Here is a 57671-nt window from a genome sequence, read left to right as displayed (position 1 = left end):
AAGGGATGCTCCACCGGCACGATTGCAACCAGTTCGTCTATCGCAAGCGTAATGGTGTCGAAGTCTGGCTTGGGAAGGGTGACCACCGCGAGCTCGATTCGACGCTCAATCAGATCTCGGCTGGTCTCCGCGTCGGGCTTCTCGGTCACGACGACCTGGACGCCTGGATACCGCTCTCTAAATGTCGATAGCAGCGAAGGCAAGGCGTGGAGTGTTGCACTCGCGCCAAACGAACCCACGCGAACATACCCAGTCTTCAGTTCAGCGTCTGCTTTCGCAGTAGCCCGAACAAGCTGCAGCGACGCAAATACGTCTCGGACATGCGGAAGCACCTGCTCGCCTGCGTATGTCAACGAGATCCCATGCTGATTCCGCTCTACCAACGTGGTCCCGAGGCCGTCTTCCAGTGCTCGCAGGGTATGGCTGGTGGCCGAAGCCGTCATGCCAAGTTTCGCGCCAGCGCCTGCAATGCCATCAGATGACACGAGCTCAAGAAAGAGCTCAAGTTGACGGAGTGTGGGGGTCTGTGGCTTTTGTGTCCTGGGCATCTTGTTTGGCAGATGAACCATCCGGCTAGCCTGGCGAATCGGTGGTGCGGTCGACGGGACTCGAACCCGTAAGCCAGATGGCGGCAGATTTTAAGTCTGCTGAGTCTACCAATTTCTCCACGGCCGCATCTCCAGTTCCCTGGATCCGGAACGACATGCTACCCCCCCCGAAGATCGTCCCGCGGCCACGCCGCGACACAAAACCGCGCCCTATCCGCTAATCAACTGGTCCATAGGAATGAGCTTCCCTCGATTCATGATCCCCTGCGGGTCCAGGCCGGCTTTGATGGTGACCATAAGGGCCCGTTCCGCCTGCGACTTGAGATCAAATGCCGCTTTTGCCTTCAGTTGACCCAAGCCGTGCTCGGCGGAAATGGACCCGCCTAACTCTGCAACCAACCTGTAGATCTCGTCACTGACGTCGCGCATCATCGTCTTGAATTCCGTGAGGTCGCAACCGGTTGGCTGCACAACGTTGTAGTGCACGTTTCCGTCACCAACATGCCCGAACGCAATGACTGTAGCCATCGGTGCGAGTCGGCGAACCACACCCGTTGCTTCATGTATCAGCCTGGGAACCGCGGAAACTGGAGCGGAGATATCGTGTTTGACCACGGCTCCTTCTGCTCGCTGGGCCTCCGAGATATTTTCTCTGAGCGCCCAGAACTCTTCGGCATGGGCTAGGCTATCAGCAAGCGCTACATCAACCACAAGGCCGTCTTCGATGCACTTGGAAAGCTCAACTTCCATCACCGCACGCAAGTCGAACGCGGTCGACGTATCCGACCACTCCATCAGCACGTACCACTCAACGCGCTCAGCGAGCGGATCGCGAGAGCCACGGAAATGGCGAAGTACCACGTCAAGCATGGGGCGACTGATCAGTTCAAAGGCACTCACTCGTTCCCCGACTGCGCTCCTCATCCTCGATAGCAATCGCACCGCGTCATCGAGGCTTGCCAGGGCGATCCATGCAGTCGCCACATTTTCACACCGCGGGTACAGTTGGAGGACAGCTTTCGTGATGATGCCAAGCGTTCCTTCCGCGCCAATGAAAAGCTGCTTCAAGTCGTACCCGGTATTGTCCTTGCGTACTGAACGCAAGAGATCCAGGACTGAGCCATCCGGCAGCACGACTTCAATGCCTAGCACTGCGCTTCGCATGCTACCGTAGCGCAACACATTCAGCCCACCAGCGTTGGTGGAGATATTTCCCCCAATCTCGCAGCTACCCTGTGCCCCCAACGCTAACGGAAAGTAGCGGTCCACCGCCTCAGCAGCCATCTTCACGTTCTCGAGGATGCAGCCGGCTTCAACAGCGATGGTGAAATTCTCGGGATCCACGTCAATGATCCGATTCATTCGCGAGAGATTGACTATGACCTCCTCGCCTGAAGCCAAAGGCGTAGCTCCTGCTGCCATGCCCGTGAGACCGCCCTGCGGTACCACAGGCACGCCCCGAGCCGCGCATAGGGAGAGTACCTTGGCGGTCTCCTCGGTGGTCTGAGGCCGGACAACACAACGCGCATTGCCCGCCACTGCCCCGTTCCAGTCGATCAGGTAGGGTTCCATCTCCGATGCGCGAACAATCAGGCCCTGATCGCCGACGATGTCCCGCAACGCGGATTCGAGCCCTTCTATGGGGTTGGTCATGGAGGCTTTCCTCAATGCATCAACAGGCCACGACAAAGCACAGAAACGCCACTGGCGCAGAGAAAGATTAATAACGCGCGCCGCACTGCGTCCGTCGAGATTTTCCTGCGCAATCGTGATCCCACCGCGAGCCCGATCAGGCTGAATGGCATTGCGAATGCGGCGCTGCGCAACAAGTCAACTTGTTGCAGCAGCCCGCTGCTCCCAAAAGCCGCCAGGCGCACCAGAGCACTGAAGAGGATGACTGCGGCAATCGTGGAGCGGAAGGCATCAATCTGCGGAAGCCGGCGAGACAGATACATCGTGTAGATGGGTCCTCCAGTCCCAAACAGTGCGCTGAATACGCCCCCTACCACGCCGGCAGGTACCGACCACCCCCTTGCCACCTCCTCTGCTCGTGCCGAGGAGGTTAGGAGGGCCCGTCCTGTCATCACAAGTACGAAGAGACCCAGGCCTACCAGGAGCCAACGTGATTCGACCTTGGCGAGCACCGTCGTACCGAGTGCGACACCCACCATCATGAAGGGAATCAGACGAAGCAGTTCCGGCCGAGAGACCGAATTCCAGTTGCGCATCCCGACCATCGATGTCGTAACGAGATCGAGTAGCAGAAGCATGGGAACCACAAATTGCAAGGGAATGAACTGCACCAGGATCGGCACTGCCACCATCGCCGCGCCGAAACCAGTGAGTCCAAATACCGTGTAGGCTCCCGCGACCGTTGCCCCCAGCACTGCGTAGTGTTCCGTCCCCATGGATTTCCTGCTCGTGTTTGGAATGCGTTTCGGAAGCCTACTGCATCTTGATCCCTGCGCTTTTCGCAAGAGACTGATACGCGCTGAAGTTCTCCGAGACGTACTTGGCCGTCTCTTCAGGCGTCAGAACTCGGGGAATGCCGCCGTACGTCGCATTTGCGGAGATCCATCGGGCGTCGGTGAATGCCGATTTCAGGACGCCGGCCCACTTCTTGACAATCTCCGGAGGCATTTTGGGGGGACCATACAACGCGCTCCACCCGATCACCGCTTCGAGCTTCGGAAAGCCAGCTTCCCTAGCAGTTGGAACGTCTGGGAACTGCTTCAGCCTTTCTGGCGTCGTCGTGACCAAGGCACGCAGCTTGCCGCCCGCGACCTGCCCTGCCATCGAACTCAAGTTGTTGCAACTGAAGTCCACCTCCTTGGAAATGACTGCCAATGCCGCTTCATTTCCTCCCTTATAGTTCACGTTCACCGCTCCATTTGGCTTCAGGTTAAGACTTTGCAGCAGCAACTGGGGAGCGAGGTTCTGTACCGTGGCTGGGCCTGACGCACTGTAGTTGAGCTTCCCCGGATGCGCCTGGAGTTCTGCCGCCAAGTCCGCAAGCGTCTTGAATTTGGACTCCGGATGAACGACGCATACCACCGGATTCAACTCAAGCAGGCCGATAAAAGTAAAATCATTCCACTTGTAGGCGAGTCCGGAATCCTGGATAGCTGGCAGGAGTACCTGAGAGCCGACACGAGCCAGCAACAGCGTGTATCCATCCGGGCTGGCATCCTTCGCTACCTGTGAACCAATCGCGCCATTCGCACCGGGGCGATTCATGACAACCACGGGCTGGCCCAGCAGCGCCGACGCGGTGACGGAGAGGTTCCGCGCAGACTGATCCGCATCGCCCCCCGCCGCGAAGGGCACCACGATTGTGACGGGGCGGCTGGGATAAGCTTGTGCCGCTGCGGGTGCGGCCCCAACCATCGTGGCGCCGATTGCGAAGGCACCGAGGCCAAGCGCTTTGATACATCTGCCGAGAATCCTGTTCATCCGACTGTCTCCTCACCAGGACGGTGGCAGTACTGGACACTGCCACGTGATCATGCGATTTTTCTTATGAACCGCGCCCTTCAAGCGAGCGCCGGAGGGCGGCGCGTTCGCTCGTTTAGTTGGCGGAGATCTTCCGCTTGGTGACCAATTGCTTCCATCGGCCCGACTCCTGCGCGATTTCTTGGGGAAGTTGTCCCTTTGGCGTCAATGTCTTGGTCATGCCTTGCGCAGCGAGATACTGCTGCATACTCGGCCCGGCGGTAGCCTTTTCCAGATCGGCATACATCCTCGCGGTGAGTTCTTTAGGCGTACCTGCCGGAGCCATCAGCGCGAACCACCCGTAAAAGGTGAAGCCTGGCAGACCCGCCTCCGCGGTGGTCGGTACGTCGGGCAGCAACGGGGATCGCTCCTTGCCAGTCACGGCCAGCGCGCGAAGGCGGTTACCCTTGAGCAACGGCGAAATGGCATTGATGTTGCCCACGGTCATGTCCACCGTCCCCGCCATCAGGTCTGAATAGGCCGGCCCTTCGCCCTTGTACGGCACGTGCACCACATCGATTCCTGCGGCTTCGGCAAAGGCCTCGTTAGCAATGTGCACCTGGCTCCCGTTGCCGGCCGACGCGAAAGTCAGCTTGCCAGGATTGGCCTTGGCATAGCTGATGAACTCAGCCATCGTTTTCGCCGCGACTTTTGTATTCACCGTCAGCACCATCGGCCCGCTGGCAATCTTGCTGATCATCTCGAAACTCTCGGCCGAATACGGGAGTTTCTGATAGATAAACGGATTGACCGTAAACATGCTTCCCGACGCCAGCAGGAGCGTGTAGCCGTCAGGGGCCGATTTGGCAACGGCTTCAGCGCCCACCGCGCCGCCGGCACCTGGTCGGTTATCCACAACAACGGGTTGCTTCCACTGCTTGCCGAGTTCGACGGCAACTGCACGCGCAAGAAGATCCGTGGCTCCACCCGACGCAAACGGAACAACGAGTCGGATCGGCTTGTTCGGCCACTCCTCCGCGTGAGCAGGCACCATCGCCAAAGGCGCAATGGCAAACGCAAACATAGCCACAGCGGTCGATGTCCTGTACCACGGGGCATCCGCGTCCTGGCACAGCTCCTTAACGATGGGATTCTGGCGTATGCGACGCAACCACTGTCGCCCTCGCGCAAGCCAATTGCCAATGGCCTTTCCTGTGTCATGTGAGTTCATCGCTGTCTCCTTTGTGGCGTCATCATGATTCGACGACTATCGTGTGCATTGATTTATATTCTTTTTATTAATCCTAATGACAAGTTCCCTAGAGCGGAAACGAGATATAGCACTTATCCTTAGCAATTAAAGTTCTTATATTTCTTATGACAAAATAATTCCCCTCTCATCTTTTCAGATGAGATCAGATAATGGTGATTGCTTAATTTTCGTTATCCCGTTCGATACGGACTCAGAAACTCCGACATAGCGTCCGAAGGCGGGCGCGCCGGATGCGACACGATGGATAGCGGCCGTATCGGCCGAGGAAAATCGGTGCGCAACTCAATTAAGGTCCCCTTATCCAACATGCACTGCACCAGAATTCGCGACAAACAACTGATGCCCAGGCCAAGCTCGACCGCGTACTTGATCGCCTCGGAACTTCCCAATACGGTCTGGGGAATAAGCGGCCCAAGATAAGGGTACAAAGCACTCCTCACTGCATCACGGGTCCCCGACCCTTCTTCCCGGAAAAGCCAGTTTGCCTCTCGAAGCTGCTCACAGGAAACCGCTTGACCAGACTCTATTTGTGTCACAGCGAGCCTGTCGTGAGCAGATGCAACGATAATCAATTCATCATCGCGCCATTTATGGCTGACCAGGTCCGCCGCAGGACTTGGGCCCTCAATAATTCCCACATCGGCGCGCGCCTCCGAAACCAACCGGATAACTTCGTGTGAATTGCCGATCTGAGTCTCTACCCGACGCTCCGGATAACTAGCCTGGTAATTCGCCAGAATCTTTGGAATGAGGTAATTGCCAATGGTTGTACTCGCTGCGACCTTTAGATGGCAGGGAGGGTGCCCCCCAGAAAATTCCCGCTCGATTGCGCGTGCATCCCAAATGAGCCGGGTTGCCCGCTCCTGGAGCGCGCGTCCCGCATCATTGAGTACAAGCCGCTTCGCGACACGGTCGAATAGTGTGACCCCAAGGATCTGCTCCAGCTCATTGACGGCTGAGCTCACTGCCGACTGCGACAGCGCTGCTTCTTCCCCTGCGGCAGAAGTGGATCCCGTTCGCGCCACCGTCGAGAACAGTTCCAATTGCCGAAGGGAGAATCGCAACGTCGCCATGACTAGCTCTTCTGCACCAGTCTCGGGTGGCCATCGTCAGGCGCACTAGTCGGTTTCGTCACATCAGTCAGCGCTTCCAGCAGCAAGTGCGAGAGATGTGCACGAGGATTATCGCGAGGAACCAGGATGCCAAGGCGGCGTGTCAGGGGCGGCGAGCCAAACGGGATGGTACGAATAGATGCCGGAAACTCGTTTTCGACACCCCGTGCCGGCACCACTGACGAACCGAGACCGTTGGCCACCATGGCGATGACACCTTCCAGCGTATCGATCTCCATCGTCGACCGCACTGCGATCTGGCGCCGCACCATCTCCTCTTGGACAAGAAGCCCGACGCGAGCTGTACGATTGAATCGAACGTAGGGCGTTGTCTCCAAGATCCCCTTGTCCGAGTCCCCCCGTGTCGTGGTATGTGTAATCACCACGAACTCCTCGTTGAAGAAGGGCATGAATTGCAGATCCAGGCGTGGGACCTCCGGTTCGGTCACCACGGCCACGTCCAATTGCCGTCGATATACGGCCCGCTCCAGGTCATGAGTGAGGCCTGTGGTGAGGTGGATGTCAATTCGGTGCCCCTGTTGCTGCAGCCGCTTCAATGCAAGCGGCAAGACGCCAGATACGCAGGTATGCACCGAACCGAGCTTCAGAACACCACCGGCCGCTTCGCGTTTGAGAGCTGCGCTCATGCTCTCCCAATGGGTCAGAAGGTCTCGCGCACGATTCGTGAACGCAAGCCCGGCGTCCGTCAACACCGGGGGTCGGCGACTGCGGTCGAAGATTGTTATACCCAGCTCTTCCTCGAGGGCACGCATTTGCATACTGACGGCCGAGATCGTCAGTCCAATAGCGTTGCCTGCCTCAGCGAAGCTGCCTCTATCGGCAATGGCTACGAGTGTGTAAAGCGTTTTGACGTCCATGTTTGACAAATTGATGTGTGATTCAATCCGCTAGCGCGCTGCGCCGTCATTTTGCCGCATGGACGTTGCGCATGCGGACTAGAGCCCCAGCAAACGACGGGCGTTCCCGCCCATCACCTTCTCCATGTTCTCGGGACGAATCGGCAAGGTCCCGAACCATTGCTTGTAGTCTCGCACCGGGCAGAACGGAAAGGAGCTCGCATAGAGCATGCGGTCGGCCAGGAACGTGTCCGCTGCCTTCACATACTCCTCCCAGCCGGGCATGCGCGAGAAATACATGTCCGGCGACAGATACATGTTCGGCCGACGGAATGCGATATGCAGGATTTCCGTCACCCAGGGCCATCCCCCATGCACGACGACAACATTCAGCTTGGGAAAGTCCGTCAGGACGCGGTCAGTTTTGACGGGATCGGAATAGCTCAGATCTGGGCCAGCGGTACCTCCAACCATCATGATCACGGGCACGCCCAGGTCCTCGCAGTGCGCGTAAATCGGGTACAGACGACGGTCATCGGCATACATGGGAATCGGATACGAACCCGGCTCGATGTTGATGGCCTTGAACCCATTGGCGACCGCATCGGAGATCGTTTTGCAAGCGGCTACCCGGTTCGTCGGATCGATTGACGCGGCACCAATGAAGCGTTGCGGATGATCGCGCACAATTCGCGCGACATCCTCATTCGACACACTGCCCAGTGTCCCGGCGAGACGGCCTACCACAACGCCCTTGTCCACGCCGGCCTCATCCATTTCCTTGAGTAGCAGGTCCATGGACTGCTGTTGGGCGGCTGGCGACGGCTCGAAGCCAACGGTACGGGTAAAGCCGTCACGGCGCTCACCTGCCGAATACATCAGCGTATCGAGGAAGCCACCGACCGGCGGGCGGAGTCTGAAATCAATGATCATGTCGTGTTCCTGGCTCTGGTTTGCTGCGGGAGTGTCTTTACATCACCTCGTTCTTGCGATCATCGGTCTCGCCGTATCGGTGCAATGCCGGCGGCTTGAGGCCTGCGTAGAGCTTCTCGATTCCAGCGTTGATGACTTCGGCGTGCTGCGCGAACAGGGAGTTACCCTCCAGGTCGCTCTCGACAATGAATGGACCGAAGTTCTCCACCTCGAACATCCACATCGCCTGCGCAATGCCTAGCTCGTCGAGCCAGAACACGTCCCTCACCTGCTTGATGCCCCGACCGAGCAGCGCACCGGTTCCATAGCCGACAGTCGTGAGGTAGATTGCCCCACCAGGCGCGAGCACCCGCTTGTAGTCGTCTGCAGGCATGCCACCCTTACCGATGAAGATGCGACACGCGGTCTTTTCCATCCACTTCGGTATCCACTTGGAGAACCGGAAACTCGCGGTGGCGGTCACTGCGCCAACGTTATAGCTTCCGTCCTCGTTGGGCGCGGCGGCAGGTGAGCAATGAAAGTTGACATTGCTGAGTCCGCGCAGCTCGACCGGCGGCTCCAGGCCCTCGTCGAGCACCTTCTTGTAGACGCCTTCCCGAGCGGTGTAAATCACCCCCGTCAGGTATACGGCGGACCCGATCTCGAGCTTTGCAATGTCTTCCGTTGTGGCGGGCAGGTTGATGTGGAAGACTTTCAGTTCATCATCTTGAGGGCTTACCATTCGACCGTCTCCCTGCGCAGATAAGGGGTGAACCACTGTGGGTCCGTGCGATATTCGATATTGCCGTCTGCATAGATGCGAGCCGTGGCGCGTCGCGACGACAGACAGAACGTGTGGAGGCTGATCGGCATCCCGCCCGTGTGGGTGTGGCCTACCTCGATATGGCAGTCGACCACCATCGAGGAACCCACGAAGCCCATGGCTCCCATGCCGATCGAGTTGCCGAGCTTCATAAGCTCGAGTTCGAGCTCAGCAATCTTCGGATCGGGATTGCGGTCACCCACGACGCGCAGGCAAGCCGCCTGTTTGCCAAGTTGCATGCACGTATCCTTGGATCCGCCCAGGCCGATGCCGACGATCGCCGGCTGGCAGGCCAGGCCGCGCTTGCCGAATGCGATCAGGGTGTCGAGCACGAACCGCTTGATCCCGTCGATGCCATCACCAGGGAACAGCATCCGGTAATCGGTCCCGAACAGGCCGCCCTTGTGTACTGTGGTGATGTCTACCCAATCGGCATCGGGTTCGAACGACCATTCGATCTCGGGCGCATTGATGCCAACATTATTGTTGTTATCCGTGCGCCAGAGTGGGTGCACGCGATTGGGGCGTAGCGGAATCGCCTGCGTGGCGTCCGCGGTCGCCATGCGCAAGGCACGCTCCACTGCGACGAAGCCGCGCTGGACCGTGGCGTTGTTTCCCACCTTCACGTAGTAGCGCGGCAGGCCAGTGTCGGCGCACATAGGACGGCGGTCCTGATCGGCGGCTTCCCAGTTGTCCTGCATTGCGTGGATCACGAATCGCGGCAGTTTGCCGGTTTCCGTCTTCTGCAACTCCTGGATGCCCCGCTTGTAGTCCTTGGGGATCTCGATCGCGGCGCGTTTCATGATCTCGAACGCGGCTTCCTCGACCCGATCGATAGAGATGGTCATCGTAGCGGTCCTTATGCTGCAACTTTGGGGGGTTGACCGGCCTCACCGGTAATCAGTGATGTGCCTGGCGTCACGATGTCAAACTTCACCGGGACCATCTCCAGGCGAATGTCGTCGCCGTCTGCCGTCACCCGGGTATAGCGACTGCTGTGCAGATCGCCGGGCTCTGGAAAGTCTTCACGAGCATGGGCCCCACGGCTGTTCTCGCGGGCCAGCGCAGATACGGTAATCACGCGAGACATATCGACCAGGCTTTGCAGATTGAGCCAGTCGTGCCAGGTGACGTTGTAGCGGCGATCCCCGTCGGGAACGCCCATGGCCAGCAGGGCGTCGCGGTGGCCAGCGACGGCCGAAAGTCCTCGGCGCATCGCCTGTTCATTACGCAGCACGCCAACGTCATCCCACATCGTTTGCGCCAGCGCATCGCGCAGTTCGTGGATCGCGCCCGGGGTCTTCGAGAAGGGATACTCGGCCCGCTCGACGCCGCTCAGGATGACCCGCTTGTCCGGTTCCTTCCAGTGCTGCACCTTCGATACATACGCGGCCATGGAATCGCCCGCGATGCCGCCAAAGACCGTCGAGTTTGCCACGCCGTTTCCGCCCAGTCGATTTGCACCGTGCACGCCGCCGCAGTCTTCCCCGGCCGCAAACAGGCCAGGCGACGCTGTGCTGCAGTCGGCATCAAACTCCACGCCACCCATCAGATAGTGGGCGGTTGGCACGACCTCCACGCGTCCGCCGGCCAGGTCGAAGCCGCAATCCTTGCATCGGTTGACCATACCCGGGAAGGTCTTCGCCACCTTCTCCGGCCCAAGATGGCTCATCTGGATGTAGATGCCCCCCATTGGCCCGGTCCGACCAGCGCGCATTTCGGAGTAGATGCCACGGCTCACCACATCCCGCGTCGCTCGCTCTCCGCGGGGGTCATAGTTGGTCATGAACCGGTCACCGTCTCCGTTGATCAGCCAGCCGCCGGCGCCGCGCAGGCCTTCCTCGAGCACCGTACCCGTCATGCGGGTATCCGGTCCGCCCAACAGGCCTGTCGGATGGAACTGGACCATCTCCATATCCCGGAGGCTCAGGCCGTAGCGCATGGCCATCGCCAAGCCATCACAGGTCTTGTCTCCAGAAGGAGTGTGGTAACGATACATCGTCGGTCCCGCACCGGTCGCCAGCAGGACGGCCTTGGCCTGCACGAAACGATAGGTACCGCGGCGCATGTCGATGAACAGTACGCCAGAGATACCCGAGCCATCTGCGGCCGGAATCAGTTCAATGGCCCGATGCTCCTCCAGCTCTTCTACATCGAGCGCCCTCACCTGCTCCATCAGGCGGTTGATGATCTCGATGCCTGTCAGGTCAGCCTTGTGAACCGTACGATCGAAGCTTTGGCCCGCGAATGCTTTCTGGTGCAGCGTGCCATCGGGATTGCGATCAAAGAAACATCCGATCTCATTCTCGAGTTCACGCACGCGCTCGATCGCACCCTCGACGAGGCGCCATGCCAGGTCCTGGCGCGGCAGCCACTTTCCCCCTTCGATCGTGTCCATGAAATGACGCTCGACCGAATCGTCAGTGGACAGAGCCACGTTGTAGCCGCCCTGGACCATCCGCGTACATCCGCACTTGCCCAGCAGGCCTTTGACGGCCACGGATACCCTGAGCGCGGGATTGGCCTTCTTGGCATGCAGGGCCGCGAATAACCCCGCCCCACCCGTGCCAAGGATCAGGATGTCCGTCTTGTGGTTCTCGATTTGCATTTCAGATTACCCCCAGGGCAAAGATCACGCCGATGAACAGCGACAGCGCACCTCCCCAACTGATCCACGACAAGCGCGCATCGCGCGTGGTACTCCATGGGAGAAGCTCCAGCGCAAGCAGTCGCAGGCCAAAGCACATGTGAATGGACAAGAGCAGTACCAGGCCCCATTCGCCAAACTTGACGGCGCCCATGTCGGCAAACTTCAAGAAGGCGTCCATACGGGCCCGCTGGTCAAGTGCAAGACCCAAGACATAGAAGTGAGCAGGCAGGAAGATTCCGAGCGCAAGGCCCGACAGCCGGTGCCCAAGAAACGCCCAATAGGCACGGTGATTTCTTGGAGACTTCATGACAGCAGCCCTCCCACCGCTGCCACGGCGCGCAGACCCATCGACAGCAGCAACAATCCGAACAAGAAACAGAAGACCGATGCAGCACCGCGACTAACCCTGGCCCACTCGATCAGGATGTTGCGCAGCCCGATTGGTACATGGACTGCTACGCTGATCACAAACAGCGAGTAGAACGGGATCCAGAGGAGGCTGCCCTGTGTGCGGGAGAGAATTTCTGCCGCGGTCAGTCCACCCCGCACCGCATACAGAATCACGCCCAGATGCACAAGCACGAACGGCGCCATGACCATTGCGCTTAGGCGCTGGAGTGCGAATAGACGCTGCTCCATGATCAGTCACCTCCCTTCAAGAATTGCAACAATGCGTTCTTCTTCAGACCTGCAATGCTGCCAGTCGGACTCAGGCTGACGGGGCAGTGGGTCATGCAGTTGCCCTGCGTGTGACAGGAATTGCATCCGCTGCCAGAGGTTGCCTTCTTCAGTACGTCCTTCGGGTCAGCGTGACGTTCATCGTTGAAAAGCGTCCATGCGCGATTCAGCGCCGCTGGCCCCAGGTATTCCTTGTCCCACGCCACCACGTCGCACGAGGCATAACAGACACCGCAGTTGATGCACTCAATGGCAGCATCTGCCATCTTTCGCTTTTTGCTGGTCGGAGACACCGCGGCCGGCGGATCGTGACGCGTGGCTGTGCCGACAAAGGTGCTACCGGCTTTCTTCCATTTGTCGAAGAACTCCGACATGTCGACAACCAGGTCCTTGATCCGCGGCATGTTACGCAACGGCTCGATGACGATCACGCCATCTTCTTCGACACGACTGACGTGAGTTCGGCACGTCCAGCGCGGCTTTCCGTTCACCGTCATCGCGCAGGATCCGCACACGCCTACGCGGCACGCGAAGCGGTAAGACAACGTTGAATCAATGCGACGCTGCACCTCGGTCACCACATCGAGCACGGTCTGGTTCTCGCGCCATGGCACCTCATACGTCTCAAAATTTCCTTCCTCGGTGCCGCGGGCAATGCGTACCGTTAGCGTGCGTTGCGCGGCCTTTGTCGCCTCCATCACTTTCTCCCGTTTCACTCAATGCGCTGACGCGCCAACCTGGTTGCGCGCGAAGATCGGCGCAGGATGTCCTTCCATCTGAACGTTGATGCAAGCAGGCTGTTGGCTGTCGACTGCGGCCTTAAGGGCGGGCGCCATCTCGTCGAGGCGCTCCACCAAGGTACCGAATCCGCCCAGGCCAGCCACGGCCGCGTCATAGCGAGCCGTTGCGCTCAACGAGCAGCCAATCAAGCGGTCCTCGCCGTAGGTCCGTTGCTGAATCACGTGTTCGGCGTTCCAGCGCAAATCGTTGCCGACTACCGCCACGACAGCGGCTTGTTCGCGCACTGCCGTATCGAATTCGGAAAGATGGAAACCAGCGGTGCCATCGCCCATCAGCAGCACCACCGTAGACTCGGGCCGAGCAATCTTCGCCGCGATGGCGTAGCAGATGCCGCCGCCGATTGCTCCTGACATACCATTGATGATCCGCGCCGGGGCGCTGCAGTAGGCCTGCGCCCATTGACCGAATTCACCGCCATCGCAAACCAGAACAGGCGACGGGACCTCGCGCAGGAAAGTGTCGACCGTCTCGCAAAGTACGCGTGGATGAATGCTCGGGGTAGTTGCGGGAGCCGGGATGCCGCGTTCGAGACTTGCTGCCGCGACACGCTCCATCCACGCACCCCTATCGCAGGCGGGCTGTCGAGCGGCCGACTTCAGGGCATTCAGCGCGACCGAAACATCTGCAAAGCAGCGCGCAGCCAGGCGATCGCCGAGAAGTCGCTCTGCGCGACGGATCATGTCGACGTCCGCATCGATGACGACGATCCGCGCTGCTTTGCCGAACACGTTTTCACGCCCGAAGCCGGTCGTGAAATCAAGCCGTTTTCCCAGCAACACGATCAGGTCCGACTCAGCGACTACTTCGGCGATCGCACCGAGCGATGGATCGCGCAGGCCGCGGGGGCTCTCCATCGACACAATCGGCGCACTCAAGGTCTGGCTAGCGACGCGCAACGAGGCCTTTCCCGCCCCGCGACACAATGACGGACCCACCAGGATCAGTGGTCGACGCGCCTGGCCAAGCAGTTGCGAGATGGATTCGACTGCCGCGCTCGCCGGCACCACCGGCGCAACATCCGGAATCCGGTCCGGCAATACATCGACGCCGGATTCGCGAGTCATCAAATCGAAGGGAAGCGCCAAATGAACCGGGCCGCGGCGGTCTGCCATCGCCGCGGAAATCGCTGTATCGACCGCGGATACCAAGGTCCGCGCGTCGGTCACTCGCTTCGACCACTTGGTCAAAGGCGAGGTCATCGCAACTTGATCCAGCTCCTGAAATGCCCCCATTCCGTCCTCCGAGACAGGGGAGTCACCAGAGAGCAGCAAAATCGGGCTTTCCGCTTGGGATGCCGAGTACAACGGTGCAATGCCGTTGGCGATTCCGGGCGCGGCCGTGAGCATCGCAACGCCAATCTCGCCCGTGATCTGGGACCACGCATCGGCCATGAATACAGCCGCGGCTTCATGCCGGACATGCACGATGCGGATGTTGGCATCGATGCAGGCGTCGTACAGCGGCATGATCTGGTTGCCCGACAGGCTGAAGATCGTGGTGACACCGCGGCGCGCGAGCGCTCGAATGACGAGTTCGGAACCGAGCATTTGTCTCCGTACCCGACCGTTTTTCGGCCGTGGTCTTTTGTGGTTGAGTTGAAATGAGTTTAAGTAATCGATATTCCTGAATCAATGATTTATAACTTGATATTTTTTGAACTAAAAGACAAAAAATGGCTTATGGGTTACTTATTTCTCTCCGTCTCAGATCAGCGTGGGTGGCGTAGACGTAAAGCCTTCGGAGAAGGTCTCGCGCAAGTAGTCCACAAACACCTGCGACACACGTGAGGCGTGTGCCGAGTAAGGTCGGATGGCGTAGAGCCAGTCGCCAAATGCGCCGGTGGAGCGCCATTGCGGCAAGACCTTGACAAGGCGACCGGTTTCCAAGGCAGATTGCGCACTGAAGTCCGGCAATAGTGCAATACCTAAGCCTTCGATCGCGGCATCACGCAGCGCTTCGCTGTTGTTCACCGCCAGTGGCCCAGTGACCGGGACTGTCACCGGATCAGCGTACCTTCCAACGGAGCCGGCAACGGGCGGGACAAACGTCCAAGTGGTCGTTCCTTGTCGCCGTGGATAGTGGAGACACGCATGATCGACGAGGGCCTGCGGCGTCTCTGGCGCCCCTCGACTACGCAGGTATGCTCGGTTAGCTACGAGAACGGCGCGCGTCGCCGCCAACGTCCATGCGACGTGGGTTTCCGGTGGGGCGGAGGTATGTCTGACGGCGATATCGAAGCCCTCTTGGGCCAACGGCCGCAAGCGATCTGACATGTCCAGCTCTAGCTGAATTTGGGGATACTTCCGCAGAAAGTCTGGCAGACGCGGAACGAGTTGCTGCCTTGCAAATGCCACCGGCGCTGTCACGCGCAGGAAGCCTCTTGGTGCCCCGGCGAGATCGCGAACATTGGCGTATCCCGTTGCGATCTGCTCGAATGCTCCGCGCATGGATTCCACGAGTTGCCGACCGGCGTCGGTCAAGCTCGCGCTGCGCGTGGTCCTCTGAACCAGGGTAATGCCAGCCGCCTTCTCGAGATCCGTGATGTGCTGGCTCATGGATGCTTTACTAACGCCGAGACGAGCGGCGGCTTTGCTAAAGCTGCCCTGCTGCTGCAGTACGACGAGCCAATGTAGGTGCTCCCAAAGTTCTTCAGCCTTCTCTTTAGCCATCATTAACCCCTGTAATCAGCACATTTTCTCAGCCGTATCTCGTATCTATAGCATGGCAGCAGACAAATTTCCTGAACAGTAAGTTCGGTCTCGGGCGACTACCCGGGGGGCTATCCGGTCCATACACTCCAGACATTGATAACGCGGCGGGCAATTTCGCCCCGCCCAGAACTGACAGGAGACGCCCATGACTGCGCCCTACACCAGCCCCTCCGAGGTAATTCATTACGTTTCCGGCGAGCCGTATGAAGGCAATGGCAAGCGCGCGCAGGCGGTGTTCAATCCCGCCACCGGCGCCGTAGCACGCCAAGTTCGCCTGGGCACCGTCGAGGATGTGGACGCCGCGGTGGCCTCGGCAGTAGCTGCATTTCCCAAGTGGGCGGACACGCCTCCCATTCGCCGGGCGCGGGTGATGCTGAAGTTCCTGGAACTGATGAACCAACACAAGGACGAGCTTGCAGCGATCATCACGGCCGAGCACGGCAAGGTGCTGAGCGATGCAGCAGGCGAAGTCAGCCGTGGCATCGACATCATCGAATTTGCCTGCGGCGTACCTCAACTGCTCAAGGGCGACTTCACGGACCAGGTGTCGACCGGCATGGACAACTGGACGCTGCGCCAGCCTCTCGGCGTTGTCGCGGGAATCACGCCGTTCAACTTCCCCTGCATGGTGCCGTGCTGGATGTTCCCTGTTGCGATCGCCACCGGCAACTGCTTCATTCTGAAGCCGAGTGAGCGCGATCCTTCGGCATCGCTCTTCATGGCCCGCCTCCTTAAGGAAGCCGGACTTCCGGATGGCGTGTTCAACGTCATTCAGGGCGACAAGACCGTTGTCGACGCACTGCTCCATCACCGTGACGTCAAGGCCGTGAGCTTCGTGGGGTCCACGCCGATTGCAAACTACATCTACGAGACCGGGGCGAGACTCGGCAAGCGTGTTCAGGCACTGGGCGGTGCGAAGAACCACATGGTGGTGATGCCAGATGCAGACATAGACCAGGCCTTGGATGGATTGATCGGCGCCGCCTATGGCTCCGCTGGCGAACGCTGCATGGCCATCTCCGTGGCAGTGCTCGTGGGCGACGTTGCCGACAAGATCATGCCTAAGCTCGAAGCCAGAGCACGCGAACTGGTCATCAAGAACGGCATGGAGGCCGACGCGGAAATGGGCCCGGTCGTCACGGGCCAGGCGCTCGAACGCATCGAGAACTACATTGCCCTAGGGGTGGAAGAAGGGGCAAAGCTTGTCGTCGATGGCCGAAACTACAAGGTGCCCGGACACGAACAAGGGTTCTTTACTGGCGGCACGCTGTTCGACAACGTAACGCCCGAAATGCGCATCTACAAGGAAGAGATCTTCGGCCCCGTGCTGTCGTGTGTGCGAGTGGATGACTTCGCACAAGCCGTGAAGCTCATCAACGAACACGAGTTCGGTAATGGCGTCGCGTGCTATACGCGTGATGGGCAAGTGGCCCGCGAATTTTGCCGCCGCATCGAAGTGGGAATGGTCGGCATCAACGTGCCCATCCCTGTGCCGATGGCATGGCACGGCTTTGGTGGCTGGAAGCGCTCGTTGTTCGGCGACATGCACGCCTACGGCGAAGAAGGCGTGCGGTTCTACACCCGGCAGAAGAGCATCATGCAACGGTGGCCGAACGACACCGCGCGTGGCGCAGAGTTCGCAATGCCCACTGCAAAGTAATGCTTTACCCAGTCGGGTCGCGTAGTTTCAGCGCGGCCCGTACCATGATGGTGCCTGTAGCCTCGGCCAATCTACCAGTGCAGGCGCCACTCCAAGCAACGGCGGGTAATTCACCCTGATCGGCCACCCGAGGCTCCTAACTTGAAGGACGGCATTGGGTCGGCAAGAGCCAGTGCCGGGCACGAGCACCGATAACCAGGTTGAACTTCGAGTCTACGAAATGCGCGCCAGGGGCGCCTGCGGAGCAGTCCGGTTAATTCGCGCTTCTTTTCACGGCAGTCCGGCTAATTCCGGTTCTTAGACGACCGAGCCGCGACGGAATTAGCTGTTAAGTCATTGATTCATTGGGAATCCCAGTCCGGCTAATTCCGGTCCCTCACAGTAGGAGGCGCGACTAAGATGACTGGGCGCAACGACCGAGTGTGCGTCACGCCGTGGTGAGTCGCTCCTTTGCCAGCCTTGTGCCTGCTGCCAGTGCTTCCAGCTTGCGCCACGCCACGTCCCGCGCCATCGGCGCCAGGCCGCAATTCGTGCACGGGAACAGCCGCTCCTTCGGCACGTACTCCAGCGCCCGGCCGATGGTGTCAGCCACTTCCTCGGGTGTCTCGATCACGTCGCTGGCCACATCGATCACGCCGACCAGCACGTCCTTGCCGACCAGCAGGCTCATCAGGTCGGGCGGCACATGGGAGTGGATGCATTCCAGGCTCACCTGATCGATGCTGCTGCGGGCAAGTGCGGGGAACACCGCCTCATACTGGCGCCATTCGTCGCCCAGGGTACTCTTCCAGTCGGTATTGGCCTTAATGCCATAGCCGTAGCAGATGTGCACCGCCGTCGTACAGGTCAAGCCCTGAGCCGCGCGCTCGAGCGCCTGCACGCCCCAGTCGGCGGCGTCCTTCATGTAGACATTGAAGGCGGGCTCGTCGAACTGGATGATGTCTACGCCGTCAGCCTGAAGCGCCAGGGCCTCCTGGTTGAGCAACTCGGCGAAAGCGAAGGCCATCTTGACCTTGTCGCCGTAGAAGCGGTCCGCTACGGTGTCGACGAGGGTCATCGGGCCGGGCAGGGTGAATTTCAGCTTCTTCTTCGTGTGCGCTCGCGCCAACTGCGCCTCGAAGGCATGTACTCGGCCCTTCAGGCGCAGAGCCGACACCACCTGCGGCACCATCGCGTCGTAGCGGTTGTCGCGGATGCCCATCTTCACCTTGTTCTCGAAGTCGATGCCTTCAACTTGCTCAAGGAAACCGTGCACGAAGTGCTGTCGCGATTGCTCGCCGTCGCACACGATGTCCAGGCCGGCGTCTTCCTGGGCCTTGATCCACAGCAGGGTCGCATCGGCCTTGGCCTGGCGAAGTGCCTCGCCTTCAGCCTTCCACTGAGGCCAGAGCTTGTTGGTTTCAGCCAGCCAGGCGGGCTTCGGCAGGCTGCCGGCAATGGAGGTTTCGAACATCTGAGGATTCCTTTCAAACAATGATGGGTGTGACGAACGTGCTTCGGGACTGTTTTGCCGAAGCAGCCACGGGATGGCGTGTTATGTGGGACATGACGGCAAGCAGCGCCGATGCGAGTGCCGCGACACAGTGATATTCGCTCCGGCGAGCTTGGTCAACGAGATGTCGGAATAAGTCCGCGCTGTTCGCCAACCCGACTCAGACATGGAGACACTGTTTTATCGTAGGGGCGAAATGGCGAGGGCGAGACGGACATGATCGCCGAGCTACGCAAGAGCTTCTTCATGAAGAATGGTCTGTGTATTTGGACTCGTCAGAGCGAGGAATTGGCAGCCCACTGTTCAAGGACGCCCTTGTACGGCTTGATGAAGTGTTCCTCCGCAAACTTCCCCTGTTTGACAGCCAACTGGCTGCGTTCTTCCCGGTCATAGACAATCTGCGTCAACGAGTAATCCTGGTTCTTCAGGCTCGGTTGATAGAGTTTCCCTGCTGCAGAATTGGCGTTGTAAATTTCGGGACGATAAATCTTCTGGAAGGTTTCCATTGTGCTGATGGTGCCGATCAACTCGAGATTCGTGTAGTCGCCCAGCAGGTCGCCGTGAAAGTAGAAAGCCAACGGTGCGACGCCATTCGGAGGCATGAAAAATCGAACCTGCATCCCCATTTTTGCGAAGTATTGGTCGGTCGAGGACAGCTCATTCTGTTGGTACTCGACACCCAATATGGGGTGCTGGTTCCCGGTCCGCTGATAGGTCTTGCTGGTCGAGGCGCTGATACAGATGACAGGCGGCTTGTTGAAGCACTCCTTGTAAGTGCTTGAGTTAGCAAATTGCTTGAACAGCTTTCCATGCAAGTCGCCAAAATTGTCTGGCGTGCTGAAATCCGGTCGATTGACGTTGTGCTCTGGAAGTAAGACGCTGAAATCGTAATCGCGCACGTAGGAGGAGAAATTGTTTCCCGCGATGCCGTCAATGCGTTTGTTCGCTTTCTTGTCGAGAATGCTGGTTTTCAGTATCTCGATCAACGGAAATACATCATTGCTGCTCTTGGTATCAATATTCATCTCAACGGAGATGATCTCGAGTTCGACAGAGTAGCGATCTGCCGTCGGATTGTCCCAATGCGCCAAGTCATTGAAGCGATTGTCAATCATCCTCAGCGTGTTGCGCAGGTTCTGCTGCCGACTCTTTCCCCGGGCCAGGTTGGCAAAGTTTGTGGTTATGCGCGTGCTGTCCGATGGGTGATAGTTTTCATCGAAACAAATGCTCTTGAGTTTAAAGGTAAGTTCGTTGTTCATTGCGATCTAGTGACCTAATTTTTTAGAAAAAAACGATTCTTTTTTCAGGCCACAACCACTTCCTCGGCCAGAGAGGGCCTGGCCTGGCGCGCCAATTCGACCAACGGCAATGCCCGTTGAACAGCCAGTCTGGCCCGCTCGATCACGGCCTCGTCCTGCAGACAGTAGTCCACGAAATCCTTGTCGGTCGCGTAGATCCCCAACGGCAACGTGCGTGCCTGGAAGAAGCTGAACAGCGGCCGCAGTTGGTGGTCGATCACCAAGGCGTGGCGCTCGCTGCCGCCGGTGGCAGCCAACAGGACGGGCTTGTCGATCAGGGCGTCCTGATGAATGAAGTCGAAGAAGTGCTTGAACAGTCCCGTGTAGGAGCCGCGAAAAACCGGGGTTACCACAACCAGCACGTCAGCTTGCTCGACCGCTGCAAGTTCCTGCTCCACCGTGTCGGATAGTTGGGACCTCCAGACCGCGCCAGCAAGCAGAGGTGCAATCCCTCCCATTTCGATCAGGCGCTGTTGGCATGGGACTTCGTCGGCGATCAGGTCCAGCAGGTGCTCTGCCAGGAATGCGGACTTGGAGGGGCGTTGCAGTCCACCGGAAACCGCTACTACACGGAGTGGATGTGTCATTTTTGCTTTCATGGATTGATCTGCGCGGCGCCGCGACCTCGCAATTTGCGCGCGCGCAGCAGTATGGTTTCGTGAACTGGGTCGGTATGTTGTTTGCTGTCTTCTGCCATTCGGCGCTCGAGGATCACGCAAACCACCTGCAGCAGTTGCAGATGCTTGGCCCATGCGCCAATGGGGAGGATGCTATCGGTGGCAATCCATGATGTAAAATGGTTTTATTTCATAAATCCATGAATGTGAGTCATTCAAATGCTTGAGCGTATTCACCTCAGCATCGTTCAGCAGGTCGAGAAACAAGGGTCGTTGACGGCCGCCGCTGGCGTGCTGAATCTGACCCAATCGGCTCTAAGCCACAGCATGAAAAAGCTGGAGCAGCAACTGGGCACCGACGTCTGGCTACGCGAAGGGCGAAGTCTGCGACTGACACAGGCCGGTCAATACCTGCTGGCGGTGGCGAACCGGGTGCTGCCGCAACTGGACCTGGCCGAAGAGCGCTTGGGCCAATTTGCGCAGGGCGAACGCGGAGCGCTGCGCATCGGTATGGAATGCCACCCTTGCTACCAGTGGCTGCTCAAAGTGGTTTCTCCCTATTTGGCTGCATGGCCCGATGTGGAGGTGGACGTCAAGCAGAAGTTCCAGTTTGGTGGGATAGGCGCGCTCTTCGGCTACGAGATCGACCTGCTGGTCACGCCTGACCCACTGTTCAAGCCGGGGCTGAAGTTCGAACCAGTGTTCGACTACGAGCAGGTGCTTGTCGTGCCCAGAGGCCATGCGCTGGCTTCGGCGACCTATGTGAAGCCCCAGCAACTGACCCAGGAGGTGCTCATCAGCTACCCCGTGGACATCGAGCGCCTGGACATCTACAACCAGTTCCTGTTGCCAGCCGGTGTCACACCCAGGCGCCATAAAGCCATCGAAACCACCGACATCATGCTGCAAATGGTGGCCAGCGGGCGCGGTGTGGCCGCGCTACCGCGCTGGCTGGTCGAGGAATACGCAGCCAAAATGGACGTGGTGCCCGTGCGGCTGGGCGCGCGCGGTATCGCCAAGCAGATCTTCCTGGGGGCACGCGAGGCAGATACTGGCATCGACTACGTACGGGCCTTCATCGAGCTGGCACGCCAGCCTGCCCCCACCACCCTTGCACAACGAGCCAACTGATGAGCACCACCGTCGAACGCGAACCGCTTCCATTGCCCGGTGGCCACAACAAGGTGTTGCTGCACTCCTGTTGCGCACCCTGCTCGGGTGAAGTCATGGAGGCCATGCTCGCTTCGGGTATCGACTACACGATTTTCTTCTACAACCCCAACATCCATCCGCTCAAAGAATATTGAAACAGGCGTTTTCGAGCGCTCGGGCATCAAGGTGGTCGGCGTGGGTGGCCATCCAGAAGGGCATCCGGTCATGAGCATGACCGATCGGTGGGAGGCTCTAGAACGCAAGTGCCGCAGCATCGAACGACGCGGCATGACGCCCTTGATCGTCACGCAGTTTGCATTTGATGCAGACAGCGTGTTGGCGTGGTTGAAAGCCTTGCGCGAGCGTGGCATTGAACATCCAGTGCGTGTGGGCGCCTGGCCCTGCAAGCATCGCGGTGCTGGCACGCTATGCCGCCTTGTGCGGCGTCAGCGCATGCGCTTCGTTATGGTCCAAGTACGGCGTCTCCATCGGCAAGCTGTTCGGCTCGGCGGGGCCGGATCTTTTTGTTGATCGTCTGGCCACCGGCCTGACAGAGGCACATGGAAAGGTAAGCCTGCATTTCTTTCCATTCGGAGGCGTCGCTCAATCGGTGAGATGGATAGAGCAGTACAGTTTTCGAACCGAACCGCTCCCCCGGCGGGGTACCTGAATCGACCAGCTTTTTGTAGATCGCTAGACTTATCAATTGTCGAAGCTGTCTTTGCTGCGCTGGTACCAATGTCTGCTATTGACGAAAGCGGTCGCACGCACCGGAGGCCCGCCCTCGCCCCCAAAGCCCCAATCGCGCGCCGCAGTACATGCTTCCAGCAACAGGATTTCACTACGAAAAGAATCTCTCGGCTAAACGGCTCTGCGCGGCATTGGAGTCTACGGGCATCGAATCATTGCACTTGATCAGCTTTGCCAGACCGGATCTTCAGAAGTGGCGGAATGGGGTTCCGCATCGCGCCGGGGTGCGCGAGGTATCCCCTGCATGGGCTCGGCAACCCGGCCCATGCGGAGGCAGCGACACATTCCCGAGTGTCCAGCGCTTGACATCTCGGCTGGCGCGAGCTTTGCTGGCAAAAGGAAGCGGCTCTCCAGTTATCGCCCATGCCCTTGCAGACGTCCCCTTCGCCCTCCGCCCGTACTTGGGCCCTCCACTGCACGCTTTTTCGCGGGCAGACGCCGCCACGCGCCTGCCTGTACCTGCTCGCGGACCTGCGCCGGGGCGTTGCGCTGTCGGCCATTCTGGCCGAGCAGCCGATGGGTGGTGCCTTGGCCGCGTGGCTAGAAGCGGCCGCGATCGGCAGACCCCCGCCACAGGCGCTGCAGTCGACCGAGCTGCCCTCGGAGCAAGACCGGCGGGCTCTTTACGCTTGGATTGCGGCGCACGACGTCGTCTTGGAGCCGCAGACTCTCGGTGGGCGTTTCTGGAAGCCTGTCAATCAACTCTTGCGCTCGGCGTGGGAAAGCCTCGGTCTGGCGCCCGGCGCAGTCGGCGAGATGCCGACCTGGTCCGGCGCGCAGCAGGGGCTGGACCGCTGGTTTCGCGAACATTGCCAGCACGTCAGCGGGGCTTGACACCGCGTGCGGCCGGCGTCGGCGACATTGGCTACCCCGGTGGTGCGGGGCGGCGCTAGCCGCTGCAAGTCCTGATGTCCGACAAGAAAAACCCCTCGGCGCGGGAGTGTCCGAGGGGCTGAAGGCCTACACGGGCAGTGTATGGTGCCAGCCGACCTTGCCGCATCATCCAAATTGGTGATTACGTAGAGTGGACTTCCGGCGCGGCCAGCTTCCAGACCTCGGGTCCATCGCTGTCCTGCCTGTGAACTCCACCGAAGTTGGGCGAGGAGGACCTTGAGTTCCGGGGAAGGCCAGCGACCCGACGGCCGAGTTCGGCCATAAAGCGTCATTCGCCATTGCGGGTGTGCGGCCGTTCGAGCGGCAGTTCCGCTCAAACACCGGACGTCAATGCCTGAGTGTTGCTTGCCAGCGATTGGTGAACGTGTCCTTGGACCATCTTCTTCGCAGGGTCCTGAAGCTGGCAGCCTTACACGGCAGCTACGTCGTCTCGATGTTGCCCCTCTTGCGAGTCCGGCTGGCGATGCGCCCGTACGCCAGAGTTCAGCCCTGCGTCGAATGGCTGCACGGTGGTGCTCAAGGCTTCCGAGATCTCACCCCTGAATGCACGGATCTTCGCCGAAATCATGCATGAGGCCGGCCCGCTGGGGTCTTCAATATGCTCTTCGGCGACGGTGCAGTCCGTGGGTGCGGCGCTGTCATTGCATCCGGATGTCGACATGGCCTCCATTACCGGATCGACGCGCGCCAGTGTCCAGGTGGCAATCAATGCGGCGCCCACGGTCAAGCGCGTGGCACAGGAGCTCGGCGGCAAGCCGGCCTTGCTGGTCCTCGACGACGCTGACCTGGCCGCGGCGGTGAAGTCCGGCGTAATGCAATGCATGGGAACACCGGACAGACCTGCGTTGCACTTACGCGCATGCTGGTGCCGCGCACGCGCTATGACGAGGCCGTCGGCGTGGCGGCGGCGGCGGCAGACGCCATCGCGGTCGGCGACCCCTCCGACCCAACCACGGCGATGGGCCGATATGCGACGTCCCGGATCAGGGCATGCTTGACCCCGTCATAGAGCGCGCCGACAGTACTGGCCGACCGGGACGTTCGGCGGCACCGTCAGCCGATAGGTGAGTGAGCCGTCGAGATCCTTGCCGCTCCGGTCCTGATCGACATGAGGAAGTACTGCGCCTTGCCGCGTCGCTTCACCCTGACCAAGCCATAGGTGTATGGCTAGGCCGCGACTGTCTACCGGGTAGCTGTCGGTGTGTATTTGCCGCCCTTGCCCTTGTCCATGTCAGTCGGGCCAACGTCTACGATGGCGGGTTGCCAGGCATCGTCGACGCTTCCCGTAATCGATCCTCCGGTGGCCGGCGGAATTTCCAGCACGATTGGTCCAACGTCCATTGTATTGAAGAACGGGTGGAAATACACGGTCCCAGGATTTTGGTGTCAGGGCCTGGTTCTTCCAGTCAGGTAGCGGAGACCAGCAAACGACCTGATTCCATTCACCTTTTGACGCCACCATGCCTTCGTAAAGGAAATCGAAATTGACAGCGGGCATGCCCCAAATCACTGCCTCAACGGCGCGACGGTGAACCAACTGCAGTTGCGCGCGAATCACTGCTTTGCGCAAAAGCAGACGTGCAGAGCAACGCTGAAAACAATGCAGTTGCGCCAAGAAGGAATCGTTTCACTTGGTCAGTCAGTTTGAGATGACGTTGTACACGTGCCCTGGGGCCAATGAAGCCTGCCGTTAGGAGCACTCAACAGTGGAGCGCATACCGTTGGTAGAGCGACAACCCCCGTGTTGAATCTTTGCGGTTTGAGAAGCGAAATAAGCGGGGCGGCGCCATGCGGCGGCTCCGCGTCCGAAAGATTTCCGAGCACAGCAGATTCAGGGGGACTCTGCGTCCCTGGAGGGTTGTTAGCGGTTCGGCAGTTGCGAGCTGCTCCAGCGCCTCCGCCTAAACTCCTCGCGCACCCGGGTGCAAATCGGAGAAGACAAGCTGGATGCCCAACGGCGCGCCCAACGGTACTCCCCCTTGTCCATAGCCTCGCGCATCAGCTTCGTGACGGCGTCACCCATGGCTGCCACGTAGCGCTGGGCCGCCGGTTCCGCAGGCGGCAGCAGGCCGTCTGCTCCTCGCAGTGTCATTGTTCGGCCATCATGGCCGCGGGAAGGGTCACGTCAAGGCTTGAAGGGAGTGCCATGCCTTTATCCGATCAAAGCGGGGCGAACTCGTGCAGTTGGTAGTTTCTCCTGGCGCATGGAGATTTCCGTCCCCGATCTGGCAGCAGGCGCCGCGGAGGAATGTCGCACTATCGCGCTTGCAGCCGATCTGGTATTTCTCTCTATAGCGCGGAGGACGAATCAACTGCCAGGCTGCGCCCCCGGAAAGTCGTCCCCCGGACACTCATTCATATTGCATGCCACAATCCCGCATCCTCATCCCGACAAAGTTCGCGCCGCCCCGGCTCAGTACGCGGTCCATCCCGCGCCAGGGCCTGCTACAGCGGCTGCATCAACTCCGGCATTGCAGTCTGGTCCTGGTGACGGGACCCGCCGGCTTCGGCAAAACCACGCTGCTCGCGCAATGGCGAAAGACGCTGATGAAAGGCGGGTCGCGCGTCGTCTGGCTGTCGCTGGCGCAGGAGGAGCGCCGGTTCGCCGCCTTCTGGACCCATCTCACCGCCTCGCTGAACCACGAGGGCGTAGCGCTCGAGGACAACGTACTGCTGCTGGACCCCAACGCCAGCGGATCGGTCCAGACGGTCGCGGCAGCACTGATCCAGGCCTTGTCGCGTGTGCCGGGCGAGCTCTACCTGATGATCGACGACTTCCACCACGCCGACGACCCACAGACGTTCCGCCTGGTCCAGACGCTTGTTGATTGCCGCCCTGAGAACCTTCATCTTGTGCTGGCGACGCGGGCCAGTCCCGCCATGCCCTTGGGCCGACTGCGCGCGGCAGGCTTGCTGGGCGAGATCGAATGCGCCGACCTCCCCTTCGATTTTGGTGAAACCACGGCATTCCTGCGTGACCATGTGGAGGGTTCGCTTGATGTGAACACTGTCCAGATGATCCAGGAACTGACCGACGGCTGGCCCATCGGCATGCAGCTCGTCTCCGTGGCGCTGAAGGCGAATCCAGGATCGCTCACGCGCCTGCGGTCTCTGGTGGTGAAGACGGGCAACCTGCATGCCTATCTCACCGAGGACGTCATTGGTCATCTGCCGGCAGCCCTGGTCGACTTCATGGAGAAGATTTCCATCCTGCGGCGCTTCAATACGGACGTGGCGGGTTATGTCGCGGAGACAGACGACGCTGCCCGCCTGATCGGCACGATGGAGCAGCAAAACCTGTTCATCCTGCCGGTCGACTTTGACGACGGATGCCAGTGGTACCGGCTGCATCCGGTATTCGCCGACTACCTCGGCGAGCGGATCGCCAGATCGCCGGGCCGGGCCGCGCGGCTGCACCTGCGCGCCAGCCGCTGGTACGCGGACCACATGATGCTCGCCGAGGCCCTGCGGCATGCCTCGCGCTGTGCCGATCCTGCACAGGCGATCGAACTCGTCGACCGCGCCGCCCCACCGATGGCGGACCTTGGCGATCTTGGCAACGCTCTGCGCTGGGTGGAGAGTCTGCAACTGGATCTCGTCCGCCATCATCCCCGGCTGCTGCTGCTCGGCTGCTGGACGTATGCGCTGACGAACCGGCTGGAGAAAGCGGGTCAGTGGATACAGGCGTTGCAGCAATCCCCGGAAAGTGGAAGTGAATCGATCACCCACCAGATCACGCTGCTCAATGCCCTGCTCGCCGTGCTGCGGGAAGACGCAGAGACGTCGCTCGAACTGCTCGAACGGACACCGCAGCCGGAAATTCCCTTTCTTCAGCAAGTCCGTGCCGCCCTGTTGATCATTGCGCTGTCACAGATGGGGCGCCACGCCGAGGCGCATAGCACCTTCCACGCCTTTTCCAACCTGCACCGCGGCAACCCGGAAATGGGCGTACTGCCGGCGACGACAGCCGCGGCAGCCGCATTGCTCGAGGGCGACGTGCTCCGCGCGCAGCGCATCAGCGCGAGCGCCCTGGGCTGGGCCGAAAAGCTCTACGGGCGACGCTCGGGGAGTGCCGCGGGGGCCGGCGTCGTGCTGGCCGCCGCGCTGTACGAAGCCGACCGTCCCGCCGAGGCGCGCGAAGTTCTCGCCAATCGCCTTGACGTCGTGCAGCACTCGACACCGTACGTGCTCGTGAATGGCGTCTTATGCCAGGCGCGGCTCCAATACCTGGAGTCACCTCCGGCCGCGCTGTCCTTCCTCGCGGAGCAGGAAGCCGCCTTCCGCACGCGCGGACTGGACTGGGCCACCGCCTGCGTGCTCGCGGAGCGATTGCGGATCGCGGCCCAGATGGGCGACATGCACGCGGCGACGCGCCTGCTGATGGCTCTGGACGCGCTCGCCGCCCAACACCGGGATGCTACGGGCATCCGAGCGGGCATCCTGGCGCTGGCCGCGCAGGCCAACGCGCGCGTTGCGCTATTGGAGCGTCGGCCCGAGCAAGCTCTGCGATACGTGGCGCAACTGCAGGACTACGGCGTACAGCAGGGACGCGGCCGTCCCCTGGTCACGGCGGACATGCTGAGCGCCATCGCCTTCGACATGCTCGGCCGTCAGGACGCCGCCGCCGCATCCCTGACTTCTGCGTTGGCCGCTGGTTATCGGATGGGACTGGTTCGCACCTTTACGGATGAGGGGGCACGGCTTGGTGCCCTGTTTCCCTTACTCGGACTCACCGGCGATGGGCCGACGGATGCTTACAGGCAATGCGTCGCCGCCTCGTTCCGGCCTTATCAGGCGACCCCCGCTCCAGCCGTGGCAACGGCCGGCATGCCAGCGCCGCAGGAGTCAGGTATCCCGGAAAGCCTTGGACTTACCAGGCGCGAGTCCGAGATTCTTGTACTGCTCGAACAGGCGATGTCGAACAAACGCATCGCCGCAACGCTGAACCTGTCGCCCGGCACGGTGAAGTGGAACATCAAGAACATCTTCGCCAAGCTGGGAGTGTCCAGCCGCTATGAGGCGATCGTCCTCGCCCGCCAGCAGCGCGGAGAGCGTTAGCCGTCGCCTCCGCGGCAACAGGACGTCGGCGCAGCACGCGGGCCGGCATGCCTGCCCGATCTCTACCCTCTCGGCCAGGGCGATCCTGCTCTGGCCTCTTTAAGCGCCGCAAGCACTGCCTGCGTATGCTGGCCACGGTGCGGGATGGCCCCGGGCGTGGCAGGCTCGCCATCGAAGCGCGGGGCGGGCATCGCCTGCAGATAGCCATCGCGCTCGAAGTAATTGCCGCGCGCCACGTTGTGCGAATGGCGAGCGGCCTCTTCCGGGCTCAGTACCGGCGCGATACAGGCGTCCGATCCCTCGAACAGGGCTTGCCATGCAGCTCGGCTGCGGCTCGCGAATACCTTCTGAAGCCGCTCGCGCTGTGCGGGCCATTGCGTGCGGTCCCACTGCGTAGCGAACAACGGCTCGTCGGCCAGCCCCAGCATTTGCAGCATCAGCCTGTAAAACTGCGGTTCGACTGGCGCGACGGTGACGAAGCCACCGTCAGCACAACGATAGGTGTTGTAGAAGTGCGACGCATCGTGCAGGCTCTCGCCGCGCGCGTCGCTGATCCGTCCCGCCTTCTTGCCGTTCAGCACAAGTGCGAGCATGTGCGCAGAGCCATCGGTGATCGCCGCATCGACGACGCAGCCCTTGCCAGTGGCGCGGGCCTCGAGAAGGCCGCTCAGCAGTCCAATGACGAGATACAGCGAGCCGCCCGCGACGTCGCCGACCAGCGAGAACGGCGCCACCGGCGGCTGGCCGGCCGGGCTGGCGTAGTGCAACGCGCCTGAGAGTGAAATGTAGTTCGCATCATGGCCCGCCGCCTGTGCGAGCGGGCCGGTTTGCCCCCAGCCCGTCAACCGGCCATAGACCAGCCTGGGATTGCGCGCGAGGCACACATCCGGCCCCAGTCCGAGACGCTCCATCACGCCGGGGCGCATGCCCTCGATCAGCGCGTCGGCCCCTTCGATCAGACGCAGCACCGTATCGCGCCCCTCCGCCGACTTCAGGTCGACCGAGACGGAGCGCTTGCCGCGATTCGTGAGTGCGACATCCGCGTTCAGAGACCCCTCAGGCAGGGTACCCGCACGTTCCACAACGATGACGTCCGCCCCGAGATCGGCCAACGTCATAGCACAGAACGGTCCTGGGCCGATGCCAGCGATCTCCACGACCTTGGTTCCCGACAGCTTGCTCATGTTGGCTCCTTCCTTCCAGTGATTGCGATGACTGCCTGCATCTCAGAAGCCTCCGCGGCCACCGCCGCAAATCATGACTTGGCCGCTGACGTAGTTCGACTCGGGGATGCAGAACATGTACACCGCCCCCGCCGCATCTTCCGGCGTGCCCGGGCGGCCGAGCGGAATCAGCGCGGCGGCGTTGTTCAGAATCTCATTGCCGACGCCGACCTTGATATCGCGTCCATCGATGCGCAGGGTCGTATTCGTGTCCGCCGCCACCGACGTCATGCGCGTGGCGATATAGGCAAAGGCCACGGCGTTGACATTGACCTTCATGCGGCCCCATTCCTTGGCCAGCGACTTGGTCAGACCCAGGATGCCCGCCTTGGCCGCAGAGTAGTTGGCCTGCCCTGCATTGCCCTGCGTCCCCGACACCGACGAGATGTTCACGATCTTGCGGAACACTTCCCTGCCCTGCTCGGCCTCGGACCTGACCAGATTGCGAATCACCGGCTGCGCCGCACGCAAGATGCGGAAGGGCGCCGTCAGGTGGGTGTCGAGGATGGCGTACCATTGTTCGTCGCTCATCTTCTGGATGACGTTGTCCCACGTGTATCCGGCGTTGTTGACGATGATATCGACACTCTTGTAGTGATCGACTGCCGTCCGGACAAATCGATCGGCAAAATCGGGCACCGATACGCTGCCGTGGCAAGCGACCGCTTCTCCTCCCGCCGCCCGGATCGCCTCGACCACTTCCATGGCAGGATCACGATCCAGATCGTTCACCACCACGCGCGCCCCTTCCGCCGCCAGCTTTTCCGCCACAGCGCGGCCGATTCCACGGCCTGCGCCTGTCACCAGTGCCACCTTGCTTTCCAGATTCCTCATGTCCTCTCCCCTTCCTTTCGGCCTCATTACGCGATCGCCAGGACGGCCTCGCCCACGATCTTCACTTCGCCATATTGGTTCTCGGCTTTCACAGCCACCCGGACGCGCTTCTCGCCGGCATGCTCCAGTTTCTCGATGACTTCGGCGGTACACATTGGGGCGTTGTACAAGTGCGTGATCGCCACAAAGCGCACCGACATCTCCCGAATACGCTCCTGCGCGACCCAGTTGGTCAGCAAGCGACCCAGGTAAGCGACAGTCAGCATCCCGTGCGCGAACACATCCGGATAGCGCGCCGCGCGGGCGACGTCCTGGTCAATGTGCACGGCCATGTGGTCCCCCGACGCGCCGGCATATAGCGCCAGCGTCTTGCGTGAAATGGGCGGCAGGGTCAGCGGTGGCAGTTTGTCGCCGACTTTGACCTGATCGAATTGCGGTGCCATGTCGAACGCTCCCTTATCCGTTGCGCTGCACGATGATGGCGCGCAGATCCGCAATGTGTTTGCCATTTTGGTTAGTCACCCGGCTTTCCTTGACGACGAAATCGAGCAGGCCATTCTTCTTTTCGTAGGCGTCGACGAACCTGACGTCGAAGGTCAGTGTGTCGCCGCCATACGCCAGGGCGTGGTAGACGAACTGTTGCTCGCCGTGCAGTACCCGTCCCGGGTCGAACCCCGCCGCTTTGGAAGCCGAGACGGAAGCAAACGCCTCCGACTCCAGGCAGAAAAGAAAGCTGGGAAGAACTGGCAGCGAAGCATGACCCGCATCCCTGGCCGCCGATTCGTCGACGTAGATGGGATTGCACTCGCCGATCACGCTGGCGAAGAAGCGCAGACGTCCCTTTTCGACCTCGATGGTGCGCGTGCCGATTGACTTGCCGATAAGCGACTTGTCGACCATTTCAACTCCTTGATTCGAATCGTGTGAAGTACGTGATGCGGGGGAACCTGCCCCCCGCGTCGCGCCGGATTCGACATTAGAGAACTCCAGGCGGGGAAAAGCCTCCCGGTTTGGGAGGGGTCCGGTGTTACGGCACACCCCTCCCAAAATGGAAGTGTTTTTTTGGCGACCCCGCCTCTAATCTCGTCTCCGACAGTCGCGCTGCCGGGTTTCCCAGAAGCGTCCGCCCCGTCACCGGGGGAAAGCGATCGCCTCGGCTGAGCGCGGCCGCACTTGCACCACAGGAGCACTCATGGATTTTTCGCTGGACTCAACGCAGGTCGCACTGGTCGATTCGCTGCGCCGATACCTGGAGGCCGAGGTGGCCCCGCTCGTGGAAGCGCACGAAGCGGAGAAGCGCCCCGTTCCCCGTCACATCGTGGCCGCCATGCGCGACTACGGATTGATCGGCGGATTGCTGCCCGAGTCGGAGGGCGGCTTCGGGTTATCGATGACCACCTATGGCGCGCTGATCGCCGAGGTCGCACGCGTCTGGCCGTCCCTGCGCGGCATGCTCAGCGTCAGCAACCTCGCCGCCACGGCACTGGCGCGTGCCGGCAGTGCCGAACTACGCGAGAAGTACCTGCCTCGCATCCTGAGCGGCGAGGCGATTTGCTGCTTCGCCCTGAGCGAGCCCAACATCGGCTCGGACGCAGCCAATGTCGAAACCCGTGCGGAACGCACCGCTTCGGGCGGCTGGCGCATCAATGGCCGAAAAATCTATATCACCAACGGTCCCATCTGCGATCTCGGCATCGTGTTCGTCAATACACCTCTGGAGGATGGCTCGCGCGGCGTGACCTGCCTCGTTTTCGAAAAGTCGATGCCGGGCGTGTCGTGCACACCGCTCGGCAAGATGGGCATGCACTGCAGTCCGCTGGGCGAATTGCTGTTCGAGGACGTCGAAGTGCCTGCGGAAAATATCGTCGGCGAGGTGGGGGGTGGGTTCGCCATTGCCAAGCGCTACCTCAATGCTGGCCGCAGCGTGGTCGGCTTCGCGGCGCTGGGCATCGCCCAGGCGTCACTGGACGCGGCGATCCGCTTCGCTAAGGATCGCGTGCAATTCGGTCGACCGATCGGTTCGTTCCAACTCGTGCAGCAAATGATCGCTGACATGATGACTCAGGTCGAGGCGGCGCGCCTGCTTTGCTACAGGTCGGCCGATGCTCTCGATCGCAACGACTCCGACAACCGGATCCTTTGCTCGATGGCGAAGCGCTATGCCAGCGACGCGGCGCTGCGAGTCGCCGAGACGGCGCTGCAGGTACATGGCGGCGCCGGTTACACCACCCTCTTCCCGGTGGAACGCTATTACCGCGACGCGCGCCACCTGAGCATCGGCGAAGGGACCAACCAAATCCTGGCCATGGTGATGGCACAGGACGAGCTTGGCTTGTCCGCGCTGCGCTGACATACGCCACACCAGACCCACACCGAACATAGGAGAAACCATGGACTTGGGATTAAAGGAGCGCGTCGCCATCATTACAGGCTCGGCACGCGGCATCGGCGCCGAAACGGCACGATTTCTGGCTGCCGAGGGCGCGGCCGTAGTCATCACGGATCTTGACGCCAGCGGGGCCGAACAGACCGCGAGCGAAATCGTAGCTGCCAGCGGACGGGCCATCGGCGTGCGCTGCGACGTGCGCAATGAGGACGACGTGAAGCGGATGGTAGGCGCCGCCCGCGAGGCGTTTGGCGGCGTGGACGTGCTCGTGAACAACGCCGGCCTGGTCAAAGACCGCACACTGCTGAAGATGGACGAGGCAGACTGGGACATCGTCATCGACGTCACGCTCAAGGGCACCTTCCACTGCTGCCGCGCAGTGCTCCCGGGAATGAACGAGACCGGTTGGGGTCGCATCGTCAACATCGCCTCTCGCGCGCTGTTCGGCAATCCGGGGCAGACTAACTATTCGAGCGCCAAGGCGGGGCTGGTGGGTTTCACGCGGGCGCTGTCGCTGGAACAGGCGCGCAAGGGCATTACAGTCAACGCGGTCGCGCCGGGCTTTATCGAAACCGAGTACCTCAAGAGCCTGCCTAACTACGAGACCATCCGCGAAGGCGCGAAGGCGAAGAATGCCGTGACGTTCGCGGGCCAGCCGGCCGATATCGCGGGCGCGGTGGCGTTCCTCGCCTCGGAGCATGCGCGCTACATCACCGGCACGACGCTGTTCGTGACCGGCGGCCGCTACGGGTAAGGAGAACGAGAATGATCAAGACCGAAATCGGCTTCACCACCATCGACAAGATCACTGTCCGCGGCCTCGACCTGTCAAACGATATCATCGGCAAGTTCGACTTCATCGACATGATCTTCCACACCACGCTGGTCCGGCTGCCCGAGGCGCGCGAGAAGGCGATGGTCAACGCGATCCTCGTGACCACCGCCGACCACGGCATTACGCCCAGCGCGCTGGCCGCCCGCCTGACTTACGCGGGCGCACCCGAGGCACTGCAGGGCGCGGTAGCAGCGGGCCTGCTGGGCGCAGGCAACGTCTTTCTCGGCACCATGCAGAACGCCGCCGAGATGCTGCGGGAAGGGGCGCAGGAACTGGCCGATGATGCCAGCGGCGAAGCCGTGCACGACGTTGCCCGCAACCTGATCCGCCGCTATCGGGAGGCGCGCCGCCCGATCTTCGGGCTGGGCCATCCGATCCACATCCACGGCGACCCGCGCGTGCCGGCGCTGCGCGAACTGTCTCGCCGCCACGGCTACTACGGGAAGCACTGGCGCCTGATGGACGCCATCGGGGAGGTGTTTGGCGAGGAGAAGGGCAAATCGCTGCCGCTGAACGCCGTGGCGGCTATTGGCGCGATGATCGCGGAGTTGGCTCTCGATCCGCTGATGGCGCGCGGGCTCGCCATCGTCGGTCGCTCGGCGGGGCTGCTGGCGCACGTGGTGGAGGAAAAGCAGGCGCCAATCGCCAGTAAGGCGTGGCTGCACGTGCTGTCCGCCGACTCGCGCAACGAACTGCCGTGACGTGCGCGGAGGCTTCCATGACCCAGGTACCTGCCATGACCGGCATCACGGAGCGGGCGGCGCGCTTTGCCGTGGACCGAACCTCGCCGATACCGGCCGACGCCCTTGATATCGCCCGGCTGTCGTTCTTCGATGGCCTGACGGTGGCGCTCGCGGGCGCCCGGGAGCCCGTCGGCGCCGCGGTGCGCAAGCTGGTCGCGCTGGAAGGCGGTGCGCCGCAGGCCAGTGCCTTCGGACTTGCCGGGCGCGTGCCCGCCCGGGCTGCCGCGCTGCTCAACGGCACCGTGGCGCACGCGCTGGACTATGACGACACGCATTTCGACTTCGTCGGCCATCCGACCGTGGCAGTACTGCCGGCGGCGCTGGCCGTCGCCGAGCAAACGCAGGCAAGCGGCCGGGAACTGCTTGAGGCGTTCCTGACAGGTGTCGAGGTCGCGTGCCGGGTCGGCGCGTGGCTGGGCCGTCCTCACTACAACGCAGGCTTTCACCAGACGGCAACATCGGGCACGTTCGACGCGACTGCCACCGCAGCCCGCCTGTTGGGGCTCGACGCCGCGCAAGCGTCCCATGCGCTCGGCCTCGCTGCAACCCGCGCGGCAGGCCTGAAGTGCCAGTTTGGCACGATGGTCAAGCCGTTCCACGCCGGCATGGCGGCCGCCAACGGCGTGGAGTGCGCGACGCTGGCCTCTCTTGGCCTCGTAGCGCGGCCGGATGCGCTCGAATGCGCCGGCGGCTTTGCCTCGACCCACGGCGCCTCGCCAGACGCGACCGACCTCTTCGAGGCCGAAGGCCACCGCTTCGTGGATGTCCAGTACAAGTTCCACGCCTGCTGTCATGGCACGCATCCCGCGCTGGAAGCCCTGACGGCGTTGCGCGACCAGAGCAGGCTGCGGTGCGAGGATATCGAGGCCGTCACCCTGGTCATCCATCCGCAATGGCTGCCGGTGTGCTGCATCCCGTCCCCGCGGACCGGGCTGGAACTGAAGTTCAGTCTGGCCATGACGGCGGCCATGGTGCTGGCCCAGATCGATACCGGCGCCCTGGGGTCGTTTTCCGACGCGGCCTGCCAGGATTCGGCACTGACTGCCTTGGCCCGCCGCATCGCTATCGAGACCGATGCATCGCTGCCCGACACCGCGTGTCATGTCAGCATCAAGACGCGCGGGGGCGCCAGCCTGACACTGGGGCTGGACCTTGCCGAACCTGTCCCGTACAGCTTGAAGACCGCAAAGCTGCGGCGCAAGGCTTCCGCGCTCCTGGGCAAGGAGCGCGCCGGAGGGCTGTGGGAAATGGCAGGCTGCCTCGACCGGCTGGACGCATCGGTGCTGTATCCGCGCCTGCATGACTTGCTGGCGGCCGCGTAACGCGACGAGGGACACGTGAAAGAACTTGGATGGAGCGACAGAGTCGCTAGGCAAACATCAACAGACAGGAGGAGATCCATGAAGAAACTACTGGCCTTTGCCGCTGCGACGGCGGTCATGGCGCCGATGGGCATGGCACGCGCGGAAACTGCTGCCTATCCGAGCGCCCCGGTAAAGATTGCGGTCGGGTTCGCTGCCGGCGGCGGCACGGATCTGTTGGCGCGCTTCTATGCGAAGCGCCTTGGCGAGAAACTCGGCCAGCCATTCGTGATCGAGAACCGGCCGGGCAAGGGCGGCGCCATTGCCGTGCAAACGACGGTGCATGCGCAGCCCAACGGCTATGCGCTTGTGATCGGGACCACCGGCATTGCGGTCGATGCGGCATTGGGGGAGAGCAAATACGACTGGAAGCGCGATCTCACGCCCATCGCGCCGCTGGCGTATTCCGCCAACGTGCTGGTGGTGTCGTCGCAGTCCAACATCCGCAGCGTGGACGACCTCTTGCAGGAGGCCAGGCGGCGGCACCTGACCTTCGGCTCGGCCGGCGTCACCACGTCGATGCACATGACCGGCGAATTGTTCAAGCAGATGGCCGGCATCGAGATGACCCACGTACCTTACCGCGGTGCCGCTCCCGCCGAGCAGGCGCTGTTGTCCGGCGAGATCGACGTCATCTTCGACAACGTGGCGGGTGCGGCGTCGTTCATCGAAGCCGGCAAATTCCGGCCGCTCGCCATCAGCAGCCGCACGCGCAGCGGCGAGCTTCCGAACGTGCCGACCATGGAGGAGTCCGGGCTGAAGGGCTTCGAAACCACGGGCTCGTTCTTTCTGCTGGCCCCCGCGCGCACGCCGCCCGCCGTGCTGAAACGCCTGGAGTCGGTTGTCGGAGAGATCACGCGGGAACCGGACACGGTTGCCTATCTGCGCAAGCTTCACATGGTGCCCCTGAATGGAGGCTCGGCCGTCGTGACGCAGATGCTGTCCGCCGAGTACGAAAAATGGCGCAAGCTGGTGGCCGCCAAGGGTGTCAGCCTGTCCAAGTAGAAAGCGCGCTTAACCGGTATGGTAGGCAGTACGCTCACTGCCGGCTCAAACGACTTGAGTACGAATTGAATGAAGAAACGGAGACTTTCCCGATGCCTGAATTCCCTGATCTGTCCCGCCTCGTGCGGCCTCGCAACATCCTCGTCGTGGGCGGCTCGCAGCGGCCCAACAGCGAAGGGGCACGCCTGCTGGAGAACCTGACGAGGCATTCGCGGCTTCGCGGAGAAGTGTTCGTCGTTCATCCGAAGATGCAGGACGCCGAGGGCTACCGCTGCTGGCCTTCGGTTGCAGCCGTGCCGCCGGCGCCCATCGATGTGGCGCTGGTCATGGTGCGAGTCGAACTGGTCCTCGATGCGCTGCGCGATTGCGCCGCCAGGGAGATTCCTTTCGCCATCGTAATGTCGTCGGGCTTCGCCGAGGCCGGTGCGGAAGGCCAAGCGATCGAGGCGGAGATCAAAAAGCTGTGCGACGAGACGGGGCTGCGCGTATATGGGCCGAACTGCCCGGGGCTGACCAACCTCACCGACCGCATCGGCATGACTTTCTCGCCGGCGTTCCAATCGGACATCCACGCGGGGTCAGTCGGCATCGTGACGCAGGGAGGAGGCTCGGGCCGCAACATCCTGCAGGGGCTTTCACACGGTGTCGGTGCGGCGCTGTGGATGTCGGGAGGCAACGAACTCGACCTCGGCGCCCCGGATTTCATCGCTCATATGGCAAGTGATCCGCAGATCCGTGTCATCGCCGTGCTGCTTGAGGGCATCAAGCATGGTACTCGGCTGATTGCGGCGCTCGACCTGGCGCGCCAGCATCGCAAGCCGGTGGTGGTGCTGAAGGTGGGACGCTCCGAATACGGTGTGCGTGCCGCGCAATCGCACACTGGCTCGATTGCCGGTGCGGCGGCGGTGAACAGTGCTGTCTTCCGGCAGTTCGGTGCGATCGAGGTCGAGGAACTCGATGATCTTGTCGCTGTCAGCCGTTTGCTAGCCGGCGAGCGTCCGCCGACCTCGCGCAAGCTGGCCATTCTCACGTTTTCGGGCGGCGCCGCTGCCATGGCGGCGGACCAGGCGGGATTGCAGGGTCTGGAGCTTGCCGACTTCCTGCCGGCTACGACCGAGGGCCTGCGCGAGCGCCTGCCGGGCTTCGCGGCGGTCAGCAATCCGGTCGACGTGACCGCCGAAGCGCTCAAGCGCACCGACGCACTGGCCGGGTGCCTGCGCCTGGTCGCGGAAGATCCCGATGTCGGCGCCGTGCTGGTGCCGATCCCTGCGGACTATGGCCCGGTGACGGACAACATCGCCAGCGCCATCATCGACGCCAGCGCAAACGCCCCCCGGCCCATCGTACCCGTCTGGATGAGCCGGCGGCACGGCGCTGGTTTTCGCATGCTGGAGGAAGCCGGACTGGCGCCGTTCGTCTCGCTTTCGAAGGCGCTCAATGCGCTGAAACTTGCCGCTCCGAAGGCTCGCGAGGGTGCGACATTGGTCGCACCGCCTCCTGCGGCTGCCACCCCAGCGCGACACCTCTTGCCGTACAACGAAGCCACCGCCAAGCGCATACTCGGACAGAGTGGCATTACCGTGCCACGTGGGGTGCTGGTGCGCAGCGCAGACGAAGTAGAATCGGTCGCCGCTGAGATCGGGTTCCCACTGGTCATGAAGGTATCGAGCGCGCAAATCCTGCATAAGACTGAGGTCAAAGGGGTACATCTCAACATCCGCTCCGAGGAGCAGGCCACTGCCGCATACGCACGGATCCTCGCCGATGTGGCGGCTCGGCGGCCGAACGCCACGATCGATGGTGTACTGATGGAACGTATGTACGATACACGTGGCCGCGAAATGCTGGTCGGCGTGCATCGGGATCCGGCGTTCGGCCCGGTGCTCACGGTCGGTCTGGGCGGCATCTTTGTCGAACTTCTGAAGGATGTCTCGCATCGCGTCCTGCCCATCGGCAAGGAAGACGCGCTAGACATGCTTAGCGAGCTCCGCAATGCCGCCTATCTAGGCGCCTTCCGGGATGCCCCGTCCGCCGATGTTGACGCCCTTGCGAACCTGCTTGTGCAGGTATCGGGTTTCGCAGTTAGCCATCCCGAAATCGAAGAAGCCGAACTTAATCCGGTATGGGTCGGACCACAAGGGGAAGGCGCGGTGGCGCTCGATGCCCTGATCCTCACCGCAGGCCACTAGCGTCTACGCCTCCCGTGCCGGCGCGTCGGCGAGATGCACCACGCCCCGGCACAGTCAGGCCGGCATGACAACGCGCGCAATGCGGCAGTGCAGGATCCGCACTCAACGCGAGCGCGGGTCCACTACACTGCTCTCTGCACATCGAAGCCCCTACCCCCTTCTCTGGTTGGACGGGCCGTTATTCCTTGGAAGCAGCCATAGCGACTGCGCAAGCCCGAACGGCGGAAACGGGTCGCTATGCGACCCACAGCCATCCCACAGACCGGGCACTGGACCGAGAATGAGTCCATACACCGTCTTCGAAACGACCACCCGCCATAAACTTGCTAGATTTTGCAGCCTTCGGCACCCACAGATCGCACCGATGTCGGCCAGCCCCTCTGGAGCGTCTATCGCAGCCTGGAGAAGAGCTCTCTCGAACACCGCAACCTCTCGTGCACCTGACAGGTAAGATTTCCCGTTCAACACGAAGAGAGGCACACCGTTGGCAACTCGATTCGCGGCCATCTCTTCGTGCTCGATCTCCGCTACGATACGGCTGTCATCGAAATTGATCTGACCTCCGGTCCCTACGTCCTTCGCAATACCGCTAAGGACGCTCCTATCAAAGATGTCAAGCCCTTCCGTGGTGGCTGCAGAGAAGATCCGTTCGATTAGCCGGTGCTGTTCGGCGGGGTCGGCTAACTTCACCAGCATATGAGCGTCGGTCGTATCGCCAAACCGCATAGTGCCAAAGTTGTACACCAACCTTTCGATGGCGCCCATCTGAGTGACTGCATCCATCATCCCGTCGGCAGCGATTCGGTTACCAAATTCTTGTAAAGCGCGCTGCTGAAATCCTCGGGGACCAAGCCTCGCGCAAGCCGGTAGGATCTTTGGGAGACCACCACCTCGACCGTACCCGCTAGGGCCTTCGCCGCCTTCTCTAGGCGGCGCTTTGCAATCCAGCACCACGGACACACGAAATCTGACCAAACCTCTACATTGAGTCGCTTCATGAAATTGCTCCTGGGTTGGAGATGGCAATGCGGCATCCTTCGGCGTCGACGAAACGCCTACCGCAAAGAATTGCCGCCGGAAATGAAGCACCATGGCGCAGAGCATTCGCGTGGCTGCACTGCACTCTGCGTTGAATGGCGGAGTGAAGGTGGCTTTTGGAAGCCCCTCTGAAAGCCGAGACTACGTCAGTATGTCAACCAGCTTTGCAGTAATCTCATCCACAGTCCCTAACGCATTTATCTTCCGATACCTGGTCGACCTGCAGCGGAGCAAACACACGGCCCTCGCTCAACGCCGCCAGCATCTGGCGCTAACGGTCTTCGCGCATCCATCGATGCACCATGTTCGGGTTCAGCCCGTGGCTGAGCGCAACCCCCGCCACCGAAGCTCCCGCCGGGCGAACCTGTTCCGGGACCATCGCCTTGAATTCGGCGCTGTACTCCCGCCGGCGCGGCCGCTCTACTGTCGACAGAATTCCGGGGAGGAGGCCAACGGTGAAGAGGTAGCGCAGCGCGGCCCGATTCTTCCGCTGCCACTCGACTGCTTCCCTGTCCCCTTCGTCCTTCGGTCGCTTCCATTCCATCTTGACGAGCACTATTCCGGAAGAGATTCAAAGGTGCAATAGCCTGGGCCGCAGTACGGCTGTGGCTTGTCAAATAATTCGTGCCCTCAGCAAAATGGCCAGTCATCGCCCCTGGGCTTACGTCTCGGATGTTGGCCAACCTCTTTGCGGCCCAATTCTTTGCACCGTTCGGTAGCCGCCACTTTCATAATTTCATGATCATGAAACTTTCGGTTTGGCCCAGTTCCGCCGCTCTTTTTTCAAAAATATCTGCTCGATAACAAAACCTACGAACCCTGACGGTATGGGGCTTCGGAAGGGACGGGAGTTTGACGAGTCGCTGTCCGCGCAAAGTAGATATTGAGCTGAACGCGAATAGCGTAAGGCTTGCCTCGATGTTGGCAGGCGTCGCCCCTGGTCAGCACAGACCTCACGCGCTCTGGAATTTGCTCATCAGGTCAAGCTTTTCGACCTTGCCCGCGGCATTGGTGGGCAGGGCCGCCATAAAGGTCACGGAGCGCGGCATCTTGTAGTTGGCCAGCCGGGGTCGGCACCATTCCAGCAACGCCTCCGCATTCAGGCGCTCGCCCTCTCGCAATACCACGAAGGCGCGGCCAACTTCGCCCAGGCGCGCATCGGGTACGCCGACGACGGCGACCTGCGCCACCGCCGGATGCGCGCCAATCAGGTGCTCGATCTCTGCGGGATAGCAATTAAAGCCGCCGACGATGAACATGTCCTTGAGCCGGCCGGTGATACTCAGGTTTCCAACGGCGTCGAGGTTGCCGATGTCGCCTGTATGCAGCCACCCCGCGGAGTCGATGGCCTCGCGTGTGGCGGCGTCGTCGTAGAAGTACCCACGCATGACGTTGTAGCCGCGGATCCAGACTTCGCCCGGCTCACCGGCGGCGACGTCGTTTCCTTCAACGTCTACGCAGCGAATCTCCACACCGGCGAGCGGACGCCCACTCGTGTTGGCGATAGTTTGCAGCGCGTCGCCGAGCCGGCAGACGGTCGCCAGGCCGCAGCACTCCGTCAGTCCGTAAGCAGTGAGCACGACGTCAAAACCAAGCACCTTGCGCATGCGCCGGATCAGCTCGGGCGCGATCGACGCCGCCCCCGTGACAGCCACGCGTAGCGATGACAAATCGTATGCGTCCAGCCGCGGATGGGCAAGCAAGCTCAGGTAGAGCGTGGGCGAGCCAGGCAGGAAACTGACGCGGTACCGCTCGACGCGCGCCAACACGGCTTCGGCGTCGAACTGCGCCAGCGGCAGGATGGTGGCGCCGCGAAGCAGGGCCGCGAGCCAGCCAGCCTTGTAGCCGAAAGCATGGAAAAAGGGATTGATGATCAGGTAACGGTCGCCGGCGCGCAGGCCGACGATATAGGACCAGTCGGAAAAGGCGCGCAGATTCTGCCCGTGCGTCGTGATCACGCCCTTGGGCCGGCCCGTGGTGCCGGATGTGTAAAGCAGGTCGGACGGACTGTCCGGTGTCAGTGCGGCGATGCGCGCGTCAAGCATGGCCTCGGGGGTGTCTTCGGCGCGCGCGAGAAAGGCCTCCCAGGACAGGGCTCCTTCGCGCTCGCCGCGCAGAATGACGCGCTGCTGCAAGGCCGGCAGCGCATGCCCGCCCAGCATCGCGGGATAGTCGACGCCCAGGAATTCGCCGATGCTGATCAGCACCCGCGCACCGCTGCGCGTGAGAATGTCGGCAGCCTCGCCGCCCTTGAGCCGGGTGTTGAGCGGTACCAGCACGCCGCCGGCCATCTGGATGCCGAGCGCTGCGACGATCCACTCGTGCAGGTTCGGCGCCCAGACGGCGACGCGCTCGCCGGGCGCAACGCCCAGCGCCATCAGCGCACGCGCGGCGGCGCGTGCCGCCTCGTGCAGCGCGCTGTATTGCATCGACAGGCCATCTTCCTCGATGGCCACGGCATCCGCGTACAGCCGCGCCGTGCGCGCCACAGCGTTGGGAATGGTTGGAATGAGAGGCAGGCAGTCGCTCACGGTTGCAAACCTCCTTGGGGAACGATCTGGCCACTCGCGGCAAGCGCAGCGGCGCCCGGATAGTCCGTGTAGCCACGCGCACCCGGCGTATATAGCAGCGTGCGGTCGAACGCGGCCAACGGTGCACTGTGCCGCAGGCGCACAGGCAGGTCGGGATTGGCGATGAAATGGCGGGCGAACGAGACCGCCTCGCCGACGCCGCCGGCCACTGCACGCTCGGCGCTTGAGCCGTCAAAGCCGTCATTGAGGATGAGCGCGCCGCCGAAATGCCGACGGGCCAGCGCGAAGGCATCCAGCGCAGGATTCGGCGAGCGGCTCACGTGCAGGTAGGCCAGCCCGATCGGCGCCACGGCATCAAGCAAAGCGCTGTATGTGGCGGTGGGGTCGTCATCCTGCATGTCGTTATAGGGGTTGTCAGGACAGATACGCAGACCCACGCGCCCTACCCCGATCGCGCCGGCGATTGCCTCGAGCGTCTCCACGACGAAGCGCAGCCGCGCCGTCAGCGATCCGCCGTAGCCGTCCCTGCGCTGGTTGGCGCAAGCGAGCAGGAATTGCATCGGCAGATAGCCGCTGCTGCAATGCAGCTCAACGCCGTCGAATCCCGCGGCCCGCGCATTGACGGCGGCTTGACGATACTCGTTGATGACGGCCACGATTTCGTGCCCGGTCAGTGCGTGTGGCGTCTCCATCTCGACCAGGCCATGGCCATCGGCGTAGATGGTGCCGCGCGCGCGGATGCCCGAGGGCGCCACCGTCTGCGCGTCCGCCGCCTTGTTATGGCGCGTCGCTACGCGCCCCACGTGCATCAGTTGCAGCACCATCGCCGCGCCCTGGCTCCGCACGATGCCGGTCACTTCGCGCCAGGCGTCGATCTGCGTGGCGGTCTCGATGCCCGGAGTACGGCAGTAGCCCTTGCCGTGCCGGCTCGGGTAAGTTCCTTCCGCGACGATCAGCCCGGCGCCCGCACGCTGGGCGTAGTATGTCTGGTGCAGGTCAGTGGGCAGGTCACCCGCGCCGGCGCGGCTGCGCGTCATCGGCGCCATCACGATGCGATTGGCGAGTGCAATGTCGCCGAGCAGCAGTGGCTCGAACAGGCGGGTGCTCATCTCTGGGATTCCTCGGTCGATTTCGGCATGGCGTCAGCGCGTGCGGACCTTGGGCAGCACGGAGCCGCGGCGCATCGTCGCCAGAAAGCGATCCAGCGGTACCGGCTCGGCGATGCTTGGCAGCGACGCGTCGGGCTTGGCGTTCCAGAACGCCTTCCACGAGGGCCACAGCGCGTGCCAGGATCCATCGTAGGGTTCGCGGCCCGGCCAGCGCATCTTCTTGTCGCCAATGGGCGGCTTGTTCAGGTCGCTCGCGTAGAGGTAACACGGAAGGCGGCGCCGGAAATGCCAGCGCCCGCCAATGCGCTCGTAGTCGTCCCAGTAGAGCATTTGCATGATGACCCATTCCGGGCCGGTCTCGTGCTCGTTCTTGGAATACACCACGCCGCTTGCATGGTCCGCGTCCTGGAACTCGATGATGTGTCCGCCGACGTGGTGCGAGGTCACCGTGAACTGGTTGCGCAGGGTCTCGTCCATCCAGCGCCGCAGGTGCTCGCGGCCCACCTGGTCTTTGCCCACCGCCACGTCCTCGGGAAACAGGCTGGTCCAGGCATCGAGGTCGCGCATGTCGAGCGCCAGCGCATACTTGGCCGGCAGCATGCGGATCTCCTCGATCGACTCCAGCCGGTCGAGTCGGGCCTGCAAAGATTCCGTTTGCGCTGCGTCCAGCGCCATGTCTGTTGTCACTTGCCTCTCCTTGGTCAATTCGGGGGATGCGCTCAGTTTGCCTGCGGCTCAGCGCGCCGCTCGGCTGACGTCTGCGACACGTAGTCGGTCGCGCCCACATCGAGCCGGCAGGTCTTGCCACCATCGACGACCAGGCTCTGCCCGGTGATATAGGAAGCTTCATCCGAGGCCAGGAACAGGATGGCGCCAGCCACCTCGTGCGGCTCGCCCAAGCGCCCCAGCGGCACGGCGCGCGCGGTACCGCGGGCGATTTCCTCGCTGACAAGCGCCTCGCGCGTTCCCTCGCTCCAGACGACACCGGGAATCACCACGTTGACGCGTACATTGTGGGCCGCGCCCTCGAGCGCCACGGCACGGCTGAAGTTGAGCACGCCCGCCTTGGCGGCGCCATAGGCCGACAGCCCTGGACTGCCGAGCAGGCCCACCACCGAACCCAGGTTGACGATGGCACCGCCGCCGGCCGCCTTCATCACTCGCAGCGCCGCGCGCGTGCCAAAGAAGGCGACATCCAGGCTGCCACTCAGGCATTGCCGCCAGGATTCCGTGCTGACCTCGTCGAGCGTGCCCCAGGTATAGTTGACAGCGTTGTTGACCATGACATGCAGGCCGCCAAATTGTGCGACGGTCTGTATCACCACCCGCTCCACGTCCGCCTCGTTGGTCACATCGGCCCGAATCCACGCGGCATCGCCGCCGTGCGACCGGATCTCTTCGGCCACGGCGCGCAGCGGCGCCTCGCGGCGCCCGCACAGCATCACCTTCGCTCCTTCGGCCGCGAAGCGCGCAGCCGTGGCAGCGCCGATCCCCGTGCCCGCGCCACTGATCAGCGCCACCTTGTCTTGCAAACGTCCCGTTACTCGCATGCTGCTCTCCCTTTTATCCTTCCGTTGAGGCAGGACAACGACCCGAACGCGTCGCCCTCGCGCCTGCGCCGTTAAATCATTGCCATGCCGCCGCTGACGGACAGCGTCTGGCCCGTCATTTGCCTGCCGTCCCCGCTCACCAGGAACAGTGCCGCCGCCGCGATCTCTTCCGGCTCGGCCATGCGGCCCAGCGGGATGGCACGCTCCAGGCTCCGCACCCATTCGTCGCTGATGGACTGCATCATCGGCGTGCGCGTGGGTCCCGGGCAGATCGCATTGACGCGGATGCCACGCGGGCCCAGGTCGCGCGCCAGGCAACGGGTAAGGCCGAGCACTGCCGCCTTTGACGCGCAATAGCTGAGGGGACCTTCGCCGCTCAGCGCCGAGACGCTGGCGATATTGACAATGGCGCCGCCCACCCCCGCGCGTGTCATAAGCCGCACAGCCTCACGGGAGCAATAAAACGTACCGTTGAGATTCACGTCCACCACACGCTGCCAGCCGGCATCGTTGAGGTCGACGATCATGTCGGTATAGACGGTGGGCGTCTCGCCGGCCGCCAGTTGCCGCCCACGCTCGGCCGCGCGCTCCTGATAGTGCTCAAAACCGTCTCCCGGCACTTGCCCGATGCCTGCGTTGTTGACAAGAATGTCGAGCCTCCCCCAGCGCTGCGCAACCGCCTCGTGCAGCGCCCGCACGGCCCCGCTGTCCGCGACATCGCAGCCGCGCGCCATACCGTGCGCTTCGCCGCCGATCATGTCGAGGGTCGCTTGCGCGGCGCCGGCGTCGCGGTCGACGACAACCACCGCCGCACCCTCGGCCGCAAAGCGCACGGCCATGGCCCGCCCCATGCCGGACCCGGCGCCAGTGATCAGCGCCACTTTTCCTTCCAGTCGCATAACCCTCTCCTTAATCAGATCTGGTGCAGCTTGCTCACCGCCTCCGGCGGCACGGCATCGAGCGTGTGCCAAGTGCCGTCGCGCCGCTCGAAGACCTTCTTGCGGTCATGGTCAGCAGGTAGATCGGCGACATCGGTGTAGAACTGGCGGTACCACTCGCGTAGCTGATAGATCGGACCGTCGGCGTCGCTAAGCACGGGGCGGTCGACGCGGATCTTGTTGTGCCAGATCTCCACGTCCTGAAAGAAGGAGGCTTGCGCCTGCTCCACATAGGCCTGCGCCATCTCCTGGTTCTGTTCCTCCGACTGCCCCGGCACCTTCTTGACCATGACGCCGTAGCGCAGCTCAAAGCTCTGCGAGTCGATCGGCACGTGGCAATTGAGTAGAATGGTGTCAAGGGGCTTGCCGTCCACCTCCGCCGTCATGCGCGTCACGTGGTAGGCGGGCCCGAAATACGCGCTGTCCGCAACCAAGCCCCGGCCAAGCAACTCGCTCTCCTCGCCGCGGAACATCTGGTAGCCGATGTGGCGGTCGAACGTGTTGCAGAAGTAGACGGCTGGTGAGCCGTGCACCGGCCCGAAATGGGCGACATCCGCCAGGTTATCGACAAGCTCGCGGCAATTGGTGCCGATCACCATCTTGCGGATCGTCCACCCGGTCCACTCACCCGTGAAGCAGGCGCTGATGCGCGGTACCGCCACCGCGGGTGGCGGCGGCGCGCCCTCGGGATCGTGCCAGATGAACAGCAGGTGGTTCTGCTCGCAGACAGTCCACGCACGTGTGCGCGCCTTTGGCGGAATACGCTTGGCGCACGGCACGTGCTCGCAGGCGCCTTCGCCATTCCAGTGCCAGCCATGAAAGCGGCACACGATGGCCTTGCCCTTCACCTCGCCGAGGGCCAGGTCCGCGCCCATATGCGGGCACCACGCGTCAAGGATACGGATGCGCCCGTCCTCGCCAGTGAACGCTACCAGGCGCGTACCGAAGATGTCGAGCCGATGTGGCTTGCCGTCTTTGTAGTCTGACGCCTGCCCGAGGCAATGCCAGCCGCGGGCGTAGCGGTTGTCGGGCGGTGTTGTCTGCAGGATATGCTGCGCTTCCATGTCTCCTCCGTGATAGCTCTGTGCTCACAGCCGTATTGTTCTGGCGTGGCCACTTCATGGACATGGTCCCGACGGACTAGATTCGGCACATTTGGGAGCGACATTGCGCGGAAGTGCCCAAAGCTAGTCTGTTGGGACGACCTCCCGCCACCCGGCGGGCGTCGCCGGGGCTGGCGTCGGGGAAACACCCACTGTCACCGCACGGACAAGTCGCTAAGATCTTCGGTCGACCACAGGCCGGCGGCACCGAAGCACCGGATGGTGCAATGCCGTGGCTGCATTGCACCGCAGAACTGAGAAAGTACCCATGACACGCCCCCCTTGGCTCGACGTCCAGCACCCCGGCCAGTCTGCGCTCGGCGTCGACGAGATCAGCGATCTGATTGGGCTGGTGTACGACGGCCCGCTGCTTGACATCCCATGGCAGTCGCTGCTCGACGCTTTGCGACACCTGCTGGCTGCCAATTACGTGACACTGGTGCTGCGACCGCCGTCGAACACGTCACCCGGCCTGATGATCACGTCCAGCGCCGTCGACACCACCGTCGGCACCGGCGCCTATGCCCAGCATTTCTATGCGATCGACCCATTCGTCAACCTGCCCAACGAGCAAGTCCTGACCGCGTATGAACTGATCGGCGAGACCAGATGGCTGGAGAGTGAGATCTATCGCTTCTTCAACAAGCCCTACGACGTGCTTCACATCATGGGCGTAGACATCCGCCCCGAGCAAGGCATGGAGTGTCGCTTGCGGGTGTGCCGCCCGCACGGGAGCGACAGCTTCTCCAATGCCGACAAGGCACTGTGCCAGCGCATCGTGCCGCACCTGCAGCGCGCGGTCCGTATCCACGCAAATCTCAACACTACGGAGTCTGAGCGGCGCTTGTACGCCGGCACAGTGGACAGGCTGCTCATCGGCTCGGTCATCCTGGATGACACCGGCCAGATCCTCACCACCAACGGCTTGGCCGACGCCCTGCTGGCGGAAAAAGACGGCCTGATGGCCTGCAACGGCCAGTTGATGGTCGACTCTGCGCAAGAAAACCGCAAGCTGCAGGCATTAATACGGCAAGCCATGACATTGCGCGACTCGGTGCAGCCCGGCATACCGATCGGACTGTCCGTATCGCGCCAAGGCGACCACGCAAGGCTGGGGCTGCTGGTACGCCCCATTGCCGCCCAAAAGTGGGCACAGCGCCCGCGCCAACCCGCTGTGGCCGTGTTTATTCGCGACCCCGACCAAAAGGCACTGGCGTCGGCCGATCTGCTGCGCAACATGTTCGAATTCACCCGGGCGGAGGCATCGCTCGTGCTATTGCTGACCCAGGGCATGTCGCTGGACGAAGCCGCGCAGGAGCTGGACATCCGCCGCAATACCGCACGCGCACACTTGCGTGCCGTGTTCTCCAAGACGGGCGTGACCCGGCAAGCGGCACTGGTGCAAACCGTTCTGCAAAGCATCATTCCGCTCGGTTGAGGTGAATACGCCCTGCCGACGCCACTCAGCGAGCTGACGGTGCGCCCAGCGGTCACATCGCCCCGGCCGGAAGGGTGCTACGGCGGAAAGTTGTCTCCGTCCCGGTAGTTTTTGCTCCATTTGGACTATGTCGCACCGGGCGTGACCGGAAACAATGCGCATGTCAGCCGCGTCTATCGCAGCTTGCCACCAACCATGACATCCGGGAGAAACATCAAGTGACGACCCAACATCCTGCTGCCAACGACTTGCGCGTGGCCCTCAACACTCCGGCCAGCGCGGTCGTCGTTACTGGCGGCGCGTCCGGCATCGGAGAGGCTTGCGCAGCGGCCCTGGCTGCGATCGGCCGGCCGGTCGCCATCTGGGACATCCAGGAGGACAAGGCGCGTGCCGTAGCGGCGGCGATCGCCGATCGCTATGGCGTGCCCGCCTTCGGACTCGGCATCGACCTCCGCGCCCCGGCCGGCCTGGAAGACGCGCTGGTTCGCACCCGCGCCTCCCTGCCTGCGCTGGGCGGCATGGTTCATGCTGCCGGCGTGGTGGACCAGAGCGGGATCGACGGCCTTACACAGGCGCGCTGGGACGCCGTGCTTGATGTCAATCTGCGCGCCATGGCCCTGCTCGTGCAGGCCATGCTACCTGACCTGCGCGCGCAACCCGGCGCGGCAGTCGTCGGCATTGCGTCGATCAATGCCACGCTTGGCAACGCCTTGATTCCGGCCTACTCTGCCTCCAAGGGCGGCCTGCTCTCGCTGGTGCGCTCGCTCGCGGACAGCCTGGGCCGCGACCGCATCCGCATCAACGCCGTCTCTCCCGGACAGATCCACACACCGATGCTTCAACCTGCAATCGATGCCCTGCCCGAAGGCACCTTCGAGCGCCGCATCCAGCTGGGCCGCCTCGGCACCCCCGCGGAGATCGGGCGCGTGGTCCGTTTCCTTCTGTCGGACGAGGCCAGCTACGTCACCGGCACCGAGCTCATCGTCGACGGCGGCAACATTCCTTCGCAGCGCTGAATCGGAGCGACCTGCCACCTGCCATTCCGAATCGGAACGGCTTATGAGCGGAGCGTCCACGTTGCGAAACGCTGCTTGCAGCGCCCGACGCCGAATTCCCTGGGGGTGCCAAGGTCACGAATCCACGCAGCAGGCTGTGTATTGCGGCGCCAGTGACATTTGGCAGTTTTGGCCTTGCTCCCATGGTCGCCAATTACCTCGATCGGTACCCGCAAGTGCAAGTGGAGTTGTTGCTTGTTGACCGCTGCGTTGACCTCGTCAGCGAAGGCTTCGAGGCGGCCATCCAGCTTGGATCGCCATTTGACGCTTCGCTGCGCACCGCCTAGTGGCCTGCGCATCGCCCGCCTATCTGGCCAAGCATGGCACACCGGTTGCCCCACCAGACCTCTCGACGCACGACCTGCTGGGCTTTGATGAGTGTCTCGGCTGTCTTTTTCCCGCGCACCTGACTGCTGGATCGTGGAAGTTCCGGGACCAGTCTGGCGTATATGACCTCCCCATCAAGCCTCGCATCCGCAGCAACAACAACTTCGGATCCACTTGCTAGCGTCGCGGAGATCGAACATCGCGCCGCGCAATAGTTGTTTAGCGCGCTAACACGATCAGCCAGGCAGGAAAGCTGCGGCCTTCAGGCGCGCAAGGAGGCCATACGCCCAAACACAAATTGGCCCAGGTACCATGCCAACTCTGAATTCGCCAGGATGATGTCTTCGGATACGGACGATGCCTCCAGCCTCATCCGCTTCAACACAAGCTTGCCCTCGCGCGAGGCCAACCATGCCCGGACAAAATCCCCTCGCGCTTTGGTTCGGCCGTGTCCTTACGCTTGAGGAGAAAGCGAATCCGGTCGAACTAGTCTGCGCAGCGCGAGTGAAGGGACTTTCGGGGGAGTTCATTCGGGTGGAACCGATGATGGGCCGCCACGCCGGGCGCTCATGAAATCTGGAACGAGCGACCGCTGCCGATTGCCGTATTCCAGTCGGGCAGCGTCGCCCGTGACAATGCGATCCGTAGCCTGGAGCGAGCCAGGATCGCCTACCGGATGTCCTACGAGAGTCCCAGCCTGCTCGGGCTGCTCAGCATGGTCGAAGCAGGATGGGCGGTGGCACCGCTCGCGCGATGCGCAGTCCCACAGCATTTCACCATCCTTGGCCAGCCGCAGAGACTGCCCGAACTCGCCTCGTTGGAGCTTGTCCTGGCGCGCAGCGCAAAGTCCAATCGCCCGCCTTGCGACTTCCTGGCCGAACAGATCATTTCGGAACTGCACCGGTAGTCGGCACGGTCAAGACGATACAGGCTCGAAATCAGATTGACTTTGTGCGCGTAGCCCAAATGCTGTCCGCGTTGGCTGGCCGACTTCTCTGGCGATGAGTGAAAGGGGGGGACAGCGTTGGGCGGGCGGTCTCCCCCGCCATTAGTCTGTCGAAAACTTGCGGGTACAGCTCAATAATTATCGGCATTGCGTTTTGCTATGCATTTCCGGGCGGTACGAATGGAGGTGTCGATAAAATCGTTAAAAATCAGTGCCTTATTATGCCCCCGGGCGCCGTCCGTTAGCCGGGCTTCAGCCGCAGCCGCTTTGGTCTCAGGTGGGCGGCCCGGCAGCACCCACGTGCGCGGCGTGGCCTGCATCCGCTGGGGTTTCGACACCCACGGCAAGGATGCCTTAGAGGTGGTCAGCAATGCGGCAATAGGCGGGACTGCCCGGCCCCTGTCGTGGAATGACTTCCTTCCCGCCGACGATATTGGCCTGGGCCTGCGATGCCCTTGCGGACGGAGAACACTATTTACCATTATCCGAATAATGGTAAATGATTAGCTGGATATAATGGATCACAGGGCCGAGAACCCGGCGCTGGCTTTGTCCGGTCTATGCGCTGGCCGCCCGGCCACCGTCGCCGGGCCCTGCCATTGACGCGGCCCAGACTACCCCTGCCCCAAGCCTCCCATGAATACGTCGCCCCTCACGCCGAACGCACTGCCTAGCCCAGTATTGCCGGGCGGGCTTTCCGACGCCGAGCTGGTGCGCGCATGGCTAGACGCCAAGGCCGCCGCGGGTCTCGGTCTGCGCGCCAGCACCTGCAGTCAGTATGAGCTCGAGGCGCGGCGCTTGCTTTGGTATGCGGACGCGCAGGGCCGGCCTCTGGCCACCTGGCAGGTGACTCATGCCAGCGACTACCTTACCTTCTTGCGTGACCCGCCCGCGCACGCGGTCAGCAACGGCCGAGTTCGCCGCGGCAGCGCGGCTTGGCGACCGCTGCGCGGCCCGCTTTCCGAAGCATCGCGACGCCAGAGCGCAGTCATCGTGGGTAGCCTGTTCGACTGGCTGGTACGGGTTGGGGCTCTGCGGATCAATCCGTTCGCGCCAGTGCCGCGAGAGCGCTCTGCCACAGGGCCCGGCTCCCAGCGGAGGTTCCTCGAACTGGAACAGGTGGCAGCGGTATTCGAAGCGATTGAAGCACGCCCGGCGCCGACGCGGTGGGCGCAGCTACACCAGGCGCGCGACCGCCTGCTAGTTGCGCTGCTGTTCCAGACGGGGCTGCGCGCCTCCGAGGTGGCTGCACTAACTTGGGCGGATTTCGAACGCCATCCTGGCCGGTCCCGTGCGTTCTGGACCGTGCGCATCCGTCAAGCCAAGGGGGGCAACGATCAACTGGTGCCCTGCGACAACGCGATGGACGAACTGGCACGCTTTCGCCGTCTGGTGGGGCTGCCGCCCATGCCTAGCCCCACCGACACCGCAGCGGTCATCCCGGCGATCGCCGGTGGGCGTCAACGCGCTGTGCCGCCGGTCGATCCGTTTGAGCTACAGCGAAAGCTAAGCCGGCCGCTTCGTACGCGCCAGGGAATCTATGCCATCGTGCGTACAGCATTTGCGGAAGCGGCCGACCGTCTGGAGCGGGAGGACCGCAGCGAAGAGGCGGCCAGGCTCCGAGGTGCGTCGACGCACTGGCTGCGGCATACGCATGCCACGCATCTGCTACGCGCCGGCGTGCCGGTAACCGACGTGCAGCGCGCCCTGCGACACCGCGACATCAATACCACGCGGCGGTACACCCACGAGGCGCTGGAAGATGTAGCTCTTGCGCTGGCCGGCAAAATCCCGGGCGCCGCGTAGCGTGTCAGACGCCAGCCATTCCTGCGCTCTCTCGCTGTGTGGGGCGGTTGCCTTCGGCTGGCCGTGGAAGGCGGTGAAGAACCGGGTGCGAGAACACTCTATGGCTCTGCCCGGTGAGCAATAAATTCCCTGCGGTTGGGTCGAAGTCAAGCTGACCTAGCATTGGCGCATGCGGTTATGTGGCCGGGGTACGTCCGCGCTTGCCATACCGTTGAGAGGCCGGCCGTCGCACCTGGATCGAGCCAATATTTTCCGGGGACTCCGCGGCGGAGGCACCAGGCGGACTCGAATGCCGGCGTCGCCCAACGCGGGAAGGTCGGTGAGCCGTGCGGGGACCGTCCCAACTTGGGAAGGTCGGTGAGCCGTGCGGGGCACCGTCCCAACTTGGGACGGTCGGCGAGCCGTACGGGCACCGTCCCAACTTGGGAAGGTCGGCGAGCCGCACTATGAGCGTCCCAGGTTAGGAAAACTAGCAGCCGTAGATGGGACCATCACAACTTGAGGTGGTCGTAAAGCGGGCCTAGCAGCGGATCAACTTGGAAGGTCGGCGCGCGCATATCTGGCACCGTCCCAACTTGGGAAGGTTGGCGAGCCGTGGGGGGCACCGTCCCAACTTGGGAAGGCTGGCATCCGTGCGGGGCCGTCCCAATTTGGGAAGGTCGGTGAGCCATGCCGGGCATCGTCCCAATTTGGGAAGGTCGGTGAGCCATGCCGGGCATCGTCCCAACTTGGGAAGATCGGTGAGCCGTGCGGGGCACCGTCCCAACTTGGGAAGCGTGGCGAGCCGTGCGGGGCACCGTCCCGACTTGGGAAGGCTGGCGAGCCGTGCCTGACACCGTCCCAACTTGCGAAGGTCGGCGAGCCGTGCGGGGCATCGTCCCAACCTGGGAAGCTTGGCGAGCCGTACGGGCACCGTCCCAACTTGGGACGATTGGCGAGCCATGCCGGGCACCGTCCCAACTTGGGAAGATCGGTGAGCCGTGCGGGGCACCGTCCCAACTTGGGAAGGCTGGCGAGCCGTGCCTGACACCGTCCCAACTTGCGAAGGTCGGCGCGAGCCGTGCGGGGCATCGTCCCAACCTGGGAAGCTTGGCGAGCCGTACGGGCACCGTCCCAACTTGGGACGATTGGCGAGCCATGCCGGGCACCGTCCCAACTTGGGAAGCTTGGCGAGCCGTGGGGGGCACCGTCCCAACTTGGGAAGGCTGGCATCCGTGCGGGGCCGTCCCAATTTGGGAAGGTCGGTGAGCCATGCCGGGCACCGTCCCAACTTGGGAAGATCGGTGAGCCATGCCGGGCACCGTCCCAACTTGGGAAGATCGGTGAGCCGTGCGGGGCACCGCCCCAACTTGGGAAGCGTGGCGAGCCATGCGGGGCACCGTCCCAACTTGGGAAGGTCGGCGAGCTGTGGGGGGCACCGTCCCAACTTGGGAAGGTCGGCGAACTGTGCGGGGCACCGTCCCAACTTGGGAAGGTCGGCGAGCTGTGCGGGGCACCGTCCCAACTTGGGAAGGTCGGCGAGCCGTGCGGGGCATCGTCCCAACTTGGGAAGGCTGGGGATCCGTGCCTGACACCGTCCCAATTTGGGAAGGTCGGTGAGGCGCGCCGGGCACCGTCCCAACCGGGAAGGTCGACGAGCCGTACGGGCACCGTCCCAACTTGGGACGATTGGCGAGCCATGCCGGGCACCGTCCCAACTTGGGAAGCTTGGCGAGCCGTGCGGGGCACCGTCCCAACTTGGGAAGCTTGGCGAGCCGTGCGGGGCACCGTCCCAACTTGGGAAGGTTGGCGAGCCGTGAGGGGCACCGTCCCAACTTGGGAAGGTCGGCGAACTGTGCGGGGCTCCGTCCCAACTTGGGAAGGTCGGCGAGCCGTGGGGGCACCGCCCCAACTTAGGAAGGTTGGCGAGCCGTGCGTGCGGGGCACCGTCCCAATTTGGGAAGGTCGGCGAGCTGTGCGGGGCACCGTCCCAACTTGGGAAGGTCGGCGAGCTGTGCGGGGCACCGTCCCAACTTGGGAAGGTCGGTGAGCCGTGCGGACCGTCCCAACTTGGAAAGGTTGGCGAGCCATGCGTGCGGGGCACCGTCCCAACTTGGGAAGATCATTGAGCCGCGCCTGGCACCGCCCCAAACTGGGAAGATCACCAAGACGTGCCAGGGACCGTCCCAACCTCGGAAGGTCAGCGCGCGTGGCCCATGCTGAGCGTTGGGCAAAAAAAAGCCCGCTCGAAGCGGGCGTGGTTACCTGAAGCTGTACTTACTTGGGCTGGTGGTGAAACGATTCGCTAATGAGCTGCCGGATTTGCGTCTCCAGGGCCTCGGACAGGACCCCAGCTCTGATTTTCACAGTGAAGCCGTTGACGTCCTTCGTAATGGAACCAGCCTGTTCCTTGCCAGAAAAAAACTTGTCAATGCTTCGCTCACTCGCGGAACTTGGCGCCGAAGCGCGCCGGGTTGCGAGTGCTTTGATAGCGCCAGCGACTTTACCTTGCTCCATCTTTCCCGATGCTACGAGCGGCCAAATCTCCTTCGCAGCATCGTTGCCGGCTTCTCCATACTTCCGAATCGTTGTGACAATGGCTTCGGCCGCGCTTCCGCCAAGCAGTCGCGGCTGAAGGTCGAGATCCTTCAACACGAAATCTGGCAACTGCGCGAAGCTAAGGAATCGATAGAGACCGCTCTTGGACAGGCCGAGCGCCTCCGCAAGTCGTACGCGGGACGGAAATTCCTTCTCCGTCTGCCGGACAGACAGCGCGATTTCATAGTCGGAAAGGTCGTCACGGCTGATATTCTCGACCATGGCGAGCACCGCCATATCAGCATCAGAACACTCCACGACGACGGCCTTGACGGTATCGAGCCCAAGCATTTTGTGGGCGCGCCAGCGGCGCTCCCCTGCCACAATCTGGTAGCCGGATTCAGCGCGGCGTACCACGATAGGCTGCATGAGCCCCACCTCACGAATGGACTCTGCAAGCTCTGACAGCTTGAGTTCATTGAACACGCGCCGAGGCTGCCATGGGTTCGGCACAATATCGGCAACAGCCAGTTGCGACGCGACGCCGGTTGCCTCCAACTCCTGGACACGGAGTTGCGCAACGGCAAGTGCCCCAGTGAGGCCAGGCGCGGTCTGGGTTCGGTCGCTACGCTTGACTTCGTCCTGATTAATTGCCGAGGTCTTGCGGATGCCCGCCGTCTTAGCCAGCAGCTGTTCTCGCATATTGCTCATTGCGCGCTCCTCCATTTTTCTGCGTAGATCTCATCCAACCACCGGCAATAGTCCATGATCGGCTGACGCACGCGGGTCAGCGACTTGGCCGCGCTATGTGTGCTACTCACGTCGAACACCGTCGAGAATGCCAGCGCCCCAGTGCTCATCACCGAACTCGCCGGCACTTCGATCGAATGCAGCCACTTCTCATAAGCGCTCTGCGCCCAGGCACGCACGATGGGTGCCGACGAGGTGCGCCCATAATCGACCTTGGAGAGCAACAACGAGACGAAGTCGTATTTCTTGTCGGCTTCATACTTGATGAAGCTTTTGGAGACGTCTGAAAACAAGCGCCAGAAAGACAGCGAGCTGATGAAGTCCAGGTTCTCAGGAACCATCGGCATTACCATCGCGTCTGCCGCAAGCAAGGCGTTCAGGTTCATGTAGGAAAGCGAGGGAGACGTATCCATGAGGATATAGTCATAGTGCTTGCGCAATGGCTCCAACCCTTCCCTCAGCACCGTCCAGAAGCGAAAGCCAGGCTTGATTTTCTGCATCGCGGGCAGATGGAACTCTGCCCCAATCAGTTCGGTGTGCGCTGGAATCAAGTCAAGGCCATCCCAATAGGTTGACTGGATGCTTCCCTGTAGTCCCCCTTCGATTTGCTGATCATAGATATAGGGCAAGACCGTGTCTTCCGGCGTGACATCCTTCTCGGCATACAAACCACACAGTTCCGAGAGCGAGGCCTGAGGATCCAGGTCGACAACCAGGACTTTTCGGCCACGCAATGTCAGCCCCTGAGCCAGACACATAGTCGTGGTAGTCTTGGCCGAGCCGCCCTTGAGCTGGGCGGTGATAATGATTTTTCCTTCAGGCTCTCTCGTGCCTGTGACGAGCGGCGTCTGATAAATGTCGGAGACCTTCTGCACCCAGATGCGTGCCTCCTCCAGCGTGAAGGTCCGGGTACGCCCAGTACCGGCGGCCTTTCCTGGCGGCAATTCTCCATCGCCCTTGGTCGCGAGGTACTGAACTTGCGAGTGGGAGATGTTGCATAGGTCTGCAATCTCCCCCGTCTTAAAAATCGGTGCGGTTTTTCGCGGCCGCGGTGCGAGAATCGTCTCGCGAAGTTCGTCCGTAAAAATGGTGACCCTTTCCGCGAACTGAGATATCTGCTCTAGCGGTACAGTTCGGTCGACTGCTGGAAGTTGGCTCGTTTTCACCATTCTGAGGTTTATCCGGAAAATTCGAGAAAGCTCAGAATACAGGAAATCCATGAGCAACGGCTCATAAATCGCTGATTTTGAATAAGAGTTTCTTTGAAAA

At 62.1% G+C, this 57671-nt stretch carries 50 protein-coding genes, 1 tRNA gene and 5 pseudogenes (1 of these 56 running past the window's edge); 19 read left to right on the top strand and 37 right to left on the bottom strand.

What is annotated here, in order from left to right; translation table 11 throughout:
• The 17 genes from CNE_RS30465 to CNE_RS30385 all read right to left on the bottom strand — a co-directional run.
• A protein-coding gene (locus tag CNE_RS30465; protein WP_238553185.1) for a LysR family transcriptional regulator crosses the window boundary here: on the bottom strand, positions 1-569 show its 5' portion. 367 nt of this gene lie to the left of the window's left edge; only the first 569 of its 936 coding nucleotides appear in the window; it begins with the start codon at positions 567-569; its stop codon lies off the left edge, out of view.
• 21 nt (positions 570-590) lie between these two features.
• A tRNA-Leu gene (locus CNE_RS30460) sits at positions 591-675 on the bottom strand.
• An 83-nt stretch (positions 676-758) separates the two neighbouring features.
• The gene (locus CNE_RS30455; RefSeq protein WP_013958548.1) at positions 759-2201 is read right to left on the bottom strand and encodes an FAD-binding oxidoreductase; all 1443 of its coding nucleotides are present in this window, start codon (positions 2199-2201) and stop codon (positions 759-761) included.
• A gap of 11 nt (positions 2202-2212) precedes the next feature.
• Positions 2213-2956 (bottom strand): sulfite exporter TauE/SafE family protein, encoded by a 744-nt coding sequence (locus CNE_RS30450; protein WP_013958547.1) that lies wholly within the window; start codon positions 2954-2956, stop codon positions 2213-2215.
• Positions 2957-2993: 37 nt separating this feature from the next.
• Positions 2994-4001 carry a Bug family tripartite tricarboxylate transporter substrate binding protein gene (locus tag CNE_RS30445; protein ID WP_013958546.1) on the bottom strand — a complete coding sequence of 336 codons (1008 nt, stop codon included), beginning with the start codon at positions 3999-4001 and terminating at the stop codon, positions 2994-2996.
• 115 nt (positions 4002-4116) lie between these two features.
• Positions 4117-5211 (bottom strand): tripartite tricarboxylate transporter substrate binding protein, encoded by a 1095-nt coding sequence (locus CNE_RS30440; RefSeq protein ID WP_013958545.1) that lies wholly within the window; start codon positions 5209-5211, stop codon positions 4117-4119.
• Between the two features lie 212 nt (positions 5212-5423).
• Complete coding sequence (locus CNE_RS30435) at positions 5424-6326, bottom strand: LysR family transcriptional regulator (RefSeq protein ID WP_041228957.1); 903 nt, start codon at positions 6324-6326, stop codon at positions 5424-5426.
• Positions 6327-6328: 2 nt separating this feature from the next.
• Positions 6329-7243: a LysR family transcriptional regulator gene (locus CNE_RS30430; RefSeq protein ID WP_013958544.1), complete on the bottom strand. Its 915-nt coding sequence runs from the start codon at positions 7241-7243 to the stop codon at positions 6329-6331.
• A 78-nt stretch (positions 7244-7321) separates the two neighbouring features.
• A complete protein-coding gene (locus tag CNE_RS30425; protein WP_013958543.1) occupies positions 7322-8155 on the bottom strand; it encodes an amidohydrolase family protein in 834 nt (277 codons plus the stop codon).
• A gap of 37 nt (positions 8156-8192) precedes the next feature.
• The gene (locus CNE_RS30420; RefSeq protein ID WP_013958542.1) at positions 8193-8876 is read right to left on the bottom strand and encodes a fumarate hydratase C-terminal domain-containing protein; all 684 of its coding nucleotides are present in this window, start codon (positions 8874-8876) and stop codon (positions 8193-8195) included.
• Entirely contained in the window at positions 8870-9805 is a 936-nt protein-coding gene (locus CNE_RS30415; RefSeq protein ID WP_013958541.1) for a fumarate hydratase, read from the bottom strand. Before CNE_RS30415 ends, CNE_RS30420 begins: the two co-directional genes overlap by 7 nt.
• 11 nt (positions 9806-9816) lie before the next feature.
• The gene (locus CNE_RS30410; protein ID WP_013958540.1) at positions 9817-11565 is read right to left on the bottom strand and encodes an L-aspartate oxidase; all 1749 of its coding nucleotides are present in this window, start codon (positions 11563-11565) and stop codon (positions 9817-9819) included.
• Position 11566: 1 nt separating this feature from the next.
• On the bottom strand, positions 11567-11914 hold the full coding sequence (locus CNE_RS30405; RefSeq protein WP_013958539.1) for a succinate dehydrogenase: 348 nt from the start codon (positions 11912-11914) through the stop codon (positions 11567-11569).
• Entirely contained in the window at positions 11911-12246 is a 336-nt protein-coding gene (locus CNE_RS30400; RefSeq protein WP_013958538.1) for a succinate dehydrogenase membrane anchor, read from the bottom strand. The genes CNE_RS30405 and CNE_RS30400 overlap by 4 nt, the downstream gene beginning before the upstream one ends.
• A 2-nt stretch (positions 12247-12248) precedes the next feature.
• The gene (locus tag CNE_RS30395) at positions 12249-12983 is read right to left on the bottom strand and encodes a succinate dehydrogenase/fumarate reductase iron-sulfur subunit (protein ID WP_013958537.1); all 735 of its coding nucleotides are present in this window, start codon (positions 12981-12983) and stop codon (positions 12249-12251) included.
• An 18-nt stretch (positions 12984-13001) separates the two neighbouring features.
• Positions 13002-14633, bottom strand: a complete 1632-nt coding sequence (locus CNE_RS30390; protein ID WP_013958536.1) for a thiamine pyrophosphate-binding protein — start codon at positions 14631-14633, stop codon at positions 13002-13004.
• Positions 14634-14789: 156 nt separating this feature from the next.
• Complete coding sequence (locus CNE_RS30385) at positions 14790-15755, bottom strand: LysR family transcriptional regulator (protein WP_013958535.1); 966 nt, start codon at positions 15753-15755, stop codon at positions 14790-14792.
• 187 nt (positions 15756-15942) lie between these two features.
• Between CNE_RS30385 and CNE_RS30380 the strand changes: the two genes are divergently transcribed.
• On the top strand, positions 15943-17457 hold the full coding sequence (locus CNE_RS30380; RefSeq protein WP_013958534.1) for a CoA-acylating methylmalonate-semialdehyde dehydrogenase: 1515 nt from the start codon (positions 15943-15945) through the stop codon (positions 17455-17457).
• Positions 17458-17884: 427 nt separating this feature from the next.
• On the opposite strand, the gene CNE_RS30375 is transcribed toward CNE_RS30380, so the two are convergent.
• From CNE_RS30375 to msuE, 3 genes are all read right to left on the bottom strand, one after another.
• Positions 17885-18910 (bottom strand): methionine synthase, encoded by a 1026-nt coding sequence (locus CNE_RS30375; protein ID WP_013958533.1) that lies wholly within the window; start codon positions 18908-18910, stop codon positions 17885-17887.
• A gap of 314 nt (positions 18911-19224) precedes the next feature.
• Positions 19225-20208: a DUF1852 domain-containing protein gene (locus tag CNE_RS30370; RefSeq protein ID WP_013958532.1), complete on the bottom strand. Its 984-nt coding sequence runs from the start codon at positions 20206-20208 to the stop codon at positions 19225-19227.
• 44 nt (positions 20209-20252) lie between these two features.
• Entirely contained in the window at positions 20253-20834 is a 582-nt protein-coding gene (msuE, locus tag CNE_RS30365; protein ID WP_013958531.1) for an FMN reductase, read from the bottom strand.
• Between msuE and CNE_RS30360 the strand changes: the two genes are divergently transcribed.
• The 6 genes and pseudogenes from CNE_RS30360 to CNE_RS43135 all read left to right on the top strand — a co-directional run bounded on the left by CNE_RS30360 (position 20828) and on the right by CNE_RS43135 (position 24669).
• Positions 20828-21037: a 1-phosphofructokinase gene (locus CNE_RS30360; RefSeq protein ID WP_238553183.1), complete on the top strand. Its 210-nt coding sequence runs from the start codon at positions 20828-20830 to the stop codon at positions 21035-21037. The two genes, msuE and CNE_RS30360, sit on opposite strands and share 7 nt — an antisense overlap.
• Before the next feature lie 46 nt (positions 21038-21083).
• A complete protein-coding gene (locus CNE_RS30355; protein ID WP_013958529.1) occupies positions 21084-21995 on the top strand; it encodes a LysR family transcriptional regulator in 912 nt (303 codons plus the stop codon).
• Positions 21995-22168 (top strand): annotated as a pseudogene (locus CNE_RS39610) (epoxyqueuosine reductase QueH); the annotation flags it as partial. The gene CNE_RS30355 and the pseudogene CNE_RS39610, both read left to right, overlap by 1 nt.
• Positions 22167-22686 (top strand): annotated as a pseudogene (locus CNE_RS39605) (methylenetetrahydrofolate reductase); the annotation flags it as partial. The pseudogenes CNE_RS39610 and CNE_RS39605, both read left to right, overlap by 2 nt.
• Before the next feature lie 443 nt (positions 22687-23129).
• Entirely contained in the window at positions 23130-23600 is a 471-nt protein-coding gene (locus tag CNE_RS30350) for a hypothetical protein (RefSeq protein WP_013958526.1), read from the top strand.
• Between the two features lie 569 nt (positions 23601-24169).
• A pseudogene (locus tag CNE_RS43135) lies at positions 24170-24669 on the top strand (aldehyde dehydrogenase family protein).
• Positions 24670-24842: 173 nt separating this feature from the next.
• Here CNE_RS43135 and CNE_RS42310 read toward each other — a convergent pair.
• Positions 24843-25001, bottom strand: a complete 159-nt coding sequence (locus CNE_RS42310; protein ID WP_238553233.1) for a DUF1254 domain-containing protein — start codon at positions 24999-25001, stop codon at positions 24843-24845.
• A gap of 1023 nt (positions 25002-26024) precedes the next feature.
• Between CNE_RS42310 and CNE_RS30335 the strand changes: the two genes are divergently transcribed.
• The gene (locus CNE_RS30335) at positions 26025-28718 is read left to right on the top strand and encodes a LuxR C-terminal-related transcriptional regulator (protein ID WP_013958522.1); all 2694 of its coding nucleotides are present in this window, start codon (positions 26025-26027) and stop codon (positions 28716-28718) included.
• 62 nt (positions 28719-28780) lie between these two features.
• On the opposite strand, the gene CNE_RS30330 is transcribed toward CNE_RS30335, so the two are convergent.
• Genes CNE_RS30330 through CNE_RS30315 form a run of 4 tightly spaced genes read right to left on the bottom strand, consistent with a single transcriptional unit; the run spans position 28781 to position 31675 of the window.
• Positions 28781-29902 (bottom strand): CaiB/BaiF CoA transferase family protein, encoded by a 1122-nt coding sequence (locus tag CNE_RS30330; protein ID WP_013958521.1) that lies wholly within the window; start codon positions 29900-29902, stop codon positions 28781-28783.
• Positions 29903-29944: 42 nt separating this feature from the next.
• Positions 29945-30775 carry an SDR family NAD(P)-dependent oxidoreductase gene (locus CNE_RS30325; RefSeq protein WP_013958520.1) on the bottom strand — a complete coding sequence of 277 codons (831 nt, stop codon included), beginning with the start codon at positions 30773-30775 and terminating at the stop codon, positions 29945-29947.
• Between the two features lie 26 nt (positions 30776-30801).
• Positions 30802-31218: a MaoC/PaaZ C-terminal domain-containing protein gene (locus tag CNE_RS30320; RefSeq protein WP_013958519.1), complete on the bottom strand. Its 417-nt coding sequence runs from the start codon at positions 31216-31218 to the stop codon at positions 30802-30804.
• 13 nt (positions 31219-31231) lie between these two features.
• Entirely contained in the window at positions 31232-31675 is a 444-nt protein-coding gene (locus CNE_RS30315) for a MaoC family dehydratase N-terminal domain-containing protein (RefSeq protein ID WP_013958518.1), read from the bottom strand.
• Between the two features lie 292 nt (positions 31676-31967).
• Between CNE_RS30315 and CNE_RS30310 the strand changes: the two genes are divergently transcribed.
• The 6 genes from CNE_RS30310 to CNE_RS30285 all read left to right on the top strand — a co-directional run bounded on the left by CNE_RS30310 (position 31968) and on the right by CNE_RS30285 (position 39294).
• Positions 31968-33125: an acyl-CoA dehydrogenase family protein gene (locus CNE_RS30310; RefSeq protein WP_013958517.1), complete on the top strand. Its 1158-nt coding sequence runs from the start codon at positions 31968-31970 to the stop codon at positions 33123-33125.
• A gap of 40 nt (positions 33126-33165) precedes the next feature.
• On the top strand, positions 33166-33915 hold the full coding sequence (locus CNE_RS30305; RefSeq protein ID WP_013958516.1) for an SDR family NAD(P)-dependent oxidoreductase: 750 nt from the start codon (positions 33166-33168) through the stop codon (positions 33913-33915).
• A gap of 11 nt (positions 33916-33926) precedes the next feature.
• Positions 33927-34697, top strand: a complete 771-nt coding sequence (locus tag CNE_RS30300; protein ID WP_013958515.1) for a citryl-CoA lyase — start codon at positions 33927-33929, stop codon at positions 34695-34697.
• A gap of 17 nt (positions 34698-34714) precedes the next feature.
• Positions 34715-36061, top strand: coding sequence for an MmgE/PrpD family protein (locus CNE_RS30295; protein ID WP_013958514.1), 1347 nt, complete (start codon positions 34715-34717; stop codon positions 36059-36061).
• A 78-nt stretch (positions 36062-36139) separates the two neighbouring features.
• The gene (locus CNE_RS30290; RefSeq protein ID WP_013958513.1) at positions 36140-37105 is read left to right on the top strand and encodes a tripartite tricarboxylate transporter substrate binding protein; all 966 of its coding nucleotides are present in this window, start codon (positions 36140-36142) and stop codon (positions 37103-37105) included.
• A 92-nt stretch (positions 37106-37197) separates the two neighbouring features.
• Positions 37198-39294, top strand: a complete 2097-nt coding sequence (locus CNE_RS30285; protein ID WP_013958512.1) for an acetate--CoA ligase family protein — start codon at positions 37198-37200, stop codon at positions 39292-39294.
• A 150-nt stretch (positions 39295-39444) separates the two neighbouring features.
• On the opposite strand, the gene CNE_RS42950 is transcribed toward CNE_RS30285, so the two are convergent.
• The 9 genes from CNE_RS42950 to CNE_RS30245 form a co-directional block, all read right to left on the bottom strand.
• Positions 39445-40059, bottom strand: a complete 615-nt coding sequence (locus CNE_RS42950) for a DsbA family protein (RefSeq protein ID WP_319609741.1) — start codon at positions 40057-40059, stop codon at positions 39445-39447.
• Positions 40060-40076: 17 nt separating this feature from the next.
• Positions 40077-40292, bottom strand: a complete 216-nt coding sequence (locus CNE_RS42945) for a DsbA family protein (protein ID WP_063712358.1) — start codon at positions 40290-40292, stop codon at positions 40077-40079.
• Between the two features lie 311 nt (positions 40293-40603).
• On the bottom strand, positions 40604-40888 hold the full coding sequence (locus CNE_RS38730) for a transposase (protein WP_049800691.1): 285 nt from the start codon (positions 40886-40888) through the stop codon (positions 40604-40606).
• 397 nt (positions 40889-41285) lie between these two features.
• Positions 41286-42863: a FadD3 family acyl-CoA ligase gene (locus tag CNE_RS30270; protein ID WP_013958511.1), complete on the bottom strand. Its 1578-nt coding sequence runs from the start codon at positions 42861-42863 to the stop codon at positions 41286-41288.
• Positions 42860-43972, bottom strand: a complete 1113-nt coding sequence (locus tag CNE_RS30265) for an alkene reductase (RefSeq protein WP_013958510.1) — start codon at positions 43970-43972, stop codon at positions 42860-42862. The genes CNE_RS30270 and CNE_RS30265 overlap by 4 nt, the downstream gene beginning before the upstream one ends.
• A gap of 33 nt (positions 43973-44005) precedes the next feature.
• Positions 44006-44647, bottom strand: a complete 642-nt coding sequence (locus tag CNE_RS30260; RefSeq protein ID WP_013958509.1) for a nuclear transport factor 2 family protein — start codon at positions 44645-44647, stop codon at positions 44006-44008.
• 44 nt (positions 44648-44691) lie between these two features.
• A complete protein-coding gene (locus tag CNE_RS30255; RefSeq protein WP_013958508.1) occupies positions 44692-45522 on the bottom strand; it encodes an SDR family NAD(P)-dependent oxidoreductase in 831 nt (276 codons plus the stop codon).
• A 71-nt stretch (positions 45523-45593) separates the two neighbouring features.
• Positions 45594-46421, bottom strand: a complete 828-nt coding sequence (locus CNE_RS30250; protein ID WP_013958507.1) for an SDR family NAD(P)-dependent oxidoreductase — start codon at positions 46419-46421, stop codon at positions 45594-45596.
• 14 nt (positions 46422-46435) lie between these two features.
• Positions 46436-47524, bottom strand: coding sequence for a Rieske 2Fe-2S domain-containing protein (locus CNE_RS30245; RefSeq protein ID WP_013958506.1), 1089 nt, complete (start codon positions 47522-47524; stop codon positions 46436-46438).
• Between the two features lie 271 nt (positions 47525-47795).
• Here CNE_RS30245 and CNE_RS30240 point away from each other — a divergent pair, with 271 nt between their 5' ends.
• The 3 genes from CNE_RS30240 to CNE_RS39590 all read left to right on the top strand — a co-directional run bounded on the left by CNE_RS30240 (position 47796) and on the right by CNE_RS39590 (position 50343).
• Entirely contained in the window at positions 47796-49001 is a 1206-nt protein-coding gene (locus CNE_RS30240; protein WP_238553182.1) for a helix-turn-helix transcriptional regulator, read from the top strand.
• 218 nt (positions 49002-49219) lie between these two features.
• Complete coding sequence (locus CNE_RS30235) at positions 49220-50017, top strand: SDR family NAD(P)-dependent oxidoreductase (RefSeq protein ID WP_013958504.1); 798 nt, start codon at positions 49220-49222, stop codon at positions 50015-50017.
• 71 nt (positions 50018-50088) lie between these two features.
• Entirely contained in the window at positions 50089-50343 is a 255-nt protein-coding gene (locus CNE_RS39590) for a LysR substrate-binding domain-containing protein (RefSeq protein ID WP_148271714.1), read from the top strand.
• 302 nt (positions 50344-50645) lie between these two features.
• On the opposite strand, the pseudogene CNE_RS42305 reads toward CNE_RS39590, so the two are convergent.
• Positions 50646-50822: pseudogene (locus CNE_RS42305) on the bottom strand (replication initiation protein); the annotation flags it as partial.
• 29 nt (positions 50823-50851) lie between these two features.
• On the opposite strand from CNE_RS42305, the pseudogene CNE_RS30225 reads away from it, so the two are divergent.
• Positions 50852-51290: pseudogene (locus CNE_RS30225) on the top strand (LysR substrate-binding domain-containing protein); the annotation flags it as partial.
• 675 nt (positions 51291-51965) lie between these two features.
• Complete coding sequence (locus CNE_RS30220; protein ID WP_013958498.1) at positions 51966-53135, top strand: tyrosine-type recombinase/integrase; 1170 nt, start codon at positions 51966-51968, stop codon at positions 53133-53135.
• Between the two features lie 2256 nt (positions 53136-55391).
• On the opposite strand, the gene CNE_RS30215 is transcribed toward CNE_RS30220, so the two are convergent.
• Complete coding sequence (locus tag CNE_RS30215) at positions 55392-56363, bottom strand: ParB/RepB/Spo0J family partition protein (protein WP_013958496.1); 972 nt, start codon at positions 56361-56363, stop codon at positions 55392-55394.
• Positions 56360-57571: a ParA family protein gene (locus tag CNE_RS30210; protein ID WP_013958495.1), complete on the bottom strand. Its 1212-nt coding sequence runs from the start codon at positions 57569-57571 to the stop codon at positions 56360-56362. Before CNE_RS30210 ends, CNE_RS30215 begins: the two co-directional genes overlap by 4 nt.
• Positions 57572-57671 lie beyond the last annotated feature (100 nt).

Source organism: Cupriavidus necator N-1, from assembly GCF_000219215.1.
Taxonomy (GTDB): Bacteria; Pseudomonadota; Gammaproteobacteria; order Burkholderiales; family Burkholderiaceae; genus Cupriavidus; species Cupriavidus necator.
Note: the sequence above shows the minus strand (reverse complement) of the source record. Positions and strands in the feature narration are given on the sequence as shown.

Coding starts and splice junctions, on each gene's coding strand:
- CNE_RS30455 (WP_013958548.1), bottom strand. CDS start 2,201: ATGACCAACCCCATAGAAGGGCTCGAATCCGCGTTGCGGGACATCGTC.
- CNE_RS30450 (WP_013958547.1), bottom strand. CDS start 2,956: ATGGGGACGGAACACTACGCAGTGCTGGGGGCAACGGTCGCGGGAGCC.
- CNE_RS30445 (WP_013958546.1), bottom strand. CDS start 4,001: ATGAACAGGATTCTCGGCAGATGTATCAAAGCGCTTGGCCTCGGTGCC.
- CNE_RS30440 (WP_013958545.1), bottom strand. CDS start 5,211: ATGAACTCACATGACACAGGAAAGGCCATTGGCAATTGGCTTGCGCGA.
- CNE_RS30435 (WP_041228957.1), bottom strand. CDS start 6,326: ATGGCGACGTTGCGATTCTCCCTTCGGCAATTGGAACTGTTCTCGACG.
- CNE_RS30430 (WP_013958544.1), bottom strand. CDS start 7,243: ATGGACGTCAAAACGCTTTACACACTCGTAGCCATTGCCGATAGAGGC.
- CNE_RS30425 (WP_013958543.1), bottom strand. CDS start 8,155: ATGATCATTGATTTCAGACTCCGCCCGCCGGTCGGTGGCTTCCTCGAT.
- CNE_RS30420 (WP_013958542.1), bottom strand. CDS start 8,876: ATGGTAAGCCCTCAAGATGATGAACTGAAAGTCTTCCACATCAACCTG.
- CNE_RS30415 (WP_013958541.1), bottom strand. CDS start 9,805: ATGACCATCTCTATCGATCGGGTCGAGGAAGCCGCGTTCGAGATCATG.
- CNE_RS30410 (WP_013958540.1), bottom strand. CDS start 11,565: ATGCAAATCGAGAACCACAAGACGGACATCCTGATCCTTGGCACGGGT.
- CNE_RS30405 (WP_013958539.1), bottom strand. CDS start 11,914: ATGAAGTCTCCAAGAAATCACCGTGCCTATTGGGCGTTTCTTGGGCAC.
- CNE_RS30400 (WP_013958538.1), bottom strand. CDS start 12,246: ATGGAGCAGCGTCTATTCGCACTCCAGCGCCTAAGCGCAATGGTCATG.
- CNE_RS30395 (WP_013958537.1), bottom strand. CDS start 12,983: ATGGAGGCGACAAAGGCCGCGCAACGCACGCTAACGGTACGCATTGCC.
- CNE_RS30390 (WP_013958536.1), bottom strand. CDS start 14,633: ATGCTCGGTTCCGAACTCGTCATTCGAGCGCTCGCGCGCCGCGGTGTC.
- CNE_RS30385 (WP_013958535.1), bottom strand. CDS start 15,755: ATGGCTAAAGAGAAGGCTGAAGAACTTTGGGAGCACCTACATTGGCTC.
- CNE_RS30380 (WP_013958534.1), top strand. CDS start 15,943: ATGACTGCGCCCTACACCAGCCCCTCCGAGGTAATTCATTACGTTTCC.
- CNE_RS30375 (WP_013958533.1), bottom strand. CDS start 18,910: ATGTTCGAAACCTCCATTGCCGGCAGCCTGCCGAAGCCCGCCTGGCTG.
- CNE_RS30370 (WP_013958532.1), bottom strand. CDS start 20,208: ATGAACAACGAACTTACCTTTAAACTCAAGAGCATTTGTTTCGATGAA.
- msuE (WP_013958531.1), bottom strand. CDS start 20,834: ATGACACATCCACTCCGTGTAGTAGCGGTTTCCGGTGGACTGCAACGC.
- CNE_RS30355 (WP_013958529.1), top strand. CDS start 21,084: ATGCTTGAGCGTATTCACCTCAGCATCGTTCAGCAGGTCGAGAAACAA.
- CNE_RS30350 (WP_013958526.1), top strand. CDS start 23,130: ATGCCCTTGCAGACGTCCCCTTCGCCCTCCGCCCGTACTTGGGCCCTC.
- CNE_RS42310 (WP_238553233.1), bottom strand. CDS start 25,001: ATGGACGTTGGACCAATCGTGCTGGAAATTCCGCCGGCCACCGGAGGA.
- CNE_RS30335 (WP_013958522.1), top strand. CDS start 26,025: ATGCCACAATCCCGCATCCTCATCCCGACAAAGTTCGCGCCGCCCCGG.
- CNE_RS30330 (WP_013958521.1), bottom strand. CDS start 29,902: ATGAGCAAGCTGTCGGGAACCAAGGTCGTGGAGATCGCTGGCATCGGC.
- CNE_RS30325 (WP_013958520.1), bottom strand. CDS start 30,775: ATGAGGAATCTGGAAAGCAAGGTGGCACTGGTGACAGGCGCAGGCCGT.
- CNE_RS30320 (WP_013958519.1), bottom strand. CDS start 31,218: ATGGCACCGCAATTCGATCAGGTCAAAGTCGGCGACAAACTGCCACCG.
- CNE_RS30315 (WP_013958518.1), bottom strand. CDS start 31,675: ATGGTCGACAAGTCGCTTATCGGCAAGTCAATCGGCACGCGCACCATC.
- CNE_RS30310 (WP_013958517.1), top strand. CDS start 31,968: ATGGATTTTTCGCTGGACTCAACGCAGGTCGCACTGGTCGATTCGCTG.
- CNE_RS30305 (WP_013958516.1), top strand. CDS start 33,166: ATGGACTTGGGATTAAAGGAGCGCGTCGCCATCATTACAGGCTCGGCA.
- CNE_RS30300 (WP_013958515.1), top strand. CDS start 33,927: ATGATCAAGACCGAAATCGGCTTCACCACCATCGACAAGATCACTGTC.
- CNE_RS30295 (WP_013958514.1), top strand. CDS start 34,715: ATGACCCAGGTACCTGCCATGACCGGCATCACGGAGCGGGCGGCGCGC.
- CNE_RS30290 (WP_013958513.1), top strand. CDS start 36,140: ATGAAGAAACTACTGGCCTTTGCCGCTGCGACGGCGGTCATGGCGCCG.
- CNE_RS30285 (WP_013958512.1), top strand. CDS start 37,198: ATGCCTGAATTCCCTGATCTGTCCCGCCTCGTGCGGCCTCGCAACATC.
- CNE_RS42950 (WP_319609741.1), bottom strand. CDS start 40,059: ATGGGCGCCATCGAAAGGTTGGTGTACAACTTTGGCACTATGCGGTTT.
- CNE_RS42945 (WP_063712358.1), bottom strand. CDS start 40,292: ATGAAGCGACTCAATGTAGAGGTTTGGTCAGATTTCGTGTGTCCGTGG.
- CNE_RS30265 (WP_013958510.1), bottom strand. CDS start 43,972: ATGAGCACCCGCCTGTTCGAGCCACTGCTGCTCGGCGACATTGCACTC.
- CNE_RS30260 (WP_013958509.1), bottom strand. CDS start 44,647: ATGGCGCTGGACGCAGCGCAAACGGAATCTTTGCAGGCCCGACTCGAC.
- CNE_RS30255 (WP_013958508.1), bottom strand. CDS start 45,522: ATGCGAGTAACGGGACGTTTGCAAGACAAGGTGGCGCTGATCAGTGGC.
- CNE_RS30250 (WP_013958507.1), bottom strand. CDS start 46,421: ATGCGACTGGAAGGAAAAGTGGCGCTGATCACTGGCGCCGGGTCCGGC.
- CNE_RS30245 (WP_013958506.1), bottom strand. CDS start 47,524: ATGGAAGCGCAGCATATCCTGCAGACAACACCGCCCGACAACCGCTAC.
- CNE_RS30220 (WP_013958498.1), top strand. CDS start 51,966: ATGAATACGTCGCCCCTCACGCCGAACGCACTGCCTAGCCCAGTATTG.
- CNE_RS30215 (WP_013958496.1), bottom strand. CDS start 56,363: ATGAGCAATATGCGAGAACAGCTGCTGGCTAAGACGGCGGGCATCCGC.
- CNE_RS30210 (WP_013958495.1), bottom strand. CDS start 57,571: ATGGTGAAAACGAGCCAACTTCCAGCAGTCGACCGAACTGTACCGCTA.